The organism is Burkholderia sp. PU8-34 (assembly GCF_053427725.1).
In genome coordinates, this window is record NZ_JBSAXC010000020.1 from 56,629 (window position 1) to 101,823 (window position 45,195).

The following is a 45,195-nucleotide window of genomic DNA, read 5'->3' on the forward strand; positions in this document are numbered from 1 at the left end:
CGCCGGTTCCAGTGGGCGGGGTTGGCCGCGTTTGCGTCGAAGCAGGTTGGGTGCGGTCTGATGAATGCGGCCGACATGATCGGAAAATCGAATCGGCAGCGCAATGTGTATCAGCAGTGGGAACGAACCAGTTCCCCCTTGGAGAGGTTGGCGCCGTATGGGTCGCCAAGAATGCCGGTTCACGATCAAGCGGCCGGAGAAGGCGCGCGCAAGGCCTATGAGATGCTCGCCAAGGGCAACATGTCGCTGTTTCTGGATATCTGGCCGCTGCACATGTTCTACAAGAAATTCGGTCTCCAACGATTTGAGCGTTGCTTGGGCGAACGCGCGCAACTCCGGGGAACGGTTCGGTGGCCGATCGGCGACAGCGTCCCGTTTGCCTCGATGAAAGACGAAATTCGCGGCGGCTTCAGAGCGATAGATGCCGGGGATCTGAATGAAGGCGTCAGGTTGCTGGCTCGACATGAACAGCTCAACATTCTCCAGACCGCCATGTACGACGACCCATATTTTGCGGTATTGATGCGGGCCAATCAGTTTGCGTGGGCTCTGAACATTCCAACGGCATCGTCTCGAGAGATCCAGTTGACGCTTGCCAATCAATGTACGGTCAATGGTGGCAATGCGCGGCAAGAAGTGTTCAGCAAGCAGCCGCTGGCAAACCTGGCCAATGCAGATCAGCGAATGGCATTTGTAATGCGCGCCGCGCGTCGATTCGAGGAGCTATTGAGAGATCCGATTCAACGTGTGCTTGTGGAAAACTCCCTGTTTGTTATTGCGCAGGGAGGCCGTTGATGACGATCCGGAAAACTGGATGGTGCTGGCGGATAGCTGGCTCCATGTTCGCGCTCGCCCTTATATGGGAGGGCTTGGCGGCGATTCGGCCCGTCGATGAGGTTGTGCTGACGATTGGAGAACCGTATGAGCAAGTGCGTCAGCAATCCCGCTCGACATTGCCGATTGCGACGCAGGACAATTCGATCAATCTGTATGTCAAGCGGCCTGCAGCTTTGCGGTTTAGCGACACTCAATATGGATTCGTGACGCCCGCTGCGAAGTTTCTCAGTATCTATGCGGATACGCATGGAAAGGTTTGGTCCGTCACCCTTTCGCCCCAGGTTGAAACACTGCCGCTCGATGCGACGATGGCAATCCTTCTCGATTTGCAGAATCAATTGCGTCGCGGAGGCTGGCATCCGATTCTTGTTGCGAGACATCCGCCGATCGCAGATACGCCCGAGACGAGGGCACGCATGCGATCCAACCTCTCGCCTCAAGCGTTCTGGCTGGCGGGTGACAAATATCAGGTGTCGATCGATGTTCGCCGCTTCATTCACGAAAACCGGCCGGAAGACGAGCGCTACCTGATTACGCTGCAACTGACCGGCCCACCTCTGATGGAAGATTGGCAAGACGAATGAGGCGCGGTATTTGATGCAGACGCTGCGTAGCGGACAAACCCGTTGGGTAGCGCAGAAGCTGCGCACCCCGCGCCGACCGCCCACTCAGTTCTCCGCGCCGACCCACGCCTGCTCGCGCAGCCGCGCGCGCAATCGCGCGACCGCCTGGCTGTGCAGCTGGCACACGCGCGATTCGCTGACCTCGAGCACCGCACCGATTTCGCGCAGATTCAGACCCCGTTCGTAGTACAGCGACATCAGCAGCTTCTCGCGCTCCGGCAGCCGCTCGATCGCTTCGACGAGCGCCTCGCGCAGGTGCTCGTCGAGCAGCGCCGACAGCGGATCGGCGTGGTCGACGCGATAACGGTCGAGGAACGGCTCGTCGTCCGCCGCGCGGTCGAAATCCTCGTAGTAGATGAGCTGGCTGCCGTGCAGGTCCTGCAGCATGCCCTGGTATTCGTCGAGCGGCATGTTCAGGTGCTGCGCGATCTCCGCCTCGCTCGCCGCGCGGCCGAGGTGCTGCTCGACCTGGTGCACCGCCTGCTCGACCTCGCGCGACGTCTTCCTCAGGCTGCGCGGCAGCCAGTCGTTGCTGCGCAGCTCGTCGAGCATCGCGCCGCGGATGCGCTGCGTCGCATAGGTCTCGAACTGCGCGCCCTGGTCTTCCTTGTAGCGGCCGGCCGCGTCCATCAGGCCGATCATCCCGGCCTGGATCAGGTCGTCGAGGTCGACGCTCGCCGGCATCTTCGCGACGAGCTGCAGGCCAAGGCGGCGCACGAGCGGCGCGTATTGCGCGAGCACGTCGGCCTGCGAAATCTTTCCTTGAGCGTTGTACATCATGGCTCTCTCCTTCCTGTGACGCTCACGCGGCGTGTGCCGCCCCCGCCGCGAACGACGGGCTGCCCGCAAGGGTCCGCCGCGCGCCCGGCCTCGGGCGCAGCGGCCAGTACAGCAGGTCGGCGGCAATCTGCCGGTAGTCGCGTGCGGCGGGTGACGTCGGGAACGCGTCGACTGCCGTGCGCACGAGCTCGCGCGCGTGCTCGACGAGCGGATCGGCGCTCACGCAGCCGGCGTCGGCGATCGACACCGCCAGGTAGCGGCGCGCGACGCCCGCGAGGTTGTCGTACGCGATCCGCGCATCGGCATGGCTGCCGACGTGGTTGGTCAGCACGCGGAACTGCGCGATCGCATGCGCGAAATGCAGCCGCTTCATGCACGCGTATGCCTCGGTGATGGCCTGCGCGGCGACCCGCGTGACGATCAGCACGTCATGCGCTTCGCGCGCGAGCGCCGAGAAGCTGCCGTCTGCGCCGAGCTGCGCATCGACGAGCACGATGTCGGCCGGCCCGTCGATGAAATCGCTCAGCTGCGCGTCGCTGTAGCCGGCGCGCGCGAGCCGCGCTGCCGCGCACACGGCGAAGCCGCCGGTGACCCGTGTGCGCGCGCCGTCGCGCAGCCATGCGCCGGCGAGCGTCGCGGCGGCCGAGTGCACGTCGGCGCGCTCGTCAACGACGAGCACGTCCTTGCCGAGCGCCGTGAGCGCGGCGGCGAGGTTCGCGACGGTCGACGTGCAGCCGACGCCCACCGGACCGCCCGTCACCGCGACGATTCTCGACGCACGCCCGGCCAGCAGGCGGCGCAATCCTTCAGCCTGGTCGATCATGCATTTATCCAAAGCGCACCTCGTGCAGCTCGGCGGTGGAACGTGCGGTCAACGCGGAAAGCAGCGTGGGCATGTCCTCGTCTTGCGGCACGAAGGGCGAGCCGTCACGCGGCACACAGAACGCACTCTTCAACAGGAATTTCTTCGTCGCGACGTACAGGTTCTCCGGCACCTTCTGGCCGGTCGACACGTAGTGGACGGGCAGCTTGTAGCGGATCACCGTGTCGAGCACGCCGCCGAGATGGGTCGCCTCGTCGAGCTTCGTGAGCACGCAGCCGGCGAGGTCCGGATGGTCGCCCGCGCTGCGGTACGCCTGCACGACCTCGTTCAGCGTGTCGCCGTGGCTCGTCGCGTTGAGCAGCAGCAGGCGCTGCACCGGCGTGTTCGCGCCGTGCAGCATCGCGATCTGGTCGGACAGCGCGCGATCGCGCTGGCTCATGCCGATCGTGTCGATCAGCACGATGTGCTTGTTGCGAAGCTCGGACAGCGCGAGCTCGAGATCGCCCGCGTCCTTCACCGCGTGTACGGGCACGCCGAGGATCCGGCCGAAGATCCGCAGCTGCTCGTGCCCGCCGATCCGGTAGCTGTCCGTCGTGAGCAGCGCGACCTTGCTCGCGCCGAAGCGCATCACGCAGCGCGCGGCGAGCTTCGCGGTCGTCGTCGTCTTGCCGACGCCGGTCGGCCCCATCAGCGCGAACACGCCGCCGCGCTCCATCAGCGCATCCTCGCTTTCGAGCACCGGCAGGTTCGCCGCGAGCACCGACTGCGCCCACTCGCTCGCCTGCTCGAACGTCTCCGAGCCTTCGCCCTGCGGCAGGTTGTCGACCATCATCCGCACGAGCTGCGCGGAGAAGCCGGCCGCGAACAAGTGTTTCGTCAGCGCGCCGTGCACGGGGCTGCGGCGCTGGCGTTCGTGCCACATCAGGCTGTCGAACTGCTCTTCCATCATGCCGCGCAGCGCGCCGAGCTCGTGCATCACCGTGTCGTTGACGATTCGCTCGATGCGCGCCTTGACCGCATCGGCGACGGCCGCAGCCGCATCGGTCGGGATGCGCGTGCGCTCGGCCGCCTTCGGCGCGGGTGCGTCGGCCGCGCGGCGCGGTGCGCCCGCATCGACCGGAATGCGGCGCGCGGCGTCGCGCACGATGTCGCGCGCCCATTCAGGCGGCGGCACGTCAGCGGCACGTGGCGCGCGGGCGGCGTCGGCCGGCGCGCGGTGGCCGCCTTCGGCTGCCGGCGCGGGCTGGCTGCGTGCCGTAAGCGCCTCGCGCTGCTGCGTCAGGCGCTTCGCATGCTCGACGAGCCACGGCGCGGGTTCGGAAGGGGCGGCGGGCCATCCCGCGGCGGGCGATCCCGGGGCGGGCCATGCCGCGGCAGGTGCCGCTGCGGCAACCGGCTCACCGGCGAAAGCCGAACCGTCCGCCGGTTCATCGTCCGCTTCGGCGCTCGTGCCGAACACCGACGAGAACACGTCCGGCAGCCCGCCGTCGCCCATCGCATACGGATTGGCGGCTGCGCGCGTGCGCGGCGCGAAGCCCGCCAGCGCCGCGCCCGGTTGCGCGGCGACCCGGGCAAGTTCCGGTGCCGCGGCGGGCGGCGCGATCGCAGCCAGCTCGGCGTCGGGGAGCGCGGTGATCTCGACGCTGCCGTCATCGAGCGTGCGGTTCGACAGCACGACGGCGTCGGCGCCGAGCGCCTCGCGTACGAGCCGCAGTGCGTCGCGGCTCGTTGCGCCGGTGAATTTGCGAATGTTCAAGCGGAACCCCCGATGACGTTAACGACCTTGATCGTGCGTGTGTCCGGCACTTCGGCATACGACAGCACTTTCAATTGCGGCAGGCTGCGGCGCAGGAAGCGCGCGAGCATCGCGCGCAGCGCGTGCTGCACCAGCAGCACGGGCGGCAGCCCGAGATTCTGTTGACGCAGCATCGCTTGCTGCGTGCCGGTCAGAAGGTTGTGCGCGAGACCGGGCTCGAGGCCCGGATTCGCGCCGGTGGCGAGCGCCTGCGACAGCACGCGCTCGAGATTCGCGTCGAGCCCCATCACCTGCATGTCGCCCGCGCCCGGATACCACTGCTGCGTGATCGCGCGCCCGAGCGCGAGCCGCACCGCGGCCGTGATGTCGTACGCGTCGGTGAGGCGGCCGGCCTGTTCGGACACGGCCTCGATGATCGTGCGCATGTCGCGGATCGGCACGCCTTCCTCGAGCAGGTTCTGCAGCACCTTCTGCAGCGTCGTCAGCGAGATCGTCTTCGGCACGAGATCCTCGACGAGCGACGGCGCGTCCTTGCCGGTGCGCTCGATCAGCGCCTGCACTTCCTGGCGGCCGAGCAGCTCGGCCGCGTGCTGGACGACGAGATGGTTCAGGTGCGTCGCGACGACCGTGCTCGCGTCGACGACCGTGTAGCCGTACACCTGCGCCTGCTCGCGCAGCGCGACGTCGACCCACACGGCCGGCAGGCCGAACGCCGGATCGTGGGTCGGCGCGCCGGGCAGCGCGGCCGTCACCTGGCCCGGGTTGATCGCGAGCCACTGGCCCGGGTACACCTCGCCGGTGCCGATCTCGACACCCTTCAGCGCGATCCGGTACGCGTTCGGCCGCAGCTCGAGGTTGTCGCGGATGTGGATCACGGGCGGCAGGAAGCCGATTTCCTGCGCGAACTTCTTGCGGATGCTCTTGATTCGCTTGAGCAGCTCGCCGTCGCTGTTCTTGTCGACGAGCGGGATCAGCCGGTAGCCGACTTCGAGGCCGAGCGGGTCGATCAGCTGCACGTCGTCCCAGCTCGCCTCGTGGCTGTCGGCGGGGAGCGCCGCGGGCGGCGCGATGTCGGTGACGTCGCCGGCCGCCTTGCGGGCCGCCGCGCGCTTCGTCTGCGTGCGCGCGAGCCAGATCGCGCCGCCGCCGAGCAGCAGGAACGCGAAGTGCGGCATGCCGGGGATCAGGCCCATCAGCACGATGATCGCGCCGGTGATCGTCAGCACGCGCGGGTTCGTGAACAGCTGGCCGGTGATCTGCGTGCCGATGTCCTCGTCGGTCGCGACGCGCGACACGATCACGCCGGCCGCGGTCGAGATCACGAGCGACGGGATCTGCGCGACCAGGCCGTCGCCGATCGTCAGCAGCGTGTAGTTGGTGCCGGCCGCCGCGAACGTCATGTCGTGCTGGACCATCCCGACGATCAGCCCGCCGATCACGTTGATCGCCATGATGATCAGGCCCGCGATCGCGTCGCCGCGCACGAACTTCGACGCGCCGTCCATCGAGCCGTAGAACTCGGCCTCCTGCGCGACCGACTGGCGGCGCTTCCTCGCCTGCTCCTCGTTGATGAGGCCCGCGTTCAGGTCGGCGTCGATCGCCATCTGCTTGCCGGGCATCGCGTCGAGCGTGAAGCGCGCGGACACTTCGGCGATCCGCCCCGCGCCCTTCGTGATCACCATGAAGTTGATGATCATCAGGATCACGAACACGACGATGCCGACCGCGAAGTTGCCGCCGACGAGGAAGTGGCCGAACGCCTCGATCACCTGGCCGGCCGCGTCGGGGCCGGTGTGGCCTTCGAGCAGCACGACGCGCGTCGACGCGACGTTCAGCGACAGGCGCAGCAGTGTCGAGAACAGCAGCACGCTCGGGAACGCCGCGAAGTCGAGCGGCTTCATCGTGTACATGCTGACGAGCAGCACCATCACCGACAGCGCGATGTTGAACGTGAACAGCAGATCCAGCAGCACCGGCGGCAGCGGCAGGATCATCATCCCCAGGATCATGCAGATGAGGATCGGGCCCGCGAGCGCGCGCAGGTTGGTGCCCGCGAGCAGGTTCGGGCGCTTCGCGAACAGGTTGGCGGGCGTGCTCATGCCGCGCCTCCGAGCACATCCTCGGCTTCGTCGCGCTCGTCGTCGGCCGACACCGACGCGCCCTTGTCGAGTTCGGCCGGCACGTCGAGATCGACCGGCACGGCCGGGAACGCGCCGCCTTCCACGCGGAAGCGCTTGAGCTGGTACACCCACGCGAGCACTTCGGCAACCGCCGCATACAGCGAGCCGGGAATCTCGCGCTCGAGTTCGACGTTGTGATACAGCGCCCGCGCGAGCGGCGGCGCCTCGAGCAGCGGCACGTTGTGCTCGGCGGCCAGCTCGCGGATCCGCGCGGCGACGAGGTTCACGCCCTTCGCGACGACCTTCGGCGCACGCATCGCACCGTCGGTGTACTGCAGCGCGACGGCGAAGTGCGTCGGGTTCGTGACGACCACGTCGGCCTTCGGCACGGCCGCCATCATCCGGCGCCGGGCGATCGCGCGCTGCTGCTGGCGGATCCGCCCCTTCACGTGCGGATCGCCTTCGTTCTCGCGATGTTCGCGCTTCACTTCTTCCTTCGTCATGCGCAGCTTCTTGTTGTACTGCCAGATTTGATACGGCACGTCGAGCGCCGCGACCACCAGCATCCCGGCGACCGTCGTGCCGCAGCACACGGCGACGAGGTGGAGCGCATCGGTGAGCGCCGCGTCGAGCGGCTGGGTCGCGAGGCCGAGCAGCTCGTCCTTCGCGCGCCAGATCGCGACGCCGCCGATCCCGCCGACGACGAGCGTCTTCGCGAGCGACATGCCGAGCTGGATCGGCCCCTGGATCGAGAACATCCGGCCAAGACCCGTCAGCGGGTTCAGCCGGTCGAGTTTCAGTTCGAACGTCTTCGACGAGATCAGCCAGCCGCCGAGCGCCATCGGCGCGAGCAGCGCGGCAAGCCCCGTCAGCGCGAGCAGCGGCGCGAGCGCGGCGAGCCCTTCGAGGCTCGCGCTGCCGGCCGCCGACAGCATCCGGTGCGTGTCGAACGCGGCCGCGCGGTCGAACGAGAACGCGCCGCGCAGCATCGTCTGCAGGTGCATGCCGATCGGCCCCGCGAGCAGCCACGCGCCGTAGAAGCCCGCCGCGAGCAGCGCGAACGAAGCCAGTTCGCGCGAACGCGCGACCTGCCCCTCCTCGCGCGCCTTCTCGCGGCGCCTCGGAGTGGCGGCTTCGGTCTTGTCGAGATCGCTCTCGTCTGCCACGGGGCCTCCAGACGGGTACGGCGGGATGCCGCTTTCCAGTGACACCGATTATTCATGGAGGCGTCAAACGCCGATCGGTCGAGCAAAGCCGGGAAAGGGGGGTATTTCGGGGAATCGGGCGCGGGCAGGCGCAAGCGGGAATGGCGCGGCGGCGAGGCTTTGCCGGGTGTGGCGGCGGGCCGGGTCACGCGGTGCGCGGGGGCACGATGCGCGGCACGTCGGATCGGATGGAGTCGGGGTCCGGGAGTGTGGTGTCGGTGTCGGTGTCGGTGTCGGTGTCGGTGTCGGTGTCGGTGTCGGTGTCGGTGTCGGTGTCGGTGTCGGTGTCGGTGCGGTGCGGTGCGGTGCGGCGCGGTACGGCGCGGCGCGGTGCGGTGCGGTGCGGTGCAGTACCGGCCGGTTCGTAGTGCGCCCGCGCCGCCCGGACGATAAAAAGGGGGCGAAAATTCGCCCCCTCGTGATGCCGCCATGCAGCCGCGCGTCAGTACGCGACGTAAGGCGCCGCGCCCCCGTTCGACGTGAGATCCATCCCGAAGTAGATCGTCTTGCCGTAGAAGTGCGGCAGGCCGATATCAAGCCAGGCCGTCGAGCCGAACGGTCCGGCGATGTCGTTGAACGCGAACGTCGACGTGTTCGAGAACAGCGTGTCCGCGTTCTGGACCGACATCGACACGTTGCTCGCCGTGCCGTTCAGGCCGGTGAGCGTCGCCGTGTAGGTGGCCGTCGACGCCGGGCAGTAGAACTGCGTGTTGCGCGAGCACACCGTCTGCGCCGAATCGTTGAAGAAGTATGCGTTCGAGCCCGTGTCGAAGAACGCGGTCACGGTGCGGCCGAGGAACGTCGAGTTCTGGAGGTCGCCTGTCGTCGTCGACGTCAGCTTGGTCGTGGCCCCGAACCGGTTGTTGGTCTGCGTGCCGATGCCGAACGTCAGCAGCCCCGTCGCGCTGGACTGGCCGCTGCTCGAGATCTGTGGCATCTGCACGATCACGCCATTGTTGTCGCTCGCGAAACGCTGGACAGGATTGGCCACCTGCTGCGACAGCGACACGAGCGTCACCGCGCAGCTCGCATTGCCGTTCGGGCACGCGTAGTAGTTGTTGCTGGCCGACGACGTCGACGTCGCGCAGGTCGACCCGCAGTCGTACGGCGCCGGCCCGATGCCGAGAATCCCGTTCGCGCCGAGCGCGCTTGCGGAGTTCGCCGACGCCCCGCCGTTCGTGCACGAGGTCGGGACGTTCGTCGTGCCGAGGTCGCCGATGATCTGCACCGGCAGCGAACTCGCGGTCTCGCCGCTCACCTTCAGGTCGACGGTGCGCACCGAGCCCCACGTATAGCTCGACACGAACTTGCCGCATTCGGCGATCGGCGCACCGCCGCTCGTGGTCGTGGTGGGCAGGCTGGCGAGCACGCCGGACACCGCGCTGCCGACGAGCCGCAGCCCGTACGACGCGGTATCGACGAGCACGTTGTCGACGACCTGGCAGTTCGACGTGCCGGGCGCGCAGACCGTCACGCTGACGGTCGGAATGTTGATCACGTTGGCGACGCCCTGGCCCACGGTGATGACCGCCGTGTTCGCGGCGCCGGTCGAGCCGCCATTGCCGCCGCCGCTGTTGCCGCCCGAGGAACCGCCGTCGCCGCCGCCGCACGCGGTGACGAGCGCGGCCGTCGCGGCCGCGAGGCTCAGCGCGCCGAGCCAGCGAATGAAGTCACGAGGAATACGCAAGATCGGTCTCCCGCTGTCACTGGATGTCGTTGCCGGTGAAACCGGCGGGCAGCGCCTGCGGCAGCCACGCCTCACCGGAGAACGCGCCCATGTGGCCGCCCGTCCGGATCACGAGGCCGCTCGTATCGACGGACACGGGCGCGCGCCAGCCGCGCGCCTGGTGCGCCGCCTCGACGCCAGCGGTGTATTGCGGGAAATAGCTGCCGAATACCGACGCGAGATCCGGCATCGTCGGCCCTTGCCACGCGACGCCGAACACGGTGCCGGCGGCGGATGTGTATTCGCGGATCACGGTGCCCGACCCGAGCGTGATCTCGCGGACGGTGTAGGTCGCCGCGTTCGCCGACGAACCGTCGGCCGAGCGCATCGCGCGCTGCAGCGCACGCACCGAGGCCGCGTGGTCGTCGGCCGGCGGCGACATCGGCGCGCCGCCCAGTTCCGCATGCGCGTGGACGCTCCACAGCACGCTCATCAACGCCGCCGCCGACGCGGCAGCACAGCCCAAACGTTTCAGCTTCACGTTCCCCCCCAGGACTCGCCTCGTTGTCGGCGGCGCCGACAGCGTGGTCGGCACCGCAGCCCAGCCTCAAAACAGACAAAAGAACAAGGTTCTGATGCCGCTGATCGGATGTTGCTGAAGCGTAGTATGCCTGCGGAGTGTATCTAAGTGTCAATTCAGCAAATCCGCAGGTGCGGCGCCGACCGGCCGGATGCGCGGCCGCGCGGGTCTCCCGGCGGAGCGGTGCGCGCATGCGGAGGCCGTGCCGGGTTTCGCCGCCCCGAGGCGGTGGGAGTACCCGTCATGCGGCGCCTTCGGGGTGAGGCCACTCGGGCGGCCCACCTGGGCGGCCCCGTCAGAATCCGAGGCTCGCGAGGAGGTCGTCGACCTGCGCCTGGTCCTGGACGACGTCGGCCTTGCCCTCCGGATTGATCTGCGGCCCGTTCAGCAGCGCTTCGGGGCTGCCGGTGCTGCTCGTCGTCTGCTCGGCTGCGAGCGCGGCCGCGGTCGCCGCGAACTGCTCGCGCCGCTCGGGCGCGATGTTCTCGACCAGCACGGTGAGCAGCTGCTGCTCGATCAGGTAGACCATGTCCATGATCTTCTTGATCACCTGCCCGGTCAGATCCTGGAAATCCTGCGCGAGCATGATCTCGAGGAGCTGCGCGCTGGTCGCCGACGTCGCGTCCGGCAACGCCTGCAGGAATGCGCGCGTGTCGTCCATCAGCTCGCGCACTTCCGCGCGCTCGATCGGCGCCGCGTACCACTGGGCCCAGCGCGCGTCGAGCGCCTCGGCCTGGTTCTGCACGCGCTCCTGCACGGGCTTCGCGATCTCGATCGCGGTCAGCACGCGCTCGGCCGCCTGCTCGGTCATCGCCGCGACGTAGCGCAGCCGGTCGCGCGCGTCCGGCACGGCTTCCGCCGCCTGCTCGACGTGCTTGTCGAGCCCGAGCTCGCGCATCGAATCGCGCAGCGTGCGCGTCAGCTGGCCGATGCGCGCGAGGATACGGTCGCTCGCGTCGGCACCTTCGGCCTGACTGTCGTCGGCAAACCCCGCACCGGCCAGCGCCGCATGAATCGGCTCGTTCACGTCAGCTCCCGGCCTTCGCCATCTTTTCGAGGATCTTGTTCAGCTTCTCGTCGAGCGTCGCGGCCGTGAACGGCTTCACGACATAGCCGCTCGCGCCCGCCTGCGCGGCCGCGATGATGTTCTCCTTCTTCGACTCGGCCGTCACCATCAGCACCGGCAGGTGCGTGAGCGACGCGTCCGCGCGGATCTCCTTGAGCATCGCGAGGCCGTCGAGGTTCGGCATGTTCCAGTCGGAGATCACGAAGTCGTAGCCGCCGCTGCGCAGCCGCGCGAGGCCCGCCGCGCCGTCTTCCGCTTCGTCGACGTTCGAATAGCCCAGTTCCTTGAGCAGGTTGCGGACGATCCGGCGCATCGTCGGGAAGTCGTCCACCACCAGGATTTTCATGCTCTTGTCCATCTTCGTTCCTTTCCAGATTCGTTTCGCCGAAACGCGTATCGTCGCACGCGTTTCGCGTCATTCAAATTTAAACGCGCTGCACGCGGTCGCCCATCGCCGCGAGCCGCCCCATCACGCGGCGGCTCATCTCGGCGAGCGGCGCGACCTCGTCGGCGCCGCCGAGCGCGATCGCCTCGCGCGGCATCCCGAACACGACGCAACTCGCCTCGTCCTGCGCGAACGTGTGGGCGCCCGCGCGCTTCATCTCCAGCAGACCGGCCGCGCCGTCGCGGCCCATGCCGGTCAGGATCACGCCGATCGCGTTCTTGCCCGCGTGCGTCGCCGCCGAGCGGAACAGCACGTCGACCGACGGCCGGTGCCGGTTGACGGGCGGCTCGTCCGACAGCTGCGCAATGTAGTTCGCGCCGCTTCTCGCGAGCAGCAGGTGCGCGTGGCCCGGCGCGATGTACGCGTGGCCGGGCAGCACGCGCTCGCCGTGCTCGGCTTCCTTCACCGCGATCCGGCACAGCCCGTTCAGGCGCTGCGCGAACGACTTCGTGAAGCCGGGCGGCATGTGCTGCGCGATCAGCACGGCGGGCGCATCGGGCGGCAGCGGCGTCAGCACCTCGCGGATCGCCTCGGTGCCGCCCGTCGACGCACCGATGATGATCAGCTTCTCGGTACTGACGAGCGGGTTGTTGACGAGCGGCGCGGCGGCGTGGCCGTCGGCCGCGCGCGCGGCGGCGGCGGCATGCGGCTGCGGCGCCTGCCGCACGCGGGCGCGCGACGCCGCGCGGATCTTGTCGGCGAGCTTCTCCGCGTACTCGAGCATCCCGTCGCGGATGCCGACGCGCGGCTTCGTCACGAAGTCGACCGCGCCGAGCTCGAGCGCGCGCAGCGTGATCTCCGAGCCGCGCTCGGTCAGCGACGACACCATCACGACCGGCATCGGCCGCAGGCGCATCAGCTTCTCGAGGAAGTCGAGCCCGTCCATGCGCGGCATTTCGACGTCGAGCGTGAGCACGTCGGGGTTGTGCTGCTTGATGAGCTCGCGCGCGACGAGCGGATCGGGCGCGGTCGCGCACACCGCCATGTCGGGCTGGCTGTTGATGATCTCCGTCATCAGGCTGCGGATCAGCGCCGAATCGTCGACGCACAACACTTTGATCTTCTGCACTGCGTTCAAGCCTCCTGCTTTTTCGATACCGTCTGGGCGTACGGGCTCCCCGCGTACGGACTGCCGGCAGCCGCGCCGCGCGCGCCGAACAGCTCGATGCGCGGCCGTGCCGGGCGCGGGGCGGGCCGCTGCGCGGGCGCGGCGAACAGCTCGACGTGCGCACGCGAGCGCGCGGCGCGGTCGGCCTCGTGCGCGAGCGCGGCTTCGCGCTCGGTGACGCCCGGCACCTGCAGCCGCAGCTTCTTCACCATCGCGCGCCCCGTATGCGGCATGAACGCGACCTTGCGCGGATGCACGCCCTGCAGGTCTTCCGCCGTGATGCGAATGCGCTCGAGCGCGAGATAGCGGCGCACGAAATCCGCGTTGCGGTCGCCGATGTTGATCGTCGTCATGCCCGCGAGCACCGCCGCGCCGCCGAACACCTTCGCCTCGAAGCGCTCGCGGCGGCCGCCCGCCTTGATCAGTTCGTTGATCAGCACTTCCATCGCGTACGCGCCGTAGCGCATCGAATCGGACGCGGTCGCGGCGGGGTCCGTGCCGTCGTCGGGCAGCATGAAGTGGTTCATCCCGCCGATGCCCGCGACCGGATCGTGCAGGCACGCGGCGACGCACGAGCCGAGCACGGTCATCAGCACCATGTCGTCGGCGGTCGTGTAGAACTCGTTCGGCAGCAGCTTCACGCCCGGGCGGCCGAAGTGGCTGTCGAAGTAATGATTGGTTGCGATCGGCAGCGCGCTCATCGGCGTTCCCCGGTGGCGGGCGGCGCGGCCGCGGCGCGCATGCGGTTGCGCGGCGGCGCCGCATCGCTCGACAGTTCGTAGACCGTCTGCCCGCGCAGCCGGAACGCCTGCGTCACGTACGTGAAGTTCTCCGAGTGGCCGGCGAACAGCAGGCCGCCCGGCTTCACGAGCGGCTCGAAGCGCCCGAGCACCTGCCCCTGCGTCGGCTTGTCGAAGTAGATCATCACGTTGCGGCAGAAGATCGCGTCGAACGGCTTCGCGATCCCGTAGTCGGCGTCGGTCAGGTTGAGCTGCTCGAAGCGGATCATCGCGCGCAGCTCGGGGCGCACCTTCACGCGGCCGGCCTGCGCGCCCGTCCCTTTCAGGAAGAAGCGCTTCAGCCGCTCCGGCGACAGGTGCTTGACCTGGTCGTGGCTGTAGATGCCGGCCTCGGCCTTCGCGAGCACCTGCGTGTCGAGGTCGGTCGCGAGGATCGACGCGCCGCGCGCCGCCGATTCGCCGAGCGCCTCGATCAGCGTGATCGCGATCGAATACGGCTCCTCGCCGGTCGACGCGGCCGAGCACCAGACCGACACCGGCGCGGCGCGGTGCTTCACGAAATCCGCGAGGATCGGGAAATGGTGCGCCTCGCGGAAAAACGCGGTGAGGTTCGTCGTCAGCGCGTTGGTGAACGCTTCCCACTCGGCCGGATCGTCCTCGCGCTCGAGCAGGTCGAGGTAGTCGCGAAACGCGTCGAGCCCGCGCGCGCGCAGCCGGCGCGCAAGCCGGCTGTACGCCATGTCGCGCTTGTGCTCGGACAGCGAGATGCCCGCGCGGCGGTGGATCAGCGTGCGGATGCGCGCGAAGTCGGCCGCCGTGAACGCGAAGTCGCGCCCCGGCTCATCCGGGCGCTGCGGAGTTTCCGGTGGTTCGGCACGAAGCGAGGCGCGCGCGGACAGCATGGCTCAGAAGGTCTCCCAGTCGTCGTCGGACGTGCCGGTCGCGGCGAGCGCCGGCTTCTCGCCGGCGAGCGTCGGCCGCACGAGCGCGGGCTTGGCCGCAGGCGCAGCCGCCGCAGCCGGCTTCGCGAGGCGCGGCGCATAGCCGGCCGCGGCCGGTGCCGCCTGGCCCGCGTCCTTCGATGCGCGCGGATGGCTGTCGGCCAACGCGCGGGACGCGCGTTCGGCCGTCCCCTTCGACTCGCCGGCCACGGCCGCCGCGCGCTTCGCGGGCTGCGGCGCGGGCAACGCGTCCGGCTGCGGCGCCGCACGGCCGACGCTCTTCGCGGCGAACGGTGCAGGCTTCGCGGGCGTGGCCGCGTGCGCCATGCCGCCGACCACGCGCCAGCCGGACACGATCGTCTTCATCTGGCGGGTCTGCTCCTCGAGCGACGCAGCCGCGGCCGCCGCCTGTTCGACAAGCGCCGCGTTCTGCTGCGTGACCGCGTCCATCTGGCCGACCGCGCGATTGACCTGCTCGATGCCCGTCGATTGCTCTTCCGACGCGGCACTGATCTCGCCCATGATGTCGGTCACGCGGCGCACGGCCTGCACGATCTCGTCCATCGTCGAGCCTGCGCGCGCGACGAGCGCCGACCCGCTCTGCACCTTGTCGGCCGAATCGCCGATCAGCTGCTTGATTTCCTTCGCGGCCGCCGCGCTGCGCTGCGCGAGCGAACGCACCTCGCCCGCGACCACCGCGAAGCCGCGACCCTGCTCGCCCGCGCGCGCGGCTTCGACCGCCGCGTTCAGCGCGAGGATGTTGGTCTGGAACGCGATGCCCTCGATCGTGCCGATGATGTCGACGACCTTGCCCGAGCTCGTCGCGATGTCCTGCATCGTCGCGACCACCTGGCCGACCACGTCGCCGCCCTGGGTCGCGATGTCCGACGCGTTCACCGCGAGCTGGCTCGCCTGGCGCGCGTTCTCGGCGTTCTGCCGCACGGTGCCCGTCAGCTGCTCCATGCTCGATGCGGTTTCCTGCAGCGACGCGGCCTGCTCCTCGGTGCGCTGCGACAGGTCGGTGTTGCCGGTCGCGATCTCGCGCGCACCGACGTCGATCGACTCGGTGCCGCGATGCATCGCCTGCACCATCGTCGTGACCGCTTCCTGCATCCGCTTGATGCCGCCGAACAGGCGGCCGATCTCGTTGCGGCTGAACACGTGCACGGGCGTCGTCAGGTCGCCGCCGGCGATCCGCTCGAAATGCGCGGCCGCGTCCTCGAGCGGCTGCACGATCAGCCCGCGCAGCGCGAAGCGGATCGCGACGACAAGGACGGCCGCGAGCGCAATGCCCGCGGCGATCAGCGTGATCATCAGCGAGATGCGCGACTGCGTCGCGTCCTGGCGCGCTTCCGCGCGTGCCTGCAGCGTGCCGACCACCGCCGATGCCGCCTGGTCGTACGCGACGAACATCGGGCTGATCTTCGTGTCGGCAATCGCGTGATATGCGGCCATGTCATTCGCGTGCGCGGCCGCGAACTCGGGCTCGACGCCTTCCTTGACGATCGTCGTGTAGCGCGCGGCAAGCTCGTCGACGAGCGCCTGGTCGACGCCGTCCTTCGCGGTCGACTGGAACGCCTGCCAGTTCTGGTTCGACTTCGCGAACAGTTCCTGTGCGCGCGCGAGCACCTTGGCGGCCTCGTCGGCGTTGCCGCCTTCGCTCAGCGAGCGGAAGCGGTCGAGCGATACGCGGGCGCGCAGCAGGTACGACGACGTGTCATCGAGCGCGTGGATCGCCGGCAGATCGACGTGCGAGATCTCGTCGAGCGAGCGGCTCGCGTGATGGAGCGCATAGAGGCCGAGCCCGCCGACCGCCGCGGCGAGGCACGCGAGAATGAGTCCGACCGCCGTGAGCGTCGTGCGGATCGACCAGTTTTGCAACATCGCAGGTTCTCCCGAAATTCCTTGCGCCCAATGCGCTTACACGCCCAGCGTCTCGATCAGCGCCATTTCCCGGCTCGACATCAGCTTCTCGATGTCCATCAGGATCAGCATCCGGCCGTCGACCGTGCCGAGGCCCGTCAGGTACTCGGTCGTCAGCGTCGCGCCGAACTCCGGCGCGGGCATGATCTGGTCGGCCGACAGCGTCAGCACGTCCGACACGCCGTCGACCACCATCCCGACCACGCGGTGCGCGACGTTCAGGATGATCACGACGGTCTGGTGGTCGTACTCGACGCGGCCGAGGTGGAACTTGATCCGCATGTCGACGATCGGCACGATGATCCCGCGCAGGTTGATCACGCCCTTGATGAAGTCGGGCGCGTTCGCGATGCGCGTGACGCTGTCGTAGCCGCGGATTTCCTGCACCTTCAGGATGTCGATTCCGTATTCCTCGTCGCCGAGCGTGAACACGAGGAATTCCTGACCCGTCGCATCGCCGTGCGCTGCGTCGCGGCGGCTCGTGGCCGCGTTCGCCGCGGCCGGATTGATCATTTGGACTTCAGCAGACACGTTTGCCCCCAATCGGTTGATGGCGAGAGTCAGAACATCGCGAGCGCAGCGCCCGCATGGGCGCCGTGCGTCGCACGGGTTTCGCGGTTCAGCGCCGCGACATCGACGATCAGCGCGACGCTGCCGTCGCCGAGAATCGTCGCCGCCGAGATGCCACGCACCTTGCGGTAGTTGGTTTCGAGGTTCTTCACGACCACCTGCTGCTGGCCGACCAGCTCGTCGATCAGCATCGCGAAGCGGCGGCCCTCGGTTTCCATGATCGTGACGATCCCCTGGGTCGGGTCGGTGCGCGCATCGACCACCGAGAACACTTCGTGCAGCGCGACGAGCGGCAGGTATTCGCCGCGCACGCGCACGACGCGCTCGCCGTTGCCGACCGTGTAGATGTCGTCGGCCGACGGCTGCAGCGACTCCATCACGAAGTTCAGCGGCAGGATGAAGATCTCGCCGCCGACCTTCACCGACATGCCGTCGAGGATCGCGAGCGTGAGCGGCAGCACGATGCGCGTCGTCGTGCCGCGGCCGGCCTGCGACGAGATCTCGACGTGGCCGCCCATCGACTGGATGTTGCGCTTCACGACGTCCATCCCGACGCCGCGGCCCGACACGTCGGTCACCGTCTCGGCGGTCGAGAAGCCCGGCGCGAAGATCAGCTGCCAGACTTCGTCGTCGCTGATGTTGTCGGACACCTGCATCCCCTGCTTCGCGGCCTTTGCGAGAATCCGCTCGCGGTTCAGGCCGCCGCCGTCGTCGCTGACCTCGATCACGATGTTGCCGCCGTGATGCGCGGCCGACAGCACGAGCTGGCCGACCGTGTCCTTGCCGGCCGCGAGCCGCTTGTCGACGGTCTCGATCCCGTGGTCAAGGCTGTTGCGCACGAGGTGCGTGAGCGGATCGATGATCCGCTCGATCAGGCTCTTGTCGAGCTCGGTCGCCTGGCCGAACGTGACGAGCTCGACCTGCTTGCCGAGCTTGCCAGCGAGATCGCGCACGAGCCGCGGGAAGCGGCTGAACACGTAGTCCATCGGCATCATCCGGATCGACATCACCGCTTCCTGCAGGTCGCGCGCGTTGCGTTCGAGCTGCGCCATCCCGTTGAACAGGCGATCGTGCAGCGCCGGATCGAACGCGCTCGCGGTCTCCGCGAGCATCGCCTGCGTGATCACGAGTTCGCCGACGAGGTTGATCAGCTGGTCGACCTTTTCGACGCCGACGCGGATCGAGCTGCCCTCGCCGCCCGAGGCGGCCGCCGCCGGGCGCGCGCGCTTGTCGTCGTGGTGCGCGTGGGGTGCAGGATGTTCATGCGACGCGGAGGCCGGCTGGCCTGCTGCTGCGGCCGGGTGAAAATCCGGTGCGGCGGCGGCAGGCTGCGGTGCAGCCGCCTGAACAGCCGCTTGCGCAGCCGGCGAAGGTGCGGCGGACGGCGGCACGGCGGACTGTGCAGCCGGCTGCTCGGCCGCGGATGGGGCAACGTCGGCCGCCTGGACCGCCCGGGCCGTGTCAGCGTCCGCCTGCGCGGCGGGCGCGGCCGGTGCGGTACCGTGGCCGACCGCGATCTGGCTTTCGTCGATCACGAAGCAGCACACCGCGACGATGTCGTCGGACGGCACATCGGAGTCGAGCCACAGCGTCAGCGCGCCGCCCGCGTCCTCACGGCCGATGATCCGGCCGAGGTTGCCGAGTTCCTCGGTGAGAAGCGCCTGGTCCTTCGCGTCGACGCCGGTCAGCGTGATCTTCAGGTGCGGGCCGGCGGCGGCGGACGGCGCGGCGGCCGGATGCGCGGCCTCGACCGCCTGCTCGACGACGTGATCGGGCACGCACGGATCGGCCGGTGCGATGGCCGGTGCGATGGCCGGTGCGGCGGCCGGTGCGGCGGCCGGGACGCTCGCCGGCGTGCTTGCGGCCGGTGCGACGGCTGCGGCGGGTGCGGGCGCAACGGCGGCCGGCGCACCGCTCGCGGCCTTCAGCCGCTCGAGCTTCGCGCAGATCGCCGCGGCTGCCGCCGCGTCGGGCTCCGCGCTCGCACGATAGTCGGCGAGCTGGTCGGACAGCACGTCCTTGGTTTCCAGGAACGCGTCGACCATCTCCTTCGTCAGCGTCAGCTCATGGTTGCGCGCGCGGTCGAGCAGCGATTCGAGGATGTGGGTCGTATCGGTGAGCGCCGAGAAGCCGAACGTCGCGGCGCCGCCCTTGATCGAATGCGCGGCGCGGAAAATCGCGGCCAGGTCCTCGGGATCGGGCGCGTCAACGTCAAGGTTCAGCAGCAACTGCTCCATCTGCGCGAGCAGCTCGTCCGCCTCGTCGAAAAACGTCTGGTAGAACTGAGTGATGTCGAGAGTCATGCCGGGTCACCGGATAAGGTCGTCGCGTTGTCGGTACGCGCCGGGGCGCCCCAGGCGTACTGACGCGCCCCCATGGGGAGCAGCGAACGAAGTGAGCGTGGGGGCTGTTTCATGTCAGGATTCGGCCGGCGCGGACAGCGTCGCGACCAGCTCGAGCAGCACCGCCGGGTCGATCGGCTTCTCGATCCAGCCGGTCGCGCCCGCATCGCGCGCGGCGGCCTTGAAGGCGTCGCTGCCCTCGGTCGTCAGCACGAGGATCGGCGTGTCCGCATACGCGGACAGCGCGCGCAGCGCGGCGATCACCTCGAGCCCGCTCTTCTTCGGCATGTTCTGGTCGGTCAGCACGAGGTCGTACGCCGTGGTGGCCGCCAGGTCGAAGCCGGCTTCGCCGTCCGGCGCCACCGTCACGTCGTAGCCGGCTTGCGCGAGCGTCGCCTGCAGCAGCGCGCGCATGGTCGCGGAATCGTCGATGGCGAGAATGGTTCGGATCATGTGTGTCTCGGAAACGTCAGGGTCGGGGCACCGATGCCGGCGCGGGCGCCGTCGCGGACATCGGCGCTGACACCGTCGCGGGCGCGGCGGGCGCCGGGTGCGCGGCCGGCTGCGCGCCGGCGAGCTGCTGCACCAGCTGCTTCGAGCCCGCGGCATCGGCCGACAGCGTGGTTGTCGTCGCGTCGTCGCGCATCAGCGCCTCTTCGGATTTGCGGTTCAGCACGATCACGCTGATCCGGCGGTTCTCCGGATCGAGCGGGTCGGCCTTGTTCAGGTTCTGCGTCGACGCGAGGCCGAGCACGCGCAGCACTTTCGCCTCGTCCATGCCGCCCGCGATCAGCTCGCGGCGCGACGCGTTCGCGCGGTCGGCCGACAGCTCCCAGTTGCTGTAGCCGCCTTCGCCGCCCGCGTACGGCACCGCGTCGGTGTGGCCCTGCACGATGATCCGGTTCGGCACGTCGTTCAGCGTCTTGCCGATCTCGCGCAGGATGTCGCGCATGTACGGCTCGACATGGTCGCTCGACATCGCGAACATCGGCCGCTTCTGGGTATCGACGATCTCGATGCGCAGCCCCATCAGCGTCGAGTCGATGCGGATCTGCTGCTTGAACTGGCGCAGCGTCGGGTTCGCCTCGATCGCGGCCATCAGCTTGATCTGCAGGTCGTGCAGGCGCGCCTGCTCGCGGCGCTCGATCGCGCCTTGCGCCTGCGCCTGCGCGTCCTCGTCGTTCTTCTTCGCGACATGGTCCGCGAGGCTCGTCGAGCCGTCGGTGCGGCGCGTCGTGCCGGTGTCGATGCTCGAGATGTCGCGCCCGCCGCCGTTGACGATGCTGGAGTCCTGCGCGCTGCGGTCGCCATTGCCGAACAGCGCCGCCTGGAGCGGCGTGTTGAAGTAATCGGCGATCCCCTTCAGCTGCACGGGCGTCACGGCGCTCAGCAGCCACATCAGCAGGAAGAACGCCATCATTGCCGTCATGAAGTCCGCGTACGCGAGCTTCCATGCACCGCCGTGGTGCCCCTTCTTCTGCGGGGCGACCCGTTTGACGACGATCGCGCGATCCTTGCTCTTGCTCATCGGGCGCTCCGCGTCACTTCGCCTTCACGCGGCGCACGTGCTCTTCGAGCTCCGAGAACGACGGACGCTCGGTCGAGTACAGCACCTTGCGGCCGAACTCGACCGCGATCGCGGGCGCGTAGCCGTTCAGGCTCGCGAGGATCGTCACCTTGATGCACTGGAACATCTTCGTCGACTCGGCGACGCGCTGCTCCGCGAGGCTCGCGAGCGGCCCGATCAGCCCGTACGACAGCAGGATGCCGAGGAACGTGCCGACGAGCGCCTGCGCGATCATCGCGCCGAGCACCGCGGGCGGCTTGTCGGCGGACGCCATCGTGTGCACGACGCCCATCACGGCCGCGACGATCCCGAACGCCGGCATCGCGTCGCCGACCCGCATCAGCGCGTTCGCGGGGCCTTCGCCTTCCGCGTGGTGCGTCTCGATCTCCTCGTCCATCAGGCTTTCGATCTCGAACGCGTTCATGTTGCCGCCGACCATCAGCCGCAGGTAATCGGTCAGGAATTCGACGATGTGGCGGTCCGCGAGAATCTTCGGATACTGCGTGAAGATCGGGCTCTTGTCCGGATCGTCGATGTCGGCCTCGAGCGTCAGCGTGCCTTCCTTGCGCGCCTTCGCGAGCAGCACGTACAGGAGCCCCATCAGCTCCATGTAGACGTCCTTCGTGTATTTCGAACCCTTGAAGAGCGTCGGCAGGACCCGCAGCGTCGCCTTGATGGTCTTGATGCCGTTGCCGAGGATGAACGCGCCCACGCCGGCGCCCGCGATCATCAGGATCTCGACCGGCTGGATCAATGCGCCCAGATGTCCGCCCGCCAGCGCATAGCCGCCGAAGACCGACAACAGCGTCACGAGTGTTCCCACGAAAATCAGCACTGCCTGTCCCTCACGAATGACCGGCGGGGAGGCCGCCGTTAAGTGGTTTACGGCAGTCGTCAGGAAAACTTTGGCAGCCGTGCGGCGGCGTGCGGGCCGTGTTTACCAGCAATCCGCGGCGGATGACGCGCGCCCGGCGGCGCCGGTTTCCGGCCTTCCGAACCCCGCCCGACGGGGCTCAGGCGGCGAGCGCGGCCCGTCCGGCCAGTGCCGCGGCGGCCTTGCGGGTCTTGCCGGCGCGCGACGGCGGCTGGCACAGGCCGCACACGAAACCTTGATGCGGATCATGCGCATGCGCGACGAAATGGCCGCCGCAGCGCGTGCACGACGTCAGTTGCAGCATCCCCGAATCGAAGAAGCGCACGAGCGTCCACGCGCGCGTGAGGCTCAGCGCCGCCTCGTCGCCGGACAGGTTCACGTGCTCCAGGTAGAGCCGGTACGCCTTCACGATCGCCTGGATCGGCTCGCAGCGGCCGTGGTCCTGCATGAACCGGTAGATGTTGTAGAACAGCGACGAGTGGATGTTCGGCTGCCACGTCATGAACCAGTCGGTCGAGAACGGCAGCATCCCCTTCGGCGGCGAGGCCCCCTTCAGTTCCTTGTACAGCTTGATCAGACGGTCCCGCGACAGGCTCGTCTCCGCCTCCAGCAGCTGCAGCCGGGCGCCCAGTTCGATCAGTTCGATGGCGAGCGTGATTTCCTTCACCTCGACCACGACGCTTTTGATTGCCATAGTGATAGCTGTTCGCTTCTCGTTGCTTCGTATGGGAGTCGTCCACGCGCGCGTCACCCGGCGCATGCGCGCCGGGATGAACGCAGGGCGGGACTGTCAGCGGACGCTTTCGACCGGCTGGCCGGCCATCAGGATCGCGGAATGGGCTTGCGCGACGACGGCGCTGCGGCCCTTGTCGGCAAGCGACGACAGCAGCACGTGATCGTCGAAACGGAAGCGGCACAGCATCTGGTTCGACGCTGCGAGCTTCACGGTCTGCGCGAGCGTCAGGTTGCCGAGCACGTCGGCCAGTTCCTCGGAAATTCCCATGCGGAACATGCCCATCGCCTTGTCCTCGCGCAGCAGCCGCTGGGCAAGCAGGAGGTACGACAGGTTCACCTCATTGATCTCACTGAGCATTTCGCTTGTAGCGCTCATGATTACCCCGTTTAGAACTTTGGCCATTCGTGTTATGACAACGTTTGCTCGATCAGGCGGCTCGTGGCGCGAAATCGGCACGTTTATAGTCTTACAGCGAATTTTGGCCAAACGGGTTAAACGCCGGTATCAGCGAAATGGCGCGCACCTTGCAGGATTTGTCTGTAAACCGTGTAGGAATTTTTCCGACAAGGCAATTTGAAAGGCGGGGGAGCGGAAAGAGATGTGACCGGAAGTCGCAGAAGGCCGACGGACGGGGCCGCTGGCGGGCGAATCGGTAAAAATTATAGAGGTTTTTCACGCGCGCGCAACAATTGTCGTGGTTAACCAATATTTTGTGTCCACACCCTTTTTATCGGGGTTTTCGCGTATTTCATCCTGTAACAAGCTATAAGTGTTTGAAAAAACACTCGAACCCTGCAGGCCGATCCCGATAATGGACTCCAATGGGCGACGGCGCGACGCGTGCCGGCCGCCCCGCAGCTTGCCGTCCGGCGCCCGGCACCCCGCCCGATGCCCGGCCACGCACCGCCACACGCGTGCTTCGGCGAGTTCCGCCACCCAAGCAAAGGAGATCGCCCAATGCGTATTGCCCAGATCGCGCCCCTTTACGAAGCCGTCCCGCCAAAACTCTACGGCGGCACCGAGCGTGTCGTGTCCTACCTGACCGAAGCGCTGGTGGATCTCGGCCACGACGTCACGCTGTTCGCCAGCGGCGACTCCGTCACGTCCGCCCGCCTCGAGGCGGCCTGGCCGCGCGCGCTGCGGCTCGATCCGTCGATCCGCGATACGATGGCGCCCCATATGCGCCTGCTCGAGCAGGTGGCGCGCGTCGCGCACGAATACGACGTGCTGCACTTTCACCTCGACTACCTGCCGTTCCCGCTGATGTCGCGCCTCGACACGCCGTACGTGACGACGCTGCACGGGCGGCTCGACCTGCCCGAGCTGCAGCCGGTGTTCGACGCGTTCCCCGACGCGCCCGTCGTGTCGATCTCCAATTCGCAGCGCAAGCCGCTGCCGCAGGCCGCGTGGGCCGGCACCGTGTATCACGGGCTGCCCGACACGCTGCTCACGCCGCAACCGGGCGTGAAGCCCGAATACCTTGCCTTCCTCGGCCGCATCTGCCCGGAAAAGCGCGTTGACACCGCGATCCGGATCGCCGCGCAAAGCGGGCTGCCGCTCAAGATTGCCGCGAAGGTCGACAAGGCCGACGCCGACTATTTCAAGGAAGTGATCGAGCCGCTGCTCGGCGAGGCGCACGTCGAATTCATCGGCGAGATCAACGAGGCGCAAAAGCCTGCGTTCCTGTCCGGCGCGAAGGCGCTGCTGTTCCCGATCGACTGGCCGGAGCCGTTCGGCCTCGTGATGATCGAGTCGATGGCGTGCGGCACGCCGGTCGTCGCCTTCAACCGCGGTTCGGTGCCGGAAGTGATCGAGGACGGCGTGACGGGCTTCATCGTCGAGGACATTCAGGGCGCGGTCGGCGCACTGCACCGGATCGACAGCCTGTCGCGCGACGCGATCCGCGCGCGTTTCGATACCCGATTCAGCGCGAAGGCGATGGCGCGGCGCTATGTCGAGACTTACGAAAACCTTTGCGCGGCGACGAAACAGCCGGTATTGCGCCGGGTCGCAGGCGGCTGACGCCGGAAATTCGCCCGAAATCGGGCTGCGAATTGCCCGCCGAAAGCATGCCGAAATCGGCGTGCAATACGAAAGAGCCGCATCGCCGATGCGGCTCTTTCGCATTTGGCCAAACGTTTATTCGATCACAAAGCGGTCGCGGTTTTTGCCGACGATCCAATTCGGCGGCTTGCCGCGGCCACTCCACGTGGCGCCCGTCTTCGGGTCGCGGTATTTCGCCGGCAGCGGCGCCTTTTTCGGCGGACGGCCCCGCCGGGCGCGCTCGGCGAAGCCCAGATCCTGGGCAGTCAGCCCGTATTCGGCAATCATTCGCTGGACATCCGCGATCACGGCTTCGACTTCCTGACGACGTACGTCTTCAGCCTGGGCCTGCAAATCGGCGATCTGCGCCTTGAGTTTCGCGTATTGAGACATTTTCGGCTCCCTGTTTCATGATGCGGCCCTGGCAATTCCAGCCTAGACACAAAGCATCCGTTACGCAATCCGCACTGCCACCGTACCTGTTGAAATTAATGATCGTATTTTTAACTGAACCGGCAATATCGTGAATGCGGACTTATTCTAATAAAAGCCGTTCGGCCGCCATTGAGATTTAACAATCGTTGACCCTCGCACCCCTGATTCATTTCCTATAATCCAGACCAATTCGGGGGCGGTTTAAATCATGAACCGTCCGCCGCTCCCCCACTTCACATCCTGCGGGATCGCGTCATGAACCTTTCTCAGCGGCTTGCGGCCGAGGTATTCGGCACGTTCTGGCTGGTGCTCGGCGGATGCGGCAGCGCCGTGCTGGCGGCGGCCTTTCCGGGCCTCGGCATCGGCTTTGCCGGCGTGGCGCTCGCGTTCGGCCTGACCGTGCTGACGATGGCCTTTGCGATCGGCCATATTTCGGGCTGCCATCTGAATCCGGCGGTAAGCGTCGGCCTGACGGTCGCCGGCCGCTTCCCGGCGCGCGACCTCTTGCCGTATATCGTCGCGCAAGTCGTCGGTGCGACGATCGGCGCGTTCGTGCTGTATCTGATCGCGACCGGCAAGCCCGGTTTCGACGTCGTCGGCAGCGGCTTCGCGACGAACGGCTTCGGCGAGCGCTCGCCCGGCCACTACGCGCTCGGCGCGGCGTTCATCTGCGAAGTCGTGATGACCGCGTTCTTCCTGTTCGTGATCCTCGGCGCGACCGACAAGCGCGCGCCGGCCGGCTTCGCGCCGATCGCGATCGGCCTGTGCCTGACGCTGATCCACCTGATTTCGATCCCGGTCACCAACACGTCGGTGAACCCGGCCCGCTCGACAGGCCCCGCGCTGTTCGTCGGCGGCGAGGCGATCGGGCAGCTCTGGCTGTTCTGGGTCGCGCCGATCGTCGGCGCGATCATCGCCGGGGTCATCTATCCGCTGGTCGCAGGGCGCGACAACGCGCTCGATCTGCTGCCGTCGGCATCCGCTCGCACAAGCGAATAAAAACGCAACGGGGTCAAGCGAGCAGGAGCAGCGAGCCTCACGCTGTCGAACAAAAGCGAGGCAGGCAGTTTCAACGGGCGCCGTCGGCGCCCGTTTTTCATTCAGTGCGCGGCGGCGCCGTCCAGCGCGAACAGCGTGCGCAGGTGCCGGGCAACGCCGGCGTCGAAGTTGTTGCCGATCCGCGGGATGTGCGGCAGGCGGGCAATCAGGTCCGGATTCGCGTTGCTCATCATGAACGCGTGGCCGGCGGTTTCGAGCAGGTCGATGTCGTTCATGTTGTCGCCGAACGCGATGCAGTGGCCGGTCACGACGCCGAGCCGCCCGAGCACCGCACGCAGCGCGCGGCCCTTCGACACATTCGCGGCCATCACCTCCAGGCAATCGGGCAGCGAGTACGTGACGTACAGCTGGTCGCCAAATTGCGCATGCAACCGTTCGGACACCCCCGCCAGGTCCGCCGGATCGCCGATGTACAGCACCTTCGCAATGTCGGCTCCGGTGTGCGCGGCCATGTCGATCACGTCGTAGCGGAAGCCCGAATCCTGGTGGAACTCGAGCAGGTGCGGCGCATCGCGGTCGATCAGCCAGTGCCGGTCGGCGAACAGGTTCACGATCACGCGGCCGTGCGTGCCCGCGACTTCCGGTTGCACGAGACGGCGGACGATCGCGGGATCGATGTCCTGCGCATGGATCGTCGTGTCGTCGGGCGCATGCACGCGCGCGCCGTTCGACGTGATCAGGTACGGACGGATGCCGAGCACGTCGCGGATGCCTGCGACGTCCGCATAGTGGCGCCCCGTCGCGATGACGAACTGCAGGCCGTCACGGTCGAGACGGCGGACGGTCTCGATCGTGAACGGGTCGAGCTGGTGATCGCTGTTCAGCAGCGTGCCGTCGAGATCGGTGGCGATGACTTTGTACATGGGGCGGGATGGGCGCGGATGGCTCTGCGGAACCGGTATTTTAGCGTCGCGCGTTGGGGCGTGTCGGGCGGTTGTCAGGTTCGGGGGTGGGGCCTCGGGTGAAGTGCTTCTACCGGAACACGGCAACACCCGCGAACCGACGCGCCCCGACGGCGCCACGTCCGATTCGATCAACGCTGCCCGACCGCCTCCAGCGCCAGCCTGAGCGCGCCGTGCGCGGAATCCTCGAGCGGCGCGCGCAGCCGTGCGGCGTGGCGCGCAGGCACGGCCGGCGCCAGCGCATCGGCAAGCCCGCCGCACAGCGCGACCGGCAGCGCATGCTGCGGATCGAGCGCATCGATCATCTTGCCGATCTCTTCACCCGCCTGCGCAATCAGCGCAGCCGCGTACGGATGTGTGCGATGCGCAAAGACGAGCGGCGCGAGGCGCGCATAGGCCGTTTGGTTCGCGTCGCACGACCATTGAACGAGCGCATCGCGATCCTGTGCGCCGATCTCGGCGAGCAGCGCGCCAGCAAACGCGTCGCGCGGCGCGCGCCCGTCGAGCGCCTGCTGCGCATACGCGAGCGCGCGCATGCCGAGCCACGCGCCGCTCGCCTCGTCGCCCGACGGAAAACCGAAACCGCCCGCGATCCGGCACTCGCCCGTCGCATCCAGCGCCGCCGCGATGCTCCCTGTGCCGAGCGCGACGATAAGCCCTGGCGCGCCGCCGTGCGCGCCGACCACCGTCGTATACGCATCGCTTTCGACCGTCAGCGCCGCAAGCGGCGCCTGCGCGCGGAATTCAGCGAGCCATCCCGCATTGTTCACGCCGGCGAGCCCGCACGCGAGCGTGCAATGCGCCCAGTCGAGCGCGAGCCCCGCTTGCGTGAACGCGTCCGCGCACGCCACGCCGATCGATGCCCACGCGCGCTCGATGCCGAGCCCGAGCCCCGACGGGCCGCCGCGCCCTTGCGCAAGCTCGCGGCCGTGCCGATCCGCCAGCACCGCGCGGGTGCCGGTGCCGCCGCCGTCGATGCCGATCGCAAAAAGTATTTCAGTCATGCGTTCACCTGCCGATTCGAACAGGCGCCAAGCTTAACCGGATCGGCGCCGCGCGCCCATCTGCCGTTCGGCCGGCTTTGCCGCCCCGAGGGCTTCCGCTATGCTGGCGCGATCGAATCGAAACGGGAAGCGAGGCGAGCGATGTCGCAGCGGTGCAACTGGGTGAAGACGGAAGCGGACGCGCACTATCACGATACGGAATGGGGTGTGCCGTCGCATGACGATCGCCACCTGTTCGAGATGCTGATCCTCGAAGGCGCGCAGGCCGGGCTGTCGTGGTCGACGATCCTGAACAAGCGGGCCGGCTACCGCGCGGCGTTCGCCGATTTCGACGTCGACGCCGTCGCTCGCTTCACGCCGAAGCGCATCGAGAAGCTGCTGGAGGATCCGGGCATCGTGCGCAACCGCGCGAAGGTGGAGGCCGCGGTGACCAACGCGCGCGCCGTGCAGAAAATTCGCGACGAACACGGCTCGCTCGCGCAGTTCCTGTGGTCGTTCGTCGATCACGTGCCGATCCAGAACGCGTGGCAGTCGTATCGCGACGCGCCTGCGTCGACCGAGCAGTCCGATGCGCTCAGCAAGGCGCTGAAGGCATACGGCTGCAAGTTCGTCGGCTCGACGATCTGCTATGCACTGATGCAGGCGACCGGCATGGTGAACGACCACGAAGCCGGCTGTCCGTGCCACGCGACGTGCGCGGCGCTGGGCGGCAAGCAGCCGGCGCGGGCGCGCAAGGCAAGTTAAATCCCTGCCTCAAAAGCAAAACGGCGGAGCGGCTTCTTTCGAAGCACGCTCCGCCGTTTCGCGGCGAACCGGGGAAGCTCTTAGTGGAGCTTCTTCGGCAGCATCTGGCTGCGCAGGCGCTTGTGCAGGCGCTTCACAGCAGCTGCCTTCTTGCGCTTGCGAACAGCGGTCGGCTTTTCGTACGACTGGCGCTCACGCAGCTCAGCGATCAGGCCATTTTTTTCGATAGCACGGCGAAAGCGGCGAATCGCCACTTCGAACGGCTCGTTTTCTTTCAGAAGAATCGTCGTCATGTCGTTCCTAAATTGCTTAAACGGTCAAAAACGTAGCGGCCAAGCGCCACGCACCGGCCATCCGGGCGTCCCCACAACAGGCGAAACGAGCGGAAATACGGCCTCGGAGGCCGGAAAAGAGAGGCGGAAAGCACCGCGATTACGCTTCACAAGCCGCGTGCAGCGCCGCGTTTGACTGCCAGCAGACATGCCGAGAACGGCAAGGGCGTGACAGAAATCTCAATTCAGCCCGCCATCTTAGCAGGTAAACATCGGTTCGCCTACCGGTTTACCACTTTTCCGTCGCGATCGCGCGTCGGGCGCGCTGTGAGCCCCGGCTGGCGGGGTGCTGCGGCGATTTGTCCCTGAAACATAAAAATCGGGCCGAATCTCGACGTTGCCCTCAAGTTTTGTTTTGGGGCGCCGAAATCCTGCTCTGAGGCGGCCAGCAATGAACGAGTGCTTCCGCCGATGCCAATACGGCTTTTAAGGGCTTTCGGCTTACTTAGGAGATTTTTCCATGCTCGGAATTAACAGCAACATCAACTCGCTGGTCGCGCAGCAGAACCTCAGCGGCTCGCAAAGCGCTCTTTCGCAAGCCATCACGCGCCTGTCGTCGGGCAAGCGCATCAACAGTGCGGCGGACGATGCAGCAGGTCTGGCGATCTCGACCGGCATGCAAACGCAAATCAACGGCCTGAACCAAGGCGTGTCTAACGCGAACGACGGCGTGTCGATGATCCAGACGGCAACCAGCGGCCTCGCGCAGATCACGTCGAGCCTGCAACGTATCCGTACGCTGGCCGTTCAGGCATCGAATGGTGGCTTGACGTCGTCCAACCAGGCAGCGCTACAGCAGGAAGTTGCCCAGCAGATCGCCGAAGTGAACCGTATCGCGTCGCAAACGACGTACAACGGCAAGAGCGTGCTGGATGGTTCAGCGGGCAACGTGAGCTTCCAGGTCGGCGCGAATGTTGGCCAGACGATGAACCTGAACCTGACGCAGAATGTGTCGTCGACTGCGCTCGGCAAGGGCCTGGTTGGAGCAGGTACCACCCTTGGCTCGATCGCGAACGTCAACGTGGACTCGGCGACGGGCGGTACCTATAACGCGCAGACCTCAAAGGGCTACCAGATCACGTCGATCAATGTCCTTTCTGACGGCAAGGGCGGTTTCACCTATACGGACCAGAACAATCAGGCCCTCACAAGCGCTGCCTCGGCCGCGCTGTTCGGCACTTCGACTGGGGTAGGCGGCGCACTGAACATCACGACGAATGCCGCCGGTACCAGCGTTCTGGATGTCAAGAATCAAGTTTCGGCAATCAGCGCACTGAACAACGTTGCCAACTATCCGGTTGGCACCGGCACGACCATTGGTACCATCACGGGTATCAGCATTGACGCCAAAACTGGCGCCGACGTGGCAGCAGGCACCGCAGGTGCGATCACGTCGATCACGGTGAAGACGGACGGCGCAGGCGGGTACACGTTCGCGGACCAGTCCGGCAACGCGCTGGCGGCCGGGCTCGTTGGCACCACGACGACTGCTGGTAGCCTGTTCACCATGACGGCGCCTGGCGGCGGTGCGGGCAATACGCTGGCGCTGACGTCTTCAACTGCTCAAGCAGCGGCGATCTCCGCCACGAGTGGCGGGCTTTTGGGCGCTCTTCCCGCAGCCGGGACGACATTGGGCACGCTCACCGGTCTGAGCCTTAACGCGAGCACGGGTGCGGCGGTTCCTCCCGGGTCGGCCGGTGCGATCACGTCGATCACTGTGCAGGAAGGTATTGGGGGGCATCTCAATTTCCTCGATCAAAACGGGAACGCACTCAGTTCTGGAGCCGCGACTACCCTCGTGGGATCCGTCGGCACTGCCGGCAAGCTGATCACGCAGGCGAACATCGGGGGCGGCACCAACGGTGACACATTCACGTGGACGGCTGGTGCTGTTCCCACCTCTAGCCCGGCACTCGCGTCATTTGCCCAGGTCGACGCCAACAACAATCCGGGCACGCTCGCGAACGTCAACATCAGCACGACGGCCGGCGCCAACCAGGCAATCGAATCGATCGACAATGCGCTGAACACTGTGAACACTATCCAGGCAACGCTGGGTGCCGCGCAAAACCGCTTCACGGCGATCGCCGCGGGGCAGCAGGCGCAGTCCACCGACCTGTCTCAAGCGCAATCGCAAATCACCGACGCGAACTTCGCGCAGGAAACGGCGAACCTTAGCAAGGCGCAGGTGCTGCAACAGGCTGGTATCTCGGTGCTGGCGCAAGCCAACTCGCTGCCGCAGCAGGTCCTGAAGCTGCTGCAGTAAGGCTTCACGCAGTAAAGACATACGCGTCGTGCGTGCTGCTTGGCGCGTATGCAATAGTTGGTTGGACGGGAGGCATTGCCTCCCGCACTGCATTCTGAATCAACAAACCAGGCCTTACTGACTCACCGACGCACGGAGCCTCTCCATGTCAACCGTCTCGACGACATCCACCGCAACCACCGTCAATACGACTGCAAGCACCAACACCGCACTCCAGCAGGCTGCACAGTCGATTATCAGCGGCTCGACGGGCAATTCATCGATGGATGTTTCGTCGTTGGTGACGGCGCTCGTCAACGCGAAGACGGCCAGTCAGACAGCCTCATTGAATTCACAGAAAACTAGTGACAACACGAAGCTCTCCGCGATCGGCACGTTGAAGTCAGCACTGTCGGCGTTGCAAGCGACCCTGACCAATCTCTCGAACGGCAAGACGCTGGCATCCTATACGGCCACCGGCAGCGGCAGCGGGATCACCGCCACCGCCGGCGTGGGCGCCGTCGCGGGCAGCTACGCGATCACCGTTTCGCAAATCGCCCAGGCACAGACGATTTCCTCCGGCGCATTCAACGCCACAACGGCGCTCGGCACCGGCACGTTGAACATCTCACTCGGCGGCCAGTCGATGAGCGTCAGCGTCGACTCGTCGAACAACACGCTGAGCGGCATTGCGTCGGCGATCAACTCGGCGACCAATAATCCGGGCGTCACGGCGACCATCGTCACCGGTACGGACGGCGCGCACCTCGTGCTGCGCTCGACTATGACCGGCGCCTCGAACAAGATCAACGTCACCACAAGCAACGTCACGAGCGACACCGGCCTGTCGAGTCTCGGCGTGAGCTCTTCGCCATCGCTCACATCGGGTACGCTCAGCCCGACACAGGCGCTCGGCACGGGCACCATGACCGTAGCGATCGGCGGCCAGTCGATGAACCTCACAATCGACTCGACAAACAACACGTTGAGCGGCATCGCCTCGGCAATCAACTCGGCAAGCGGCAATCCGGGCGTGACGGCAAAAGTCGTCACCACGTCAGGGGGCGCGCAGCTCGTGCTGACGCCGACCAACGGCGGCTCGAACGCCATCAGCGTTTCGATGAGCGGCGTACAGAACGATCAGGGGCTATCGAGCCTTGGCAGCATGACGGCTTCGGCTGTCACATCGTCGGGCAACGTCGCATGGACTCAGACGCAGGCGGCACAAGACGCGCTCTTTACCGTGGACGGCACGTCGATCAGCAGCTCCACCAATACGTCTACCACCGCGATCTCTGGCGTGACGCTGAACCTGACCGCTGCCGCGCTTGGCACTACGTCTTCGTCCGGCACCACCACCGGCAACTCGCAAACGCTGACCATCGCGAAGGACACGACCTCGCAAGCAACCGCGATCACCAACTTCGTGAATCTGTACAACACGCTGATCACGACGATGGGTACGCTCACGTCGTTCGACCCCAGTCAGCCGCAAGGGTCGCAGGCCGGCCCGCTGCTGGGCGACTCGATGATCAACACGGTCCGGAATTCGCTGTCGAGCATCATCAGCGGCGGCGTCCAGAGCGGTAACTCCACGCTCTCGCTCAACTCGATCGGCATCACGTTGAATGCGGATGGCTCGCTGACCACGGACAGCACCGCGCTGAACACCGCGCTGACAAATTCGCCGTCGACAGTCGCCGCACTGTTCAATTCGACCACTGGCATCGCCACTAAACTGAACAACAGCATTACGAGTTTCACGCAGACCGGCGGCATCATCGATACCGAATCGACCGCGATCAATACCGACCTGACCAGCATCGCCTCGCAACAATCGACCCTCGCCACCTATACGACGCAGTTAACGAGTCAATACCAGGCGCAATTCACCGCGCTCAACACGCTGATGGCGACGATGAACAACAATTCGCAGTACCTGACGCAATTGTTCGGCGGCCAGAACAGCGCAGGTGCGATGGCGACCAACAAGTAACCCTCCGTAACGGGACTGGACATGAAACAAGCCGAACTGATCGATCGACTGAACGTGCTCACCGACGCGATCGAACACGCGGTGGCGATGGCCGACTGGGCCGAGGCCGCGCGTCTGGCCGAGGTGCGCTCGCCGCTCGTCATGTCGCTCTCGACGGATCAGCCGCCGGCCGGCATCGCCGCGATCCGCCGCGTCCACGCCAGCAACGCGCGGATCTTCACCGACGCCCGCGTCGCGCAGCAGCAACTCACCGACGAATACCAGGCGGCGATGGGCCGCGTGCAGGCCGTCGGCGAATATCACCACATGGCGCGTCTCTGAGGCCGCCCGGCGCGCCGCAACGCTGCGCGCCCAACCCGACAACAAGCACTACACGCCGAAGTGAGGGCGTGCTCGTTCGACTCATGCCCGCCTCGTGCGGGCATTTTTTTGTCGGGCATAGCTTGCGGACCGCTCGGCCGAGGCGTCCACTCCTCTCGCCCGTTTCGAGCGCGCCCACTCAAGCTCGCCCCACCCGCTTGACAAGCTGGATGACGCCACATCGCTTTCGAAGCGGAAATTGTCATCGCACACGGAGATGCGCCGTGCCGCAGACGCTCAACGCATGCCGCCGCCTGCGACCACTTGCTCGTCGAGCACCGCGAATTCAGCAGCGAATCGCGCCGCGCGCGCCAACGCTCGACCCGGGCTGGCTCCGGCGTGAGCCGTACCGGCGGCGGAATCGTGTCGACCGTCGTGCCGAAATGCAGCGGCGCGCTCAAGAGGCTCGTCCAGCAATCGAATTCCGCGACGCGCGCGGCTGCTGCGTCGTGATCGAGCACCTCGTCGACGCCGTCGACGGTTTCCATCAGCCGGTGCAGCGCAGGCTGGCACGCGAACACGACGCGCGCCGCGCGTTGCGCGCAGAAGCCAGCGAAATAACGGCTGAACTGCAGCATGTCGCCGAGGCCGTCCTCCTGCCAGACGAGCAGCGTCTTGCCGGCGAGCGGCTCGCCTTGCCACTGCGCGCAGCGCAGCACCTCGCGCGTCTTGCGATGGACGAACCCGGGCTGCTCGTAGCGCGACTCGTAAAGCCGCCAGCCCTCTTCGAAGCGTCCCAGGCCGAGCAGCAGCGTCGCCAGTCCGAAACGGGCGTCGCCGTAATCGGCGCGCAATTCGAGCGCCCGCCGGTACGCGTGCTCCGCATCGTCCTGCCGGCCGACATGCGCGAGCAAAGCGCCGAAGTTGTAGTGCACTTCGGCCAGTTGCGGTGCGAGCGCGAGCGCTTGCGCGAACGCAGCCATCGCTTCGTCGTGGCGGCCCAGCGCGCGCACGACGCAGCCGAGATTGTTGTGTGCATGCGCGAGGCCGGGACGGCAGCGGATCGCATCGCGATAGGCGGCCTCCGCCTCGGGCAGGCGATCCTGGTTCTGCAGCGCGATCCCGAGGTTGTAGTGCGCCTCGGGATGGTCCGGGCAGAGCGCGACCGCCTGCCGGCTGGCCGCTTCGGCCTCGGGCAGCCGCTGCATGTCGACGAGGATCGCGCCGAGATTCGCGTGCGCGAGCCCGTGGTCCGCGCTGACCGCGATCGCGAGGCGGTAAGCGAGCTCCGCCTCGCCCGGCCGGCCGAGCGACCGGAGCACGTTGCCGAGATCGATCAGCGCGTCCGGGTAGCGCGGTTCGACCAGCAGCGCCTGCCCGAACGCGTGCTCGGCGTCGTCGAGCCGGCCGAGCGCCTCGAGCACCTTGCCGAGCCGGTGATGGTGCGGCGCCCGCACGGGACGCACGGACGCGAGCTGCCGCCGGCATACGGCCTCGGCCTCGGCCAGTCGCCCGTGCGCGATGAGCAGCGCGCCGAGACCGTCGTACGATGGGTCGAAATCCGGCGCGACCTCGAGCGCGCGCCGCCACCATGCTTCCGCATCCGCCAGCCGGTTCAGGCCGAGCGCAGACCGCCGCGACATGCAGCGCCAGAACCGGCGATGCCGGCGCGTCGAGCAGCGGCGCGACGAGCGACAGGGCATCGGCATGGCGTCCGTTCTGGCACAGCGCTGCGGCTTGTTGAACACGGACAGGATCGTCGAGAACAGGCGTCGTCATGGAAGGCTGGGAGGCGCGGCGGGTCGTTCGTCAGGTCGGGCGGCACGGCGACGACGCGACAAACGCGGCGGGCCGTCCGCGCACCCATTTCGGTACGGCTGGTTGGAATGGCAGATTACCGAAGCACGTGCAGCCGCGATGCGGCGAACTGAGCGCATTCCGCGTGGCTGTTCCGGGGATCGGCGGGCAGCCAGGATCGGCGCTGGGCGACATCGCGGGGGGACGACGGTTGGGAGAAGTCGGACGGTCGAAAGGCGCTGGAATGAAGATGACGGTTTGTCGTCGAGGCCTCGCGCGACGCCTTTTCCCCCACGCGAGCGCACGGACGCGCGCCGCTTGCTCGGGTCAGGGCGAGTTGCCGCTACTGTCACTGTTCTGCGAATACCCTCGGCCGCCGCACGGCTCAGCGTGCGCCGCCGGTGCGGAGAGGACTGTACAAGTGACGGCGCCGCCAATCACGGCCAGCACGGCAGCAACAAGCAGGAAACTCTTCATCACGCGTTCCATGGCATCTCCCCGGCGCGGCGGACGTACTCATCCGAAGTCTAGTTCGGCTCAAGGGCTGCACAAAAACGAGAATGCACTTGACGCCGCACCCCACGCGCTCCAACGCATGCGGACCGCTATACGCGCCTGCAACGAAAAAAAGGGGGTGGAATGGCACCGTCAGGCGGAAGACACGTGGAGCGGACTGCAAGCGTCTGACACCAGTGGCTCCCCAAACATTGCGGGCTTCGATGCCGCATTGGAAAAGAATTCGGGAAACTGCGTTCATGTGCGGCGAGTTCCGTCTGCTTCAAGGTGAGTCAATCAATGAGGCAGTGGTTCGTGAACAAGTTCCTCAAGAATTCGGCGTTACGTTATTTCTGGCCATCGAAATGCAGAACGAGAAGTCCTCTACATCGGCAAGGCCGGGACGGTTTGCCAAGACGGCACTCTGAAAAAGCAGGGCATCCGAACGCGCCTCACGATGGAGATAATCCAAGGGTATAGCGCAGCCTGACATGACTTTCCAAAGGCAAGGTCGAGCAGCTTAGTCCCTAGTTTAAAGTGCAACACCCAGATTGAGGTAGGGTGTTGCGATGAAGAAGTACAAGCATCTGAGCGCAGAGGAGCGCGCGGTCATCATGAACGAACATCGAAAAGGCAGTGGCGTGAGAGCCATCGCGCGACTGCTCTTCGGATCATAGTCGTTCAACTCTGAAACATTTTCATCCACGCGTTTCGACCCGGCGGCTTGCGACGCGCGGGAAAGGCTTCACTAGCCCCTTCTCTGGTTTGTCAACGGATTCGCTCGCTAAGCGTCAAACGGGCCACTGCCCGGAACCGATCGTGTTGCGGGATCCGGGCCGACCGAGCGAAAACCGTCTGATACGAAATCGGTTGTCTCGTTTCTGAAACGTATTTTTCCAGCCTGCAAGCTTTCACCTTGCTTCTGCTCCACCAATCCTGAAGCTTCAATACATGGCGCAGGGTTTGCTTGACCCCAACACTATACGCAGCGCCGTCGCACAAGGTCACATGACGGGAAACAGACCTTCATATCCGCACCGCCCTGATCCAATCGGATACCAAATCATCTATGACAGTACTCAAGGTCATGGGGTGCTTGAAATGTCGCTGTCATCTATCGCAAAACAAGGAGAACAGCCGTGAACCATGTGTATCGCCTTGTTTGGAGTGGTTACCAGGACGCTTATGTGCCCGCTTCGGAAACGGCCCGAGGCCGATCGAAATCGGCAGGTGCACGCGCATTGAGCGCCGCAGTGCTCCTCTCGCTTAGCGTCACGGCCCATGGCCTGCCGACGGGCGGGCAGGTGTCGGCGGGCCAGGGCAGCATTGCCCAAAGCGGCCCCGCGATGACGATCAACCAGTCATCGCCGAACCTGTCCATCAACTGGAACACCTTCGGGATCGGTGCCACTGAGTCGGTGACGTTCGTCCAACCCAACTCGTCAGCCATTGCCCTGAACCGGGTACTGGGAACCGAAACCAGTCAGATCTATGGGCGGCTTGCGGCCAACGGCCAAGTATGGCTGCTCAACCCCAACGGAATCCTGTTTGGCGTTGGTGCCCAAGTTAATGTGGGCGGCCTGCTCGCCTCGACGCTCAACCTTAGCGATGCGGATTTTCTGGCGGGCAAGCGTATCTTTACGGGCAACGGTGGCACGGTCGTCAACCAGGGAACCCTGAGCGTGTCCGACGGGGGGTATGTTGCGATGCTCGGCGGGCACGTCTCCAATGAAGGCGTGATCCAGGCGAGGTTGGGCACGGTGGCGCTCGGCGCAGGCAATCAGATCTCACTGGACTTCGCGGGCGACAAACTCCTCAACCTCCAAGTCGATCAGGGCGCCGTCAGCGCACTTGCGCAGAACAAGCAACTGATTCAGGCCAATGGCGGCACGGTCCTGCTCACTGCGAAAGCGGCTGACGCGCTGCTCAACACGGTGGTGAATAACGAGGGGGTGATCGAGGCGCAGACGATCGACACGCACAGCGGCACGATCAAGCTGCTGGGTGGGGGCGGGACCGTGACGGTCGACGGCACCCTAGACGCCTCGGCTCCCAACGGCGGGAATGGTGGGGCGATCGAGACCTCCGGTGAGCATCTGAAGGTGGCCGACAGCGCACGCATCACCACGGCGGCCCCGTACGGTCAGACCGGTCAGTGGCTGATCGACCCCACCGACTACACGATTGCGGCTTCCGGGGGCGATATGACGGGAGCGAATCTCTCCCAGCAGCTACAAAGCAACAACGTGACGATTGTGAGCAGCAGCGGCGCAACCGCCGGTAACGGTGACATCAACGTCAACGATACGGTATCGTGGGCCGCCAATACGGGCCTGACGCTTTCTGCCTATCGCAATATCAACGTCAATGCCAATATCACGGCCACGGGTAACACAGCAGGGCTGACGCTCACGCCGAATACCGGCAATCTCGGGGGCGTGTATTCCCTGAACAACGGGTCCACCATCACGCTGTCCGGCCTCACGCCCAGTCTGATCATTGCTGGCCGAAGCTATACCGTCATCAACTCGCTGGACGCTTTGCAAAGTATGCAAAACGGGCCGTCCAGCAACTATGCGCTGGGCAGCAACATCGATGCAAGCGCTACCGCGACGTGGAACGGTGGGGCAGGATTTGCACCTGTGGGCAACTACCCGAATGAATTCTCCGGCATCTTCGACGGTTTGGGGCACGTCGTGCGCAATCTCACCATTAACCGGCCGTCCCAATACTACGTGGGCCTGTTCGGCTTCTCCGTCGGCACCGTCACGAACGTGGGCATGGCCAATGCTTCCGTCGTAGGGTATGACTCCGTCGGCGGGCTGGTGGGATACAACGTCTTCGGCACGGTGAGCAATGCCTATGCGACCGGCAGCGTCAGCGGCACTACCAGTGTCGGCGGGCTGGTGGGATTCAACAGCACCACCATGAGCAATGTCTACGCCACCGCCAGTGTAAGCGGCACTGCCAGCGTCGGCGGGCTGGTGGGGGGTAGCAACGGCGCGGTGAGCAACGCCTACGCCACCGGCAGCGTCAGCGGCACTACCAGTGTCGGTGGGCTGGCGGGAACCAGCGTCGGCACGGTGAGCAATGCCTACGCCACCGGCCCTGTCAGCGGCACTACCAGTGTCGGCGGGTTGGCGGGAACCAACGCCGGCACGGTGACCAATGCCTACGCCACCGGCAGCGTCAGCGGCACTACCGCGGTCGGCGGGCTGGTGGGATACAACTCGGGAGGCACGGTTACCAATGCCTACTGGGACACCACCACGACGGGGCAAACCACGAGCGCCGGCGGCACCGGGCTGACCACCGACCAGATGATGCAGCCGGCAAACCTCGCCGGCTTCGACTTCACCAACACCTGGTGGATGAGCGCGGGCAACACGCGCCCCTTCCTGCGCTCGGAATACAGCACAAGCATCAGCAACGCCCATCAGTTGCAACTCATGGCGATGAACCCCGCTGCCAGCTACACCCTGGCCGGCGATATCGACATGAGCGAGTTGACCAGACCGTCGGGGATGTGGAATGTAGCCACGGGCTTTGTCCCGATCGGCGACCAGACGACACCCTTTTCCGGTACGTTTAACGGCGCCGGGCATGCCGTCAACGATCTGGTGATCAACCGTCCTTCCCAAAACTACGTGGGCCTGTTCGGTTATTCGAGCGGCACGGTCATGAACGTCGGCATTGCCAATGGTGTCGTCACCGGGGGGAACTATGTCGGCGGGCTGCTGGGGATCAACGAAGGCACGGTGACCAATGCCTATGCCACCGGCAGCGTCAGTGGCGGTTCCAGTTCGGAGGATATTGGCGGGCTGGTGGGAGTCAACGGCGGCACGATGGGCAAGGTATACGCCACGGCTAGTGTCAGCGGCGGTTCCGCTGTTGGCGGGTTGGTGGGATGGAGCTCCGATCCTGGCACGGTCAGCGACGCCTATGCGACCGGCAGCGTCAGCGGCACCTCGTACGTCGGGGGGCTCGTCGGATTCAACTACGGCACCGGCGCCGTGAGCAATTCCTACGCGACCGGCAGTGTCAACGGCAATATCAGAGTCGGCGGGCTGATAGGGGAAAACTGGGGCGCGGTAACCGATGTCTATGCGACCGGCAGCGTCAGCGGCGCTTCTTACGTCGGCGGGTTGATTGGGTTTACTTTCACCTCCAACACGCAGGTCAGGGACGCCTATGCCACCGGCAGCGTCAGCGGTACCTCCTACGTCGGCGGGCTGGTCGGAGCCAATTACGGCGGCATCGTGAGCAACGCGTACGCCACCGGCAGCGTCAATGGAGGTTCCAATTCGCAGAACGTCGGTGGGCTGGTGGGATACAACGACTACACCGGCACGGTGAGCAATGCCTACTGGGACACCGCGACGACAGGCCAAACAACGAGCGCCGGCGGCGTCGGGCTCACTGATGCCCAGATGACGCAGCAGAGCAGTTTCGCTGGGTTCGATTTCACCAATACCTGGCGCATTTACAACGGCTATACGTATCCACTCCTCAAGTCGTTCCTTGTACCGCTGACCGTCACGGCCAATAACGCGACGAAAACCTACGACACCACTTCGTACACCGGTGGCAATGGCGTGACCCTCTCCAATGCCAATGCGTCGCTCTCGGGAACCTTGAGTTACACGGGCAGCGCTCAGGGCGCCCGTAATGCCGGCAGTTACCTGATCTCACCCAGTGGGTTGTGGTCCACCACCTACGACATCAGTTATGTCAATGGCACGTTGACCATCAATCCGGCACAACTCACGATCGCCGCCACGACCGACAACCGGATCTATAACGGCACGACGAGTTCCACGGCGACGCCGACGGTAAGCGGTCTACTAGGCAGCGACAGTGTCGCTGGACTCACGCAGGCCTTCGGTTCCAAAAACGTATTGGGTACAGGCGGCAGCACGCTGAACGTCACCGGCTACACGATCAATGATGGCAACGGGGGGGGCAACTACGCCGTCCAGACACAAAGCACGGCCGGTACTATCACGCCGGCACTCCTCACACTCTCAACGAACAACGTCGTCAAGACCTATGACGGCACGACGGGTGCCAACGGCACGGCCATCGTCACCGCCGGCACCCTGTTCGGGGGAGACAGTCTGTCCGGCGGCAGCTTCGCCTTCACGGACAAGAACGCCGGTACCAACAAGACGGTGACCGTCAATGGCGTCACCGTCAATGACGGCAATTCAGGTGGCAATTACCAGGTCAGTTATGCGAACAACACCACCAGCACGATCAATCAGGCCCTGCTGACCGTTACCGCTAACAACGCTAGCAAGACCTACGATGGCACCGCGTACAGCGGTGGCAACGGCGTGACCTACCTGGGCTTCGTCAACGGCGAGACCGCATCCGTCCTCGGCGGCACACTGACCTATGGGGGCAGTTCCCAGGGGGCGACGAACGCGGGCAGCTACAGCATCAACCCCACGGGCTACGTGTCGAACAACTACGCAATCAGCTACGGCAACGGCACGCTGACGGTGAATCCCAAAGCCCTGACGGCCAGCATCAGCGGCACGACCAGCAAGGTCTATAACGGCGACGGGGCCGCCACCATCACCAACGGCCGCTACGTGCTAAGTGGATTTGTTGGCAGCCAATCGGCCACGATCAACCAAAAAATCGGCAGCTATAACAGCAAGAATGTCGACGAAGCCACCACGGTCACGGCCAGCCTCGCCAGCGCGAACTACACCGCGGGTGCCGGCACGCTGCTGGCGAATTACATTTTGCCGACGAGCGCCAGTGGAGCCGGGAAGATCACCCCCGCTACGTTAACTTACGTGGCCAATCAATCCAGCATGCTCCAAGGCTCGGCCATTCCGACGCTGAGCGGTTATGTGACCGGCTTTGTCGCCAACGAGACGCTCACGTCCGCCACCAGCGGCACCGCCGTGTGGACCACGACCGCCACTTCTTCGTCCAGCGCGGGGCAGTATCCGATCAACGGAAGCGGCTTGACCGCGAACCACAACAACTACGCCTTTGTCCAGGCGCGCAGCAACGCGACCGCCTTGACGATCACGTGCGTGAGCACCAATAAGAACAAATGCCACTAAAGCTTGATTGTTCATTAGCCGTATAAATGATGCAGTGGAAACGGACGACGGCGCCCTATCGTGCGTTTTTGCGAGCATCCCCAATCATTGGGGCTCCGTGCCGCACGGATAAGGTGCGGCACGGCGGTGCCCGTATTGCCGTGACGGTTAATGGAACAAACTGATGCCATTACTCGGTTATCGCTTCAAGCATTTTCCGCTCACTATGCTGCTGCTGGCCCCCGCGGTTCTCGCCCAGCCAGTGCCCGACGCCGGTCGGCTGCTCGAGGAAAACAGACCAGCACCGAGCCTGCCCGAGCGCGAAGCGCCGAAAATCGAAATTCAAGAGCCGCCGGTGCGAGAAGCCCAAGGTGGTGCTCGCATCCCGGTCACTCACTTCGAAATCACGGGCGCCCTGCAGTTCGCCGAATCCGACTTGCGCGCCCTGGTGGCGGACGGCGAAGGCAAGGAATTATCCCTGGATCAACTGCAAGAGCTCGCTGCCCGGATCACGCGGTATTACCGCACGCGCGGCTATCTGCTCGCACGTGCTTACCTGCCTGCTCAGGACGTGAAAGCCGGGGTGGTCGAAATTGCTGTCGTCGAAGGACGGCTTGGTGAGGTGAAGGTGGACAACGCCGCTGGTGCCGGCGGTGCTTCGCTGGCGCCGCTCACGCGTCTGCACGCCGGCGAGGTGGTGCGTGACCGCCCCCTCGAGGAGTCACTGCTGCTGCTATCGGACGTGCCGGGCATCGAGGTCAAGTCTACATTGAGACCCGGCGCCACCGTTGGCACGTCGGACCTGCTGGTGGATGTCGCCCCCGGCCCGCGCATCAGCGGCGACGCCGAGGTCGACACCTACGGCGACCGCTACAGTGGCCAGCTCCGCGGCGGTGGGACAATCAACATTAACAATCCTTTCCAACTGGGCGATCAGGCCACGTTCCGGGCACTCACCAGCGGACGAGGCATGGTCTATGGGCGTGGGTCCTATCAACTACCTATCAACGCCTTCGGCACGCGGGTCGGAATTGCTGCATCGGACATGCACTATCATCTGGGCAACAAACTGAGCCAGCTCGATGCCTCGGGCAATGCCGAGATCGGCAGCCTCTATCTGCAACAGCCCTTCGTTCGCAGTCGCACTTTTAACCTGTATGGTCAGCTTCAATACGATCACCTGAAGCTCAAGGATCGCATCGGCATTGTCGACACGGAGTTGCACAAGGGCCTGAATAACTGGACCGTTGGTCTCAGTGGCGACTCGCAGGATAGCCTGGCGGGCGGAGCAATCAATAGCTTTTCACTGAGTTACACGACTGGCAATCTAAGTCTGGACGGCGTCACTCGGGCACTGGATGATGTTTCCGCACACACGGCGGGTCGATTCGGGAGGTGGAACACATCTTGGCTGCGCCTGCAGCGCATCGCAGACCGCTTCAGCCTGTATGTCTCCGCTATGGCCCAGTTCGCCTCGAAGAACCTGGACTCGTCGGAAAAGTTCTCGCTGGGGGGCGCAAATGGTGTACGCGCGTACCCGCAAGGCGAAGCGCCCGGCGACCAAGGCTACCTAGCGACGGTCGAAGCGCGTTATCTCGTCCCCCTGCCGCTTCCGGGCATTTGGCAGGTTGCCGCTTTCATCGACCGCGGCCACGTACGGGTGAATAAGGAGCCGTGGACAGCGAGCTCCAATACCCGAACACTGACCGGCGCCGGTATCGGACTGAATGTCAACGAGGGACGTGATTGGGCGATCAAGATGAGCGTCGCCTGGCGACTGCACTCCGACCCGCCTACCTCGGACAGCGATCGTTCGCCCAGGGCTTGGGTCCAAGCGACAAAGTACTTTTGAACAAGTCATCCACGAAGGATGGATAGGCGGGTGTTTCCGCCGCCGGCAATAAACCGAAGCTCCGCGCATGCGGCGCGGATACGGCGGGGTGCGCTTCGTCGAGAAGCTGAGCGCAGAATTGCGCTGAGCGCCGCCCCGCCTCGTCGTCAGCAACCGTGAAAAATAGGATCCTGAGGATGGTCGACAAGCGCGAGGCGGCATGGAGCGAGATCCCGTCTGCGGAAAACCCGGAAGAGTTCCCCGGGCGGCTCTCCAAGGAATGCGCGGAATAGAAATGATTTATTAGATTCGCCGCGGAAATGCCTATTCTTTTCGCATGATCGACTGGCGAACTCGCAGCGGTTGCACATGCCCCGTACATCACCGCATCGATTTTGACCGTTATGCTGTCGTCGCCGTGCACATTTGAGGTGAGGCGTGAAAAATCGCATTTTCATGAGGCGAGCGAACGCGCTTAAGCTATTGCTCGATGCCCGCCAATCTGCCATCAACCAGACTGCAGGAATGTCAGTCGACCATACTGACGCAAAGCTCGAAGCGCTGAATCGCCTGATACTCGATGTCCGTGCGTGCCGGGTGAGTGAATTTCAGATCGACGACACCGACGATGAGCAGATCGTCGTAACGGATTAAGCCTGCGGCCCCACGGGTGACCTGGAATACGGGTACATCCTCAAACTGAGGACGAGGATGAATAACGAGCGCTGACACACTTTGACGCATCGCCGCATTGCTATTACAATCCGCGCCGCGGGGTGGAGCAGTCTGGCAGCTCGTCGGGCTCATAACCCGAAGGTCGTAGGTTCAAATCCTACCCCCGCAACCAACATCGAAGCCCGCTCTGCAACCGCAAGCGGGCTTTTGTTTTGCCCGCGGCAACCGACCTGTCCACTTTGCACGAAATCCGAATGCCGATCGCCCGAGCGTAGAGCCATGACATGAGCGATCAGCTACGCCGACTTCAACTGCAGAGCTGCTGACACTCCTTCACGGCGGCCGCCCGCCGCTTGTCGATGTATTCCGCAAGGTCTTGGATGTGGACGCCCTTGGACGCCGCGATCTGTTCAACTGTCGCGCGGTCGGTTTCAAGCGCCTGCTCCCAGACGTCCATTGCGCCTGATCTGCCCAGTCCTCTGGCGGCCAGAGTTGCCCTTCCCTTCGAGAGCCAGCGGCAGAGGCCATCAAATTTCGAAGCGTGGTGATCGACTCGCGCGCTTCGCCCAAATC

The 45,195-nt window shown here is 65.7% G+C and carries 37 protein-coding genes, 1 tRNA gene and 4 pseudogenes (1 of these 42 only partly in view); 15 read left to right on the forward strand and 27 right to left on the reverse strand.

The window, feature by feature from the left end:
* Both ACV22Z_RS31190 and ACV22Z_RS31195 read left to right on the forward strand, forming a co-directional pair.
* Positions 1-795, forward strand: partial view of a DUF2515 family protein gene (locus tag ACV22Z_RS31190; RefSeq protein WP_448080091.1) — the 3' portion only. It extends 216 nt beyond the left edge of the window; the window shows 795 of its 1,011 coding nt (coding positions 217-1,011); the start codon falls outside the window, past its left edge; it ends in the stop codon at positions 793-795.
* Positions 796-839: 44 nt separating this feature from the next.
* Positions 840-1,421, forward strand: a complete 582-nt coding sequence (locus tag ACV22Z_RS31195) for a flagellar biosynthesis sigma factor (protein WP_448080092.1) — start codon at positions 840-842, stop codon at positions 1,419-1,421.
* A gap of 84 nt (positions 1,422-1,505) precedes the next feature.
* On the opposite strand, the gene ACV22Z_RS31200 is transcribed toward ACV22Z_RS31195, so the two are convergent.
* From ACV22Z_RS31200 to flhB, 5 genes are read right to left on the reverse strand one after another with little or no spacing between them, the layout of a single operon-like run.
* Entirely contained in the window at positions 1,506-2,240 is a 735-nt protein-coding gene (locus ACV22Z_RS31200) for an RNA polymerase sigma factor FliA (RefSeq protein ID WP_448080093.1), read from the reverse strand.
* Positions 2,241-2,262: 22 nt separating this feature from the next.
* Positions 2,263-3,075, reverse strand: coding sequence for a MinD/ParA family ATP-binding protein (locus tag ACV22Z_RS31205; protein ID WP_448080094.1), 813 nt, complete (start codon positions 3,073-3,075; stop codon positions 2,263-2,265).
* Positions 3,068-4,819 carry a flagellar biosynthesis protein FlhF gene (flhF, locus tag ACV22Z_RS31210; protein ID WP_448080095.1) on the reverse strand — a complete coding sequence of 584 codons (1,752 nt, stop codon included), beginning with the start codon at positions 4,817-4,819 and terminating at the stop codon, positions 3,068-3,070. The genes ACV22Z_RS31205 and flhF overlap by 8 nt, the downstream gene beginning before the upstream one ends.
* Positions 4,816-6,918 carry a flagellar biosynthesis protein FlhA gene (flhA, locus tag ACV22Z_RS31215; protein WP_448080096.1) on the reverse strand — a complete coding sequence of 701 codons (2,103 nt, stop codon included), beginning with the start codon at positions 6,916-6,918 and terminating at the stop codon, positions 4,816-4,818. Before flhA ends, flhF begins: the two co-directional genes overlap by 4 nt.
* Positions 6,915-8,105, reverse strand: a complete 1,191-nt coding sequence (gene flhB, locus ACV22Z_RS31220; RefSeq protein WP_448080097.1) for a flagellar biosynthesis protein FlhB — start codon at positions 8,103-8,105, stop codon at positions 6,915-6,917. Before flhB ends, flhA begins: the two co-directional genes overlap by 4 nt.
* 227 nt (positions 8,106-8,332) lie before the next feature.
* Between flhB and ACV22Z_RS31225 the strand changes: the two genes are divergently transcribed.
* Entirely contained in the window at positions 8,333-8,512 is a 180-nt protein-coding gene (locus ACV22Z_RS31225; protein ID WP_448080098.1) for a hypothetical protein, read from the forward strand.
* Positions 8,513-8,586: 74 nt separating this feature from the next.
* On the opposite strand, the gene ACV22Z_RS31230 is transcribed toward ACV22Z_RS31225, so the two are convergent.
* The 15 genes from ACV22Z_RS31230 to flhD form a co-directional block, all read right to left on the reverse strand.
* Entirely contained in the window at positions 8,587-9,831 is a 1,245-nt protein-coding gene (locus ACV22Z_RS31230; RefSeq protein ID WP_448080099.1) for a DUF3443 domain-containing protein, read from the reverse strand.
* Between the two features lie 16 nt (positions 9,832-9,847).
* A complete protein-coding gene (locus tag ACV22Z_RS31235; protein WP_448080100.1) occupies positions 9,848-10,351 on the reverse strand; it encodes a DUF2844 domain-containing protein in 504 nt (167 codons plus the stop codon).
* Positions 10,352-10,685: 334 nt separating this feature from the next.
* Positions 10,686-11,417: a protein phosphatase CheZ gene (gene cheZ, locus ACV22Z_RS31240; RefSeq protein WP_448080101.1), complete on the reverse strand. Its 732-nt coding sequence runs from the start codon at positions 11,415-11,417 to the stop codon at positions 10,686-10,688.
* Position 11,418: 1 nt separating this feature from the next.
* On the reverse strand, positions 11,419-11,814 hold the full coding sequence (gene cheY / locus ACV22Z_RS31245; protein ID WP_448080102.1) for a chemotaxis response regulator CheY: 396 nt from the start codon (positions 11,812-11,814) through the stop codon (positions 11,419-11,421).
* Positions 11,815-11,881: 67 nt separating this feature from the next.
* Positions 11,882-12,979, reverse strand: coding sequence for a protein-glutamate methylesterase/protein-glutamine glutaminase (locus ACV22Z_RS31250; RefSeq protein WP_448080103.1), 1,098 nt, complete (start codon positions 12,977-12,979; stop codon positions 11,882-11,884).
* Entirely contained in the window at positions 12,976-13,710 is a 735-nt protein-coding gene (gene cheD, locus ACV22Z_RS31255) for a chemoreceptor glutamine deamidase CheD (RefSeq protein ID WP_448080104.1), read from the reverse strand. The genes ACV22Z_RS31250 and cheD overlap by 4 nt, the downstream gene beginning before the upstream one ends.
* Positions 13,707-14,651 carry a CheR family methyltransferase gene (locus ACV22Z_RS31260; RefSeq protein WP_448080105.1) on the reverse strand — a complete coding sequence of 315 codons (945 nt, stop codon included), beginning with the start codon at positions 14,649-14,651 and terminating at the stop codon, positions 13,707-13,709. The genes cheD and ACV22Z_RS31260 overlap by 4 nt, the downstream gene beginning before the upstream one ends.
* Before the next feature lie 3 nt (positions 14,652-14,654).
* Positions 14,655-16,574 (reverse strand): methyl-accepting chemotaxis protein, encoded by a 1,920-nt coding sequence (locus ACV22Z_RS31265; protein WP_448080106.1) that lies wholly within the window; start codon positions 16,572-16,574, stop codon positions 14,655-14,657.
* Positions 16,575-16,610: 36 nt separating this feature from the next.
* A complete protein-coding gene (gene cheW / locus ACV22Z_RS31270; RefSeq protein ID WP_448080107.1) occupies positions 16,611-17,126 on the reverse strand; it encodes a chemotaxis protein CheW in 516 nt (171 codons plus the stop codon).
* A 47-nt stretch (positions 17,127-17,173) separates the two neighbouring features.
* Complete coding sequence (gene cheA / locus ACV22Z_RS31275; protein WP_448080108.1) at positions 17,174-19,486, reverse strand: chemotaxis protein CheA; 2,313 nt, start codon at positions 19,484-19,486, stop codon at positions 17,174-17,176.
* Between the two features lie 114 nt (positions 19,487-19,600).
* Positions 19,601-19,978, reverse strand: coding sequence for a response regulator (locus tag ACV22Z_RS31280; protein ID WP_448080109.1), 378 nt, complete (start codon positions 19,976-19,978; stop codon positions 19,601-19,603).
* A 16-nt stretch (positions 19,979-19,994) separates the two neighbouring features.
* On the reverse strand, positions 19,995-21,053 hold the full coding sequence (gene motB / locus ACV22Z_RS31285; protein WP_448080110.1) for a flagellar motor protein MotB: 1,059 nt from the start codon (positions 21,051-21,053) through the stop codon (positions 19,995-19,997).
* Between the two features lie 13 nt (positions 21,054-21,066).
* Entirely contained in the window at positions 21,067-21,927 is an 861-nt protein-coding gene (gene motA, locus ACV22Z_RS31290) for a flagellar motor stator protein MotA (protein WP_448080111.1), read from the reverse strand.
* 178 nt (positions 21,928-22,105) lie between these two features.
* Entirely contained in the window at positions 22,106-22,660 is a 555-nt protein-coding gene (flhC, locus tag ACV22Z_RS31295; protein WP_448080112.1) for a flagellar transcriptional regulator FlhC, read from the reverse strand.
* 96 nt (positions 22,661-22,756) lie between these two features.
* Complete coding sequence (gene flhD / locus ACV22Z_RS31300; protein WP_448080113.1) at positions 22,757-23,077, reverse strand: flagellar transcriptional regulator FlhD; 321 nt, start codon at positions 23,075-23,077, stop codon at positions 22,757-22,759.
* Between the two features lie 582 nt (positions 23,078-23,659).
* On the opposite strand from flhD, the gene ACV22Z_RS31305 reads away from it, so the two are divergent.
* A complete protein-coding gene (locus ACV22Z_RS31305; RefSeq protein ID WP_448080114.1) occupies positions 23,660-24,724 on the forward strand; it encodes a glycosyltransferase family 4 protein in 1,065 nt (354 codons plus the stop codon).
* A gap of 117 nt (positions 24,725-24,841) precedes the next feature.
* Here ACV22Z_RS31305 and ACV22Z_RS31310 read toward each other — a convergent pair whose 3' ends face one another.
* Positions 24,842-25,138: an H-NS histone family protein gene (locus ACV22Z_RS31310; protein ID WP_448080115.1), complete on the reverse strand. Its 297-nt coding sequence runs from the start codon at positions 25,136-25,138 to the stop codon at positions 24,842-24,844.
* A gap of 297 nt (positions 25,139-25,435) precedes the next feature.
* Between ACV22Z_RS31310 and aqpZ the strand changes: the two genes are divergently transcribed.
* Positions 25,436-26,179 carry an aquaporin Z gene (gene aqpZ, locus ACV22Z_RS31315; RefSeq protein WP_448080116.1) on the forward strand — a complete coding sequence of 248 codons (744 nt, stop codon included), beginning with the start codon at positions 25,436-25,438 and terminating at the stop codon, positions 26,177-26,179.
* A gap of 101 nt (positions 26,180-26,280) precedes the next feature.
* Here aqpZ and ACV22Z_RS31320 read toward each other — a convergent pair whose 3' ends face one another.
* Positions 26,281-27,102, reverse strand: a complete 822-nt coding sequence (locus ACV22Z_RS31320) for a Cof-type HAD-IIB family hydrolase (RefSeq protein WP_448080117.1) — start codon at positions 27,100-27,102, stop codon at positions 26,281-26,283.
* A 170-nt stretch (positions 27,103-27,272) separates the two neighbouring features.
* A complete protein-coding gene (locus ACV22Z_RS31325) occupies positions 27,273-28,145 on the reverse strand; it encodes a BadF/BadG/BcrA/BcrD ATPase family protein (RefSeq protein ID WP_448080118.1) in 873 nt (290 codons plus the stop codon).
* A 141-nt stretch (positions 28,146-28,286) separates the two neighbouring features.
* Here ACV22Z_RS31325 and ACV22Z_RS31330 point away from each other — a divergent pair, with 141 nt between their 5' ends.
* Positions 28,287-28,889 (forward strand): DNA-3-methyladenine glycosylase I, encoded by a 603-nt coding sequence (locus ACV22Z_RS31330; RefSeq protein ID WP_448080119.1) that lies wholly within the window; start codon positions 28,287-28,289, stop codon positions 28,887-28,889.
* Between the two features lie 80 nt (positions 28,890-28,969).
* Here ACV22Z_RS31330 and rpsU read toward each other — a convergent pair whose 3' ends face one another.
* Positions 28,970-29,182, reverse strand: a complete 213-nt coding sequence (gene rpsU / locus ACV22Z_RS31335) for a 30S ribosomal protein S21 (protein ID WP_006401410.1) — start codon at positions 29,180-29,182, stop codon at positions 28,970-28,972.
* A gap of 499 nt (positions 29,183-29,681) precedes the next feature.
* Between rpsU and ACV22Z_RS31340 the strand changes: the two are divergent.
* The 4 genes and pseudogenes from ACV22Z_RS31340 to ACV22Z_RS31355 form a co-directional block, all read left to right on the forward strand.
* A pseudogene (locus ACV22Z_RS31340) lies at positions 29,682-30,488 on the forward strand (flagellin N-terminal helical domain-containing protein); the annotation flags it as partial.
* A gap of 6 nt (positions 30,489-30,494) precedes the next feature.
* On the forward strand, positions 30,495-31,487 hold the full coding sequence (locus ACV22Z_RS31345; protein ID WP_448080131.1) for a flagellin: 993 nt from the start codon (positions 30,495-30,497) through the stop codon (positions 31,485-31,487).
* 145 nt (positions 31,488-31,632) lie between these two features.
* Complete coding sequence (gene fliD, locus ACV22Z_RS31350) at positions 31,633-33,462, forward strand: flagellar filament capping protein FliD (RefSeq protein WP_448080120.1); 1,830 nt, start codon at positions 31,633-31,635, stop codon at positions 33,460-33,462.
* Positions 33,463-33,483: 21 nt separating this feature from the next.
* A complete protein-coding gene (locus tag ACV22Z_RS31355) occupies positions 33,484-33,783 on the forward strand; it encodes a flagellar protein FliT (protein WP_448080121.1) in 300 nt (99 codons plus the stop codon).
* A 329-nt stretch (positions 33,784-34,112) separates the two neighbouring features.
* Here the strand turns inward: ACV22Z_RS31355 and ACV22Z_RS31360 are convergent.
* Both ACV22Z_RS31360 and ACV22Z_RS31365 read right to left on the reverse strand, forming a co-directional pair.
* Positions 34,113-35,541, reverse strand: a pseudogene (locus ACV22Z_RS31360) (tetratricopeptide repeat protein); the annotation flags it as partial.
* Positions 35,542-35,886: 345 nt separating this feature from the next.
* Positions 35,887-36,048, reverse strand: coding sequence for a hypothetical protein (locus tag ACV22Z_RS31365; protein ID WP_448080122.1), 162 nt, complete (start codon positions 36,046-36,048; stop codon positions 35,887-35,889).
* Positions 36,049-36,623: 575 nt separating this feature from the next.
* Between ACV22Z_RS31365 and ACV22Z_RS31370 the strand changes: the two are divergent.
* From ACV22Z_RS31370 to ACV22Z_RS31390, 5 genes and pseudogenes are all read left to right on the forward strand, one after another.
* Positions 36,624-36,719 (forward strand): annotated as a pseudogene (locus ACV22Z_RS31370) (helix-turn-helix domain-containing protein); the annotation flags it as partial.
* 474 nt (positions 36,720-37,193) lie between these two features.
* Complete coding sequence (locus ACV22Z_RS31375; protein WP_448080123.1) at positions 37,194-42,137, forward strand: GLUG motif-containing protein; 4,944 nt, start codon at positions 37,194-37,196, stop codon at positions 42,135-42,137.
* A 163-nt stretch (positions 42,138-42,300) separates the two neighbouring features.
* Positions 42,301-43,968 (forward strand): ShlB/FhaC/HecB family hemolysin secretion/activation protein, encoded by a 1,668-nt coding sequence (locus ACV22Z_RS31380; RefSeq protein WP_448080124.1) that lies wholly within the window; start codon positions 42,301-42,303, stop codon positions 43,966-43,968.
* A gap of 417 nt (positions 43,969-44,385) precedes the next feature.
* Positions 44,386-44,601 carry a hypothetical protein gene (locus tag ACV22Z_RS31385; RefSeq protein ID WP_448080125.1) on the forward strand — a complete coding sequence of 72 codons (216 nt, stop codon included), beginning with the start codon at positions 44,386-44,388 and terminating at the stop codon, positions 44,599-44,601.
* Between the two features lie 116 nt (positions 44,602-44,717).
* A tRNA-Met gene (locus ACV22Z_RS31390) sits at positions 44,718-44,794 on the forward strand.
* A gap of 135 nt (positions 44,795-44,929) precedes the next feature.
* Here ACV22Z_RS31390 and ACV22Z_RS31395 read toward each other — a convergent pair.
* Positions 44,930-45,195, reverse strand: a pseudogene (locus tag ACV22Z_RS31395) (hypothetical protein); the annotation flags it as partial.

Coding starts and splice junctions, on each gene's coding strand:
- ACV22Z_RS31195 (WP_448080092.1), top strand. CDS start 840: ATGTTCGCGCTCGCCCTTATATGGGAGGGCTTGGCGGCGATTCGGCCC.
- ACV22Z_RS31200 (WP_448080093.1), bottom strand. CDS start 2,240: ATGATGTACAACGCTCAAGGAAAGATTTCGCAGGCCGACGTGCTCGCG.
- flhA (WP_448080096.1), bottom strand. CDS start 6,918: ATGAGCACGCCCGCCAACCTGTTCGCGAAGCGCCCGAACCTGCTCGCG.
- ACV22Z_RS31225 (WP_448080098.1), top strand. CDS start 8,333: ATGGAGTCGGGGTCCGGGAGTGTGGTGTCGGTGTCGGTGTCGGTGTCG.
- cheY (WP_448080102.1), bottom strand. CDS start 11,814: ATGGACAAGAGCATGAAAATCCTGGTGGTGGACGACTTCCCGACGATG.
- cheD (WP_448080104.1), bottom strand. CDS start 13,710: ATGAGCGCGCTGCCGATCGCAACCAATCATTACTTCGACAGCCACTTC.
- ACV22Z_RS31260 (WP_448080105.1), bottom strand. CDS start 14,651: ATGCTGTCCGCGCGCGCCTCGCTTCGTGCCGAACCACCGGAAACTCCG.
- ACV22Z_RS31265 (WP_448080106.1), bottom strand. CDS start 16,574: ATGTTGCAAAACTGGTCGATCCGCACGACGCTCACGGCGGTCGGACTC.
- cheW (WP_448080107.1), bottom strand. CDS start 17,126: ATGATCAATCCGGCCGCGGCGAACGCGGCCACGAGCCGCCGCGACGCA.
- cheA (WP_448080108.1), bottom strand. CDS start 19,486: ATGACTCTCGACATCACTCAGTTCTACCAGACGTTTTTCGACGAGGCG.
- ACV22Z_RS31280 (WP_448080109.1), bottom strand. CDS start 19,978: ATGATCCGAACCATTCTCGCCATCGACGATTCCGCGACCATGCGCGCG.
- motB (WP_448080110.1), bottom strand. CDS start 21,053: ATGAGCAAGAGCAAGGATCGCGCGATCGTCGTCAAACGGGTCGCCCCG.
- flhC (WP_448080112.1), bottom strand. CDS start 22,660: ATGGCAATCAAAAGCGTCGTGGTCGAGGTGAAGGAAATCACGCTCGCC.
- flhD (WP_448080113.1), bottom strand. CDS start 23,077: ATGAGCGCTACAAGCGAAATGCTCAGTGAGATCAATGAGGTGAACCTG.
- ACV22Z_RS31305 (WP_448080114.1), top strand. CDS start 23,660: ATGCGTATTGCCCAGATCGCGCCCCTTTACGAAGCCGTCCCGCCAAAA.
- ACV22Z_RS31310 (WP_448080115.1), bottom strand. CDS start 25,138: ATGTCTCAATACGCGAAACTCAAGGCGCAGATCGCCGATTTGCAGGCC.
- aqpZ (WP_448080116.1), top strand. CDS start 25,436: ATGAACCTTTCTCAGCGGCTTGCGGCCGAGGTATTCGGCACGTTCTGG.
- ACV22Z_RS31320 (WP_448080117.1), bottom strand. CDS start 27,102: ATGTACAAAGTCATCGCCACCGATCTCGACGGCACGCTGCTGAACAGC.
- ACV22Z_RS31325 (WP_448080118.1), bottom strand. CDS start 28,145: ATGACTGAAATACTTTTTGCGATCGGCATCGACGGCGGCGGCACCGGC.
- ACV22Z_RS31330 (WP_448080119.1), top strand. CDS start 28,287: ATGTCGCAGCGGTGCAACTGGGTGAAGACGGAAGCGGACGCGCACTAT.
- rpsU (WP_006401410.1), bottom strand. CDS start 29,182: ATGACGACGATTCTTCTGAAAGAAAACGAGCCGTTCGAAGTGGCGATT.
- fliD (WP_448080120.1), top strand. CDS start 31,633: ATGTCAACCGTCTCGACGACATCCACCGCAACCACCGTCAATACGACT.
- ACV22Z_RS31355 (WP_448080121.1), top strand. CDS start 33,484: ATGAAACAAGCCGAACTGATCGATCGACTGAACGTGCTCACCGACGCG.
- ACV22Z_RS31365 (WP_448080122.1), bottom strand. CDS start 36,048: ATGGAACGCGTGATGAAGAGTTTCCTGCTTGTTGCTGCCGTGCTGGCC.
- ACV22Z_RS31380 (WP_448080124.1), top strand. CDS start 42,301: ATGCCATTACTCGGTTATCGCTTCAAGCATTTTCCGCTCACTATGCTG.